Origin of the sequence: Bradyrhizobium sp. BRP56 (assembly GCF_020194035.1) — a bacterium.
Lineage (GTDB): Bacteria > Pseudomonadota > Alphaproteobacteria > Rhizobiales > Xanthobacteraceae > Bradyrhizobium > Bradyrhizobium australafricanum.
Genome location: NZ_JADYVV010000055.1, coordinates 1 through 56,284, shown reverse-complemented (window position 1 = coordinate 56,284; position 56,284 = coordinate 1). Strand labels below are relative to the sequence as shown.

Annotated in this window: 54 protein-coding genes and 1 pseudogene (1 of these 55 cut by a window edge); 24 read left to right on the top strand and 31 right to left on the bottom strand. The window is 65.1% G+C overall.

Annotated features, from left to right (window positions below):
* A protein-coding gene (locus tag I6F38_RS31235) for a transglycosylase SLT domain-containing protein (protein ID WP_225163113.1) crosses the window boundary here: on the top strand, positions 1-662 show its 3' portion. The gene continues 313 nt to the left of window position 1, outside the view; the window shows 662 of its 975 coding nt (coding positions 314-975); its start codon lies off the left edge, out of view; the stop codon is at positions 660-662.
* On the opposite strand, the gene I6F38_RS31230 is transcribed toward I6F38_RS31235, so the two are convergent.
* A complete protein-coding gene (locus I6F38_RS31230) occupies positions 629-961 on the bottom strand; it encodes a hypothetical protein (protein ID WP_225163112.1) in 333 nt (110 codons plus the stop codon). The two genes, I6F38_RS31235 and I6F38_RS31230, sit on opposite strands and share 34 nt — an antisense overlap.
* Between I6F38_RS31230 and I6F38_RS31225 the strand changes: the two genes are divergently transcribed.
* A complete protein-coding gene (locus I6F38_RS31225) occupies positions 926-1,426 on the top strand; it encodes a cyclic nucleotide-binding domain-containing protein (RefSeq protein ID WP_225163111.1) in 501 nt (166 codons plus the stop codon). The two genes, I6F38_RS31230 and I6F38_RS31225, sit on opposite strands and share 36 nt — an antisense overlap.
* Before the next feature lie 358 nt (positions 1,427-1,784).
* A complete protein-coding gene (locus I6F38_RS31220; protein WP_225163110.1) occupies positions 1,785-2,057 on the top strand; it encodes a hypothetical protein in 273 nt (90 codons plus the stop codon).
* A 111-nt stretch (positions 2,058-2,168) separates the two neighbouring features.
* Here the strand turns inward: I6F38_RS31220 and I6F38_RS31215 are convergent, their stop codons facing one another.
* The 10 genes from I6F38_RS31215 to I6F38_RS31170 form a co-directional block, all read right to left on the bottom strand.
* A complete protein-coding gene (locus I6F38_RS31215; protein WP_050382451.1) occupies positions 2,169-3,203 on the bottom strand; it encodes an ATP-grasp domain-containing protein in 1,035 nt (344 codons plus the stop codon).
* Positions 3,200-4,228: a putative zinc-binding metallopeptidase gene (locus tag I6F38_RS31210; protein ID WP_225163109.1), complete on the bottom strand. Its 1,029-nt coding sequence runs from the start codon at positions 4,226-4,228 to the stop codon at positions 3,200-3,202. The genes I6F38_RS31215 and I6F38_RS31210 overlap by 4 nt, the downstream gene beginning before the upstream one ends.
* Positions 4,229-4,419: 191 nt before the next feature.
* A complete protein-coding gene (locus I6F38_RS31205; RefSeq protein ID WP_225163108.1) occupies positions 4,420-4,797 on the bottom strand; it encodes a hypothetical protein in 378 nt (125 codons plus the stop codon).
* A 195-nt stretch (positions 4,798-4,992) separates the two neighbouring features.
* Positions 4,993-6,276, bottom strand: coding sequence for a sigma-70 family RNA polymerase sigma factor (locus I6F38_RS31200; protein ID WP_225163107.1), 1,284 nt, complete (start codon positions 6,274-6,276; stop codon positions 4,993-4,995).
* An 89-nt stretch (positions 6,277-6,365) separates the two neighbouring features.
* Positions 6,366-6,761, bottom strand: coding sequence for a YciI family protein (locus I6F38_RS31195; RefSeq protein WP_076832680.1), 396 nt, complete (start codon positions 6,759-6,761; stop codon positions 6,366-6,368).
* Between the two features lie 279 nt (positions 6,762-7,040).
* Positions 7,041-7,736 (bottom strand): AprI/Inh family metalloprotease inhibitor, encoded by a 696-nt coding sequence (locus tag I6F38_RS31190; protein ID WP_225163106.1) that lies wholly within the window; start codon positions 7,734-7,736, stop codon positions 7,041-7,043.
* Positions 7,736-8,719 carry a 2-hydroxyacid dehydrogenase gene (locus I6F38_RS31185; RefSeq protein WP_225163105.1) on the bottom strand — a complete coding sequence of 328 codons (984 nt, stop codon included), beginning with the start codon at positions 8,717-8,719 and terminating at the stop codon, positions 7,736-7,738. The genes I6F38_RS31190 and I6F38_RS31185 overlap by 1 nt, the downstream gene beginning before the upstream one ends.
* Complete coding sequence (locus I6F38_RS31180) at positions 8,719-9,507, bottom strand: ABC transporter permease (RefSeq protein WP_225163104.1); 789 nt, start codon at positions 9,505-9,507, stop codon at positions 8,719-8,721. The genes I6F38_RS31185 and I6F38_RS31180 overlap by 1 nt, the downstream gene beginning before the upstream one ends.
* Positions 9,504-10,292 carry an ABC transporter ATP-binding protein gene (locus I6F38_RS31175; RefSeq protein ID WP_225163103.1) on the bottom strand — a complete coding sequence of 263 codons (789 nt, stop codon included), beginning with the start codon at positions 10,290-10,292 and terminating at the stop codon, positions 9,504-9,506. Before I6F38_RS31175 ends, I6F38_RS31180 begins: the two co-directional genes overlap by 4 nt.
* Before the next feature lie 31 nt (positions 10,293-10,323).
* Positions 10,324-11,367 (bottom strand): ABC transporter substrate-binding protein, encoded by a 1,044-nt coding sequence (locus I6F38_RS31170; protein WP_069280433.1) that lies wholly within the window; start codon positions 11,365-11,367, stop codon positions 10,324-10,326.
* 144 nt (positions 11,368-11,511) lie between these two features.
* On the opposite strand from I6F38_RS31170, the gene I6F38_RS31165 reads away from it, so the two are divergent.
* Both I6F38_RS31165 and I6F38_RS31160 read left to right on the top strand, forming a co-directional pair.
* Positions 11,512-12,318: a creatininase family protein gene (locus tag I6F38_RS31165; protein ID WP_225163102.1), complete on the top strand. Its 807-nt coding sequence runs from the start codon at positions 11,512-11,514 to the stop codon at positions 12,316-12,318.
* A gap of 144 nt (positions 12,319-12,462) precedes the next feature.
* Positions 12,463-12,731, top strand: a pseudogene (locus I6F38_RS31160) (hypothetical protein).
* Positions 12,732-12,847: 116 nt separating this feature from the next.
* Here I6F38_RS31160 and I6F38_RS31155 read toward each other — a convergent pair.
* Complete coding sequence (locus I6F38_RS31155; protein WP_057020119.1) at positions 12,848-13,117, bottom strand: metal-sensing transcriptional repressor; 270 nt, start codon at positions 13,115-13,117, stop codon at positions 12,848-12,850.
* A 928-nt stretch (positions 13,118-14,045) separates the two neighbouring features.
* On the opposite strand from I6F38_RS31155, the gene I6F38_RS31150 reads away from it, so the two are divergent.
* From I6F38_RS31150 to I6F38_RS31135, 4 genes are all read left to right on the top strand, one after another.
* Complete coding sequence (locus I6F38_RS31150; protein WP_225163101.1) at positions 14,046-15,689, top strand: NRAMP family divalent metal transporter; 1,644 nt, start codon at positions 14,046-14,048, stop codon at positions 15,687-15,689.
* Entirely contained in the window at positions 15,686-15,925 is a 240-nt protein-coding gene (locus tag I6F38_RS31145) for a hypothetical protein (protein WP_225163100.1), read from the top strand. The genes I6F38_RS31150 and I6F38_RS31145 overlap by 4 nt, the downstream gene beginning before the upstream one ends.
* Positions 15,926-16,235: 310 nt before the next feature.
* Positions 16,236-18,224, top strand: coding sequence for a carbohydrate porin (locus I6F38_RS31140; protein ID WP_225163099.1), 1,989 nt, complete (start codon positions 16,236-16,238; stop codon positions 18,222-18,224).
* Positions 18,225-18,420: 196 nt separating this feature from the next.
* Positions 18,421-19,893: an FAD-dependent monooxygenase gene (locus I6F38_RS31135; RefSeq protein WP_225163098.1), complete on the top strand. Its 1,473-nt coding sequence runs from the start codon at positions 18,421-18,423 to the stop codon at positions 19,891-19,893.
* 106 nt (positions 19,894-19,999) lie between these two features.
* On the opposite strand, the gene I6F38_RS31130 is transcribed toward I6F38_RS31135, so the two are convergent.
* The 3 genes from I6F38_RS31130 to I6F38_RS31120 form a co-directional block, all read right to left on the bottom strand.
* Positions 20,000-21,625, bottom strand: coding sequence for an FMN-binding glutamate synthase family protein (locus I6F38_RS31130; protein WP_225163097.1), 1,626 nt, complete (start codon positions 21,623-21,625; stop codon positions 20,000-20,002).
* A 596-nt stretch (positions 21,626-22,221) separates the two neighbouring features.
* Entirely contained in the window at positions 22,222-23,091 is an 870-nt protein-coding gene (locus tag I6F38_RS31125; protein ID WP_225163096.1) for a patatin-like phospholipase family protein, read from the bottom strand.
* 253 nt (positions 23,092-23,344) lie between these two features.
* Positions 23,345-24,118, bottom strand: coding sequence for a ferredoxin--NADP reductase (locus I6F38_RS31120; protein WP_076832718.1), 774 nt, complete (start codon positions 24,116-24,118; stop codon positions 23,345-23,347).
* Positions 24,119-24,414: 296 nt separating this feature from the next.
* Here I6F38_RS31120 and I6F38_RS31115 point away from each other — a divergent pair, with 296 nt between their 5' ends.
* Positions 24,415-25,350, top strand: a complete 936-nt coding sequence (locus I6F38_RS31115) for a RimK-like protein (RefSeq protein WP_225163095.1) — start codon at positions 24,415-24,417, stop codon at positions 25,348-25,350.
* 62 nt (positions 25,351-25,412) lie between these two features.
* On the opposite strand, the gene I6F38_RS31110 is transcribed toward I6F38_RS31115, so the two are convergent.
* Together I6F38_RS31110 and I6F38_RS31105 are read right to left on the bottom strand one after the other, a co-directional pair.
* Complete coding sequence (locus tag I6F38_RS31110) at positions 25,413-25,613, bottom strand: hypothetical protein (protein WP_076832724.1); 201 nt, start codon at positions 25,611-25,613, stop codon at positions 25,413-25,415.
* A gap of 20 nt (positions 25,614-25,633) precedes the next feature.
* Positions 25,634-25,990 carry a response regulator gene (locus I6F38_RS31105; RefSeq protein ID WP_076832727.1) on the bottom strand — a complete coding sequence of 119 codons (357 nt, stop codon included), beginning with the start codon at positions 25,988-25,990 and terminating at the stop codon, positions 25,634-25,636.
* A 215-nt stretch (positions 25,991-26,205) separates the two neighbouring features.
* Between I6F38_RS31105 and I6F38_RS31100 the strand changes: the two genes are divergently transcribed.
* Both I6F38_RS31100 and I6F38_RS31095 read left to right on the top strand, forming a co-directional pair.
* Complete coding sequence (locus I6F38_RS31100; protein ID WP_225163094.1) at positions 26,206-26,463, top strand: hypothetical protein; 258 nt, start codon at positions 26,206-26,208, stop codon at positions 26,461-26,463.
* 336 nt (positions 26,464-26,799) lie between these two features.
* Positions 26,800-27,027: a hypothetical protein gene (locus tag I6F38_RS31095; RefSeq protein WP_028337614.1), complete on the top strand. Its 228-nt coding sequence runs from the start codon at positions 26,800-26,802 to the stop codon at positions 27,025-27,027.
* Positions 27,028-27,084: 57 nt separating this feature from the next.
* Here I6F38_RS31095 and I6F38_RS31090 read toward each other — a convergent pair whose 3' ends face one another.
* Entirely contained in the window at positions 27,085-28,041 is a 957-nt protein-coding gene (locus tag I6F38_RS31090; RefSeq protein ID WP_225163093.1) for an amino acid ABC transporter substrate-binding protein, read from the bottom strand.
* Between the two features lie 12 nt (positions 28,042-28,053).
* Positions 28,054-29,343, bottom strand: coding sequence for a dicarboxylate/amino acid:cation symporter (locus I6F38_RS31085; protein ID WP_225163092.1), 1,290 nt, complete (start codon positions 29,341-29,343; stop codon positions 28,054-28,056).
* A 251-nt stretch (positions 29,344-29,594) separates the two neighbouring features.
* On the opposite strand from I6F38_RS31085, the gene I6F38_RS31080 reads away from it, so the two are divergent.
* The gene (locus I6F38_RS31080; protein ID WP_225163091.1) at positions 29,595-30,596 is read left to right on the top strand and encodes an NADP-dependent oxidoreductase; all 1,002 of its coding nucleotides are present in this window, start codon (positions 29,595-29,597) and stop codon (positions 30,594-30,596) included.
* A 219-nt stretch (positions 30,597-30,815) separates the two neighbouring features.
* Here I6F38_RS31080 and I6F38_RS31075 read toward each other — a convergent pair whose 3' ends face one another.
* Positions 30,816-33,983: a multidrug efflux RND transporter permease subunit gene (locus I6F38_RS31075; RefSeq protein WP_225163090.1), complete on the bottom strand. Its 3,168-nt coding sequence runs from the start codon at positions 33,981-33,983 to the stop codon at positions 30,816-30,818.
* 12 nt (positions 33,984-33,995) lie between these two features.
* Positions 33,996-35,153 (bottom strand): efflux RND transporter periplasmic adaptor subunit, encoded by a 1,158-nt coding sequence (locus tag I6F38_RS31070; RefSeq protein WP_225163089.1) that lies wholly within the window; start codon positions 35,151-35,153, stop codon positions 33,996-33,998.
* A 250-nt stretch (positions 35,154-35,403) separates the two neighbouring features.
* Between I6F38_RS31070 and I6F38_RS31065 the strand changes: the two genes are divergently transcribed.
* The 5 genes from I6F38_RS31065 (at position 35,404) to I6F38_RS31045 (ending at position 39,625) form a co-directional block, all read left to right on the top strand.
* Entirely contained in the window at positions 35,404-36,189 is a 786-nt protein-coding gene (locus I6F38_RS31065; RefSeq protein ID WP_225163088.1) for a cysteine rich repeat-containing protein, read from the top strand.
* A 39-nt stretch (positions 36,190-36,228) separates the two neighbouring features.
* Complete coding sequence (locus I6F38_RS31060; RefSeq protein WP_028336261.1) at positions 36,229-36,450, top strand: cysteine rich repeat-containing protein; 222 nt, start codon at positions 36,229-36,231, stop codon at positions 36,448-36,450.
* 109 nt (positions 36,451-36,559) lie between these two features.
* The gene (locus I6F38_RS31055) at positions 36,560-36,772 is read left to right on the top strand and encodes a hypothetical protein (protein ID WP_028341820.1); all 213 of its coding nucleotides are present in this window, start codon (positions 36,560-36,562) and stop codon (positions 36,770-36,772) included.
* A 115-nt stretch (positions 36,773-36,887) separates the two neighbouring features.
* Entirely contained in the window at positions 36,888-38,018 is a 1,131-nt protein-coding gene (locus tag I6F38_RS31050; protein ID WP_225163087.1) for an FAD-dependent monooxygenase, read from the top strand.
* A complete protein-coding gene (locus I6F38_RS31045) occupies positions 38,012-39,625 on the top strand; it encodes a benzoate-CoA ligase family protein (protein ID WP_225163116.1) in 1,614 nt (537 codons plus the stop codon). Before I6F38_RS31050 ends, I6F38_RS31045 begins: the two co-directional genes overlap by 7 nt.
* 896 nt (positions 39,626-40,521) lie before the next feature.
* On the opposite strand, the gene I6F38_RS31040 is transcribed toward I6F38_RS31045, so the two are convergent.
* The 3 genes from I6F38_RS31040 to maiA are packed head-to-tail and all read right to left on the bottom strand — an operon-like array spanning position 40,522 to position 42,840.
* Positions 40,522-41,706, bottom strand: coding sequence for a 3-hydroxybenzoate 6-monooxygenase (locus I6F38_RS31040; protein ID WP_225163086.1), 1,185 nt, complete (start codon positions 41,704-41,706; stop codon positions 40,522-40,524).
* A complete protein-coding gene (locus I6F38_RS31035) occupies positions 41,706-42,218 on the bottom strand; it encodes a MarR family transcriptional regulator (protein WP_092083193.1) in 513 nt (170 codons plus the stop codon). The genes I6F38_RS31040 and I6F38_RS31035 overlap by 1 nt, the downstream gene beginning before the upstream one ends.
* A complete protein-coding gene (gene maiA, locus I6F38_RS31030; protein WP_225163085.1) occupies positions 42,208-42,840 on the bottom strand; it encodes a maleylacetoacetate isomerase in 633 nt (210 codons plus the stop codon). The genes I6F38_RS31035 and maiA overlap by 11 nt, the downstream gene beginning before the upstream one ends.
* Positions 42,841-42,998: 158 nt before the next feature.
* On the opposite strand from maiA, the gene gtdA reads away from it, so the two are divergent.
* Positions 42,999-44,039, top strand: a complete 1,041-nt coding sequence (gene gtdA, locus I6F38_RS31025) for a gentisate 1,2-dioxygenase (RefSeq protein WP_225163084.1) — start codon at positions 42,999-43,001, stop codon at positions 44,037-44,039.
* Positions 44,040-44,225: 186 nt separating this feature from the next.
* Here gtdA and I6F38_RS31020 read toward each other — a convergent pair whose 3' ends face one another.
* The 4 genes from I6F38_RS31020 to I6F38_RS31005 form a co-directional block, all read right to left on the bottom strand.
* The gene (locus I6F38_RS31020; protein WP_225163083.1) at positions 44,226-45,053 is read right to left on the bottom strand and encodes an ABC transporter permease; all 828 of its coding nucleotides are present in this window, start codon (positions 45,051-45,053) and stop codon (positions 44,226-44,228) included.
* Entirely contained in the window at positions 45,046-45,819 is a 774-nt protein-coding gene (locus I6F38_RS31015) for an ABC transporter ATP-binding protein (protein ID WP_225163082.1), read from the bottom strand. Before I6F38_RS31015 ends, I6F38_RS31020 begins: the two co-directional genes overlap by 8 nt.
* A gap of 158 nt (positions 45,820-45,977) precedes the next feature.
* Positions 45,978-46,982 (bottom strand): ABC transporter substrate-binding protein, encoded by a 1,005-nt coding sequence (locus tag I6F38_RS31010; protein ID WP_225163081.1) that lies wholly within the window; start codon positions 46,980-46,982, stop codon positions 45,978-45,980.
* A 12-nt stretch (positions 46,983-46,994) separates the two neighbouring features.
* Entirely contained in the window at positions 46,995-48,356 is a 1,362-nt protein-coding gene (locus I6F38_RS31005) for an FAD-dependent oxidoreductase (protein ID WP_225163115.1), read from the bottom strand.
* Between the two features lie 114 nt (positions 48,357-48,470).
* Here I6F38_RS31005 and I6F38_RS31000 point away from each other — a divergent pair, with 114 nt between their 5' ends.
* Complete coding sequence (locus tag I6F38_RS31000) at positions 48,471-49,355, top strand: LysR family transcriptional regulator (protein WP_225163080.1); 885 nt, start codon at positions 48,471-48,473, stop codon at positions 49,353-49,355.
* Positions 49,356-49,417: 62 nt separating this feature from the next.
* A complete protein-coding gene (locus I6F38_RS30995; protein WP_225163079.1) occupies positions 49,418-49,681 on the top strand; it encodes a type VI secretion protein in 264 nt (87 codons plus the stop codon).
* A 2-nt stretch (positions 49,682-49,683) separates the two neighbouring features.
* Here the strand turns inward: I6F38_RS30995 and I6F38_RS30990 are convergent, their stop codons facing one another.
* Positions 49,684-50,481 carry an enoyl-CoA hydratase-related protein gene (locus I6F38_RS30990; RefSeq protein ID WP_225163078.1) on the bottom strand — a complete coding sequence of 266 codons (798 nt, stop codon included), beginning with the start codon at positions 50,479-50,481 and terminating at the stop codon, positions 49,684-49,686.
* Between the two features lie 178 nt (positions 50,482-50,659).
* Here I6F38_RS30990 and I6F38_RS30985 point away from each other — a divergent pair, with 178 nt between their 5' ends.
* Together I6F38_RS30985 and I6F38_RS30980 are read left to right on the top strand one after the other, a co-directional pair.
* On the top strand, positions 50,660-51,634 hold the full coding sequence (locus tag I6F38_RS30985) for a 2-dehydropantoate 2-reductase (protein WP_225163077.1): 975 nt from the start codon (positions 50,660-50,662) through the stop codon (positions 51,632-51,634).
* A 40-nt stretch (positions 51,635-51,674) separates the two neighbouring features.
* Positions 51,675-52,454, top strand: coding sequence for an SDR family oxidoreductase (locus tag I6F38_RS30980; protein WP_225163076.1), 780 nt, complete (start codon positions 51,675-51,677; stop codon positions 52,452-52,454).
* Positions 52,455-52,553: 99 nt separating this feature from the next.
* Here the strand turns inward: I6F38_RS30980 and I6F38_RS30975 are convergent, their stop codons facing one another.
* Both I6F38_RS30975 and I6F38_RS30970 read right to left on the bottom strand, forming a co-directional pair.
* Positions 52,554-53,288 (bottom strand): aspartate/glutamate racemase family protein, encoded by a 735-nt coding sequence (locus tag I6F38_RS30975; RefSeq protein WP_225163075.1) that lies wholly within the window; start codon positions 53,286-53,288, stop codon positions 52,554-52,556.
* A gap of 105 nt (positions 53,289-53,393) precedes the next feature.
* On the bottom strand, positions 53,394-54,074 hold the full coding sequence (locus tag I6F38_RS30970) for an alpha/beta family hydrolase (RefSeq protein ID WP_225163074.1): 681 nt from the start codon (positions 54,072-54,074) through the stop codon (positions 53,394-53,396).
* 263 nt (positions 54,075-54,337) lie between these two features.
* Between I6F38_RS30970 and I6F38_RS30965 the strand changes: the two genes are divergently transcribed.
* On the top strand, positions 54,338-56,173 hold the full coding sequence (locus I6F38_RS30965) for a cytochrome c (RefSeq protein WP_225163073.1): 1,836 nt from the start codon (positions 54,338-54,340) through the stop codon (positions 56,171-56,173).
* Positions 56,174-56,284 lie beyond the last annotated feature (111 nt).

Genomic DNA, 56,284 nt, shown 5'->3' with positions numbered 1-56,284 from the left:
CGTTCTTTGCGCGGCTGATCTGGCAGGAGAGCCGCTTTCGGTCGAACGAGATCAGCCATGCCGGTGCGCAGGGCGTTGCGCAGTTCATGCCGGAGACGGCGGCCGAAGTCGGGCTCGACGATCCCTTCGATCCGCTGCAGGCGTTGCCGGCATCCGCAAGACTGCTGCGCAAGCTGCGCGACGATTTCGGCAATCTCGGCCTGGCGGCGGCCGCCTACAATGCCGGCAGCGGCCGCATCCAGAAATGGCTCGCCCGGCAGAGCGAGCTGCCGCGCGAGACTCGCGACTATGTCCGGATCATCACCGGCACCAAGGCGGAGGACTGGGTCGAGCATGCCGAGACGCTCGCGATCCGCATCGACTTGCCGGGCGAAGCGCCGTGCGAAGGCATAGGCGGCCTCTCGAAGGCGAAGGATGTCGCCTTCGTCGCGGCGTCGCCGGCGTCCGCGGTGACGACGATCATCCGCAAGGCCGAGGCCGCGCGAGAGGCGGCAAGGTCGGTCGCCGGCCGCGTGCGCAAGCGGCTCGCGCTCGTGCTCAGAAAGAGCTCGCCGGGCGCGGCCCGGCTCGGCAAGGCGCGCCCGACCATCGTCGCCGCCAGGGCAAAGCCGGCGAAGGGCCGGGCCGTTCACGTCGCCTCGCGCGCGCGTTCGTCGAGCTGAGGCCGCGTCACGACGCGTGCACCGCCGCAAGCTGGGCCGGCGATATTTCCGCTCAGGAAACTGAGCGCACTGGTGTATGTTGCCGGTCGTTTTGAGATCGGTTTGCTTGCAATTTTCATTTCCCAGTGGGCGTTGTCATGACGTTGATCGATGGTTTGGGTTATCTGGCGTCGGCGCTTGTGTTGCTGACGTTCTGCATGAGTACGATGTTGAGCCTGCGCGCTGTCGCGATATTCAGCAATTTGGCATTCATCAGCTATGGATTGGGCGACCGGATCTACCCGGTGCTCATCCTGCATATCATTCTGCTGCCGCTGAACGTGGTGTTGCTGTTCCAGATGGTTCGGCTGCTTCGGAAAGCGAAGCGTGCTGCAGCGACGGACCTTTCTCCGAACTGGCTGCAGCCGTTCATGCAGCCGAAGCATCTCAAGGCGGGAGAAACGATCTTCAGGAAGGGCGACGACGCCGACCTGCTGTACATGGTCGTGTCCGGCGAGGTCAGGTTTCCCGAGATCGATCGCGGGGTCTCGGCGGGCGAACTGTTCGGCGAGATCGGGCTGTTTTCGCTCGAGCGCCGCCGCACGCAAACGGCTCAAGCCGCGACCGATGTGGAGCTGCTCTGGATCAGCGACGGCGCGCTGAGGAAGCTGTGCGAGCGCAACCCGGGACTGTCGCTGTATTTCCTGCGTTTGACGGCAACGAGGATGACGGAAAACGCGGCCCGCGCGATCGGGGTCGGCGCGGCGGCGCCCAATCCGGCGTAGTGCGCGCCGTCTCGCTTGCCGGCGCTACGGCGCGGACGACGCCGCAAGGCTCGGCAGCGGTGCAAACTGCATCTCTGCAACGGCCGAGCCGGCGTATGCACTGGCGATCAGAATCATGACTCGAATGGCGACGAACATGGTGCCTCCTCAGTCTTGTTGTTGGTCTTTCAATGCCAGAGACTCCTTTCCCGCCGGTGAGGAAAGCTGGTTGCCGCAACCTTGAAGGCATTGGTAAGCGAGCCGTTTACGCAAGCCCATTCATGAGTTGGGAACCGTATCGGTCGATCGGCCGCAGCGCTAAACGCGCGGTTCACCGTCGCCGGGCATTGTTCGCCTCAATCAAGAAGGCGCAAGCACAATGCCGATTTTCAGGACGATCCTTGTTGTCGTATCGATTTTTCTTGCCGGTCTGTACGTCTACGACAGCTGCCGCAGTGATGGGCTCTCGATGCCGGTTTCGGTAAACGAAATCCTTGCACGGCGCTGGCCGGAACCTGACGCATTTCATCCGACGGCGGCCCCAGTGTCCGCGGCTGCCGGCACCGTGACGCCGGCCGCGCGCGTTAGGGAAACGTTTGCGATGTTCATTCCCAAGGATGCGCGACGCCATCCGATGCAGCGCAGCCTTTAGAGCATGATCCGGAAAAGTGGAAACCGGTTTTCCGAAAAGATCATGCTCAAACAAGGAGATGAGATCATGATGCGATTCCGTGGAAACGCATCATGATCTAGCGGCCTCGAGTCAGCCCAGCGATGCGCCGGCCTTGGCGCGGCTTATTCCGAGCGTCACGATGCGCTGCAGGAGATCCGGATAGTCCAGCCCGTCATGCCCGGCGGCCGTCGCGAACTCCTGGCTCTTGGCGATTTCGGGATTGGGATTGGCCTCGATGAAATACGGAACGCCATTGGTGGACAGGCGGAAGTCGATGCGCGCATAGCCATCGAGCCCCAGCGTCCGGTAGATGCGCTTCGCCAGCCGTTGAATATGGGCGGATAGTTCCGGCGTGAGGTCCTCGGCCGGGCCGTCGACAATCCCGACCCGCTCCTGATAGCTGGTATCGTGCTTGACCTTTTCGGTGGCGATCTGGCGCGCGGCAGGGCCGCCCATGCTGCCGAATTTCAATTCCCACACCGGCAGCACCCGCAGCCGGTTGTTGCCGAGCACGCCGACATAGAGCTCGCGTCCCTCGATGAACTGCTCGGCGATCGCGGCCGTTCCGATCCGCTCATGGATGAAGGCGACGCGCTCCGCGAGCTTCTCGTCGGTATCGACGATCGACGCCTGCGAGATACCCAGCGATCCATCACTGCTCAGGCTCTTGACGATCAGCGGCAGCTCGAGACGCGGCGGCCGCTTGACCTTGCGGCGCATCGGAAACACCGCGAAGGCCGGCACCGGGATCCGGCGATGGTGCACCAGCGTCTTGGATAGATCCTTGCCGCGCGCCAGGATCAGGCCGCGCGGATTGCACCCGGTATAGGCGATCTTCATCAGCTCGAGATAGCTCGCGATGTGCTGGTCGTACACGACGTCGTAGTGAAACTCCTCCAGCAACGTGAATACGACGTGCGGCTTGAAGCCCTCGATCTCGTCGCGCACCGGCTTGATTTCCTCCTGCACGCCGAGCGGACGAACCTCATGGCCGGCCGCGCGCAGGGTGCTGACGACGTCGTATTCCGTCTTCCACTCGTTGATCTCCCGCGCGCTGTATCCATCGCTGGAGTCGGGCGGCACACAGTCCGGGTGCATCAGCACCAGAATGCGAAGCTGTTTCATAGCGCGATCCATTTCCGGCGCGACGGGCCGAACAGCGCGTGCATGGTCTTGGCGGTCAGCAGAATGGTGAAGTTTGTCACGAGCTTCTGCTCGGGGCCGACGGCACGCAGATTGAGCTCGCGGCAGCGCGAGATCATATCATCGAGCACGGCATCGAGCGTCAACTGGTTCTCGCCGGTCCACCGCGCCACCAGCTGCCTGATCTGGGCGCGGTGCCGCCTGATGAAGGCAGCGGCCGGCGGACGCCGGTAATGCCGCGGATCGGCGGAGAACAGCTTGGAGAGATCGCGGTCGTAGGTCTTCGGCGGCGTGAAGGCGTAGAATGCCTGCTTCTTCCTGTAGTGCTCGGCGAGCGTTTGCTTGAGCGTATGCAGCGGATCGACCCGCTCGCGCGTCGCGAGCTGCGGCCGCTTGCCGGCGATCTCGCCCATCAGCTCCTCGACATATTCGAGCTTCTTCAGCGCGGGCCAGCCGGCATAGCGCGTCCGCCAGTTCGAGCGCGGCCGCAGCCACACCGCGAAGGTCTCGGCGAAGTCCTCGTCCGGATGGCTCTGCGCGTACCAGAGCCGAAGGTGCTGGACATAATTGCGGCTGGCCGGATTGGGCCGGTAGTAGCGCGGGTAGTGCTGCGACGACGGACCGAACAGCTGCTGCCAGCGCCGGCGGCGCTGCAGCTGGTAGCCGTGCTGTACGGCATGCCCCGCCTCGTGGCGGAGAATGGCCATGCACTCGGACCACGAGGCGCCCTCGACGTCGAGCATCATCTTCTTCTCGAGCTTCATCAGGCGGGGATGGGCGAGGTAGAACGGGATCGCGATGCCGGGCACATCTGCCGGGCTGAACCATTCGCTCGAGATCCATGTGTGCGGCCGCAACCGGATGCCGCGCTCCTCGAGCTCCTCATAGAGCGTATTCACACAATCGGCGAGCCAGGTGCCCTCGACGGCGACCCTCAGGCGGTTGAGCGGTTGCGCGAGCAACTGCTCGTCCGTCAGCTTTTCCCAGGCAAATTTGCGGCGCGGCATAGGCTTCCAAAGTCTAAAACAAATCGGACTCTGGATGGTGTCATAGGTTGCCGCCGGCAACAACCGCCGGGCCTTCGCGGCGTGCCTCCAGCCAATGCCGGCATCGGGCCGGCCCGAGTGTCCGCCTTGGGCGGCGGCGGGCAGCGCGCCGCGCCCGATTCGCCGGCTCAAGGCGACGCTCATCTGGCGTCCTAAGGCTTGACCCAGCGTTGCACGGCCGCCGCGGTATCGGCCGGCCTGGTGTTGAAGCAGATGGCGGCATCGGGGGCGAGCCGGTGCACCAGATTGAGGATCGTCTCGAACAGCAACAGCCGCTCCGGCGGCTCGCGCAGCCCGGCACCGATCACGACGCAGTCGTAGCGGCGCGCGTTGAGGGCCGCCGCCGTCACGGCCTCCGCCGTATCGCCGAGGTCGATCAGGCAGCTCTCGACGTCGTAGCCGAGCGTCCGCAGGCCCTCGATCTGCGCGTCGAGATAGCTGCGCACCAGTTCGGGCGTGAACTGCGGCATGACGGACAGATCGACGAAGGTCGGGTCGAGGCCGATCGCCGGCACGGATGGCTTCGTCATGGTGGCAGTTCCCGGTCCAAAAGAATGTCGTCCGAGCATGCCGCAGGTTTGAGTCGAAATCGCGGACACGACGATCCGAGCAACCTTGTAGCCCTGGTGAGCGAAGCGACACCCGGGGTCGCTCGTGGCAAAGACCCGCATGTCGCTTCGCTCATGCGGGCTAAGTGGTTTCGTTCCGTCGAAATCGCGGAGCCGTCAGCGGCAGCCATGATCCTGCGCGGCACGCGCGGCGATCGCGGCGCGGCGTTTGAGGAACTCACGCTCGCGCGAATTGCCGGCCAGGGCGGCGGCGGCCTCGAACGCGGCATGCGCCTCCGCGAAACGGCTCAGCTTATGCAGCAGATCGCCGCGCACGCTCGGCAGCAGATGATAGGATTGCAGCGCCGGCTCATCCGCGAGGCCGTCGACGATCGCGAGCGCGGCAAGCGGCCCCTCGGCCATGCCGATCGCAACCGCGCGGTTGAGCTCGATCACGGGGGAATCCAAGAGCGCGGCGAGATCGCCGTACAGCGCGGCGATGCGGCGCCAGTCGGTCGCGTCAGGCGTGCCGGCCTCGGCGTGGCAGGCGGCGATCGCGGCCTGCAGCGCATAGAAGCCGCCGGCGCCGCCGAGCTCGCGGGCGCGCGCCAGCGCGAGCTGCCCGCGGCGGATCTGCAGGCGATCCCACCGCGCGCGGTTCTGGTCCATCAGCAGGATCGGCTCGCCGGACGCATCGGTGCGCGCCGCCATCCGCGAAGCGTTGAACTCCATCAGCGCCAGCAGGCCGTGCGCCTCCGGCTCCGATGGTGCGATCGAGGTCAGCACGCGGCCCATGCGCAGCGCCTCGTTGCAGAGCTGCGGCCGCAGCCATTCGTCGCCGCTTGCCGCGGTATAGCCCTCGTTGAAGATGAGGTAGACGACCTCGAGCACGGAGGCGAGCCGCTCGGACAGCTCCTCGCCGCGCGGCGTCTCGTAGGCAAGGCCTGACTCCGACAACGTGCGCTTGGCGCGCACGATGCGCTGGGCGGTGGTCGCCTCCGCCTGCAGGAAGGCGCGCGCGATCTCCTCGGTGGTGAGGCCGCAGATCATCCTGAGCGCCAGTGCGGCGCGCGCCTCCCGCGACAGGCGCGGATGGCAAGCGGTGAAGATCAGCCGCAGCAATTCGTCACCGATATCGTCGTCGAGCGCGGCATCGAAGTCGGGCATGGTCTCCTGCTCCCGCGCCAGGTCGTGCGCGATCACGCCGTGCTTCTCGGCCAGCATGCGATTGCGGCGCAGATGGTCGAGCGCGCGGCGCTTGGCCGTCGCCATCAGCCAGGCACCGGGCTTTTCCGGCACGCCATCCGCCGGCCAATGCTCGAGCGCGGCGACCAGTGCTTCCTGGGTCAGGTCCTCGGCGAGCGGCACGTCGCGCAGCATCCGCGACAGGCTGGTGATCAGCCGCGGCTGCTCGATGCGCCACACCGCAAGGATCGTGGCCTGGATGTCGGCGGCCGTCATCGCCGCCGACCTGGATTCTCGGCTTGACGCGTTTTCTTCACGCGAACCGGCGTCCACTTCGCTTGCGAACGCCCTGTTCCCGCGGCGCATCAGGCGCAGGCGGACACATCGACCTGACAGCCGCCGTCGGCGCCCGGGGTGGCGAACGGGCGAACCTCACAGGTTCCCTCCCAACCCGGCATATGCTCCTTGTGCAGCTGCATGAACTCCACGGCAGCGGCGACCGCCTCTTCCTTGTTGCGGAGCTCGAAGATCGCGTAGCCGCCGATCATCTCCTTGGTCTCGACGAAGGGCCCGTCGACGACGTTGAGCTTGCCGTCGGTGATGCGGACCTGGGCGCCCATCGCGACCGGCAACAGCCCGCCGGTGTCGATCATACGGCCCGCCTTGATTTCCCGCTCGGCAAGCCTGCCCATCGCCTCCATCAGAGCCGGCGTCGGCGGGCCCGGGGGCTGGGGCGAGGTGACGATATACATGAAGCGCATCGGAAAACTCCTGTTGGGCGAGACGCGGCGATGATCGCCGCAAGACCGGCTCGCTATGGGGAACGACGATCCGGGAGGGGGTGAATCGACAGGGGGCGGGAATTATTTTTTCGGGCAAAAGCAGATCATACCAGCCTCATCGCCGCCCCTGCCAAAGCACGGACGACACGGAGCTTGTGGCAGTCCCGTAGCCCGGGTGAGCGAAGCGATACCCGGGAGCTGCTCGAGACACCCCGCATATCGCTTGCGCTCATGCGGGCTACGAAGCCAGCACCGGATCTACTGCTCCCGCAGCATGATCAGCGGATCGGCGCTGTCGGGGACGCGGCGCCACTGGGCGTTGTCGTCGGCCTCGAACTGCCAGGTCTGCCCCTTGGCCGACATCAGGATCATCTGGCCGTGATCGAGCCGCCACATGGTCGGGTTGAAGGCCGCAACCGCGGGATCGCATTTGCCTTTCAGGAACACCTGGAAATTGTCGTTGCCGGCGTCGGTGTTGGTCAGCACCAGCGTGCAGATCGCCTGGCCGTTGCCGCGCACCATCGACCAGTCGCCGATCATCTGGTCCATCGATTTGGCGAGCGAGCGCGCCGCGGCAAGGTTTTGCAGGATGTAGACGCCCTCGTTGGTGCGCATCCCTTCGAAGATGCCGGTCTCGACCTCGGTGAAATCGATCACGGTCTCGCCGGCGGCATTGTGCAGCCGCACGATGTCGCCGAGGCCCTTGATGCTCCAGCCGGTGATGTCCTTGGTGAAGGGCAGCGCGGCGGCGCAGGCGGGCTCGAGCTCGAGCTTGAAGCCTTGCGGCGCCGTATCGCCCTTCAGCGTCACGACGCAGGTCTTGCTGCGCTCGGTGGTGGCGAGCTCCCACTGCCCGATCATGTCCTTCTTCAACGTCGTGACGTCCTGCGCCGCCGCCGGACCGCACGCGGCCAGCAGCAGACACAGCACGGCGTTGAAGCGGGACAACGACATCAGCGATCCTTGACGGGCGTTTCCGCAACCGGCGTCAGCGGCGGCTTGCCGGCGAACCAGTTCTTGATGTTGTCGACCACGAGCTGGTCCATCGCGTTGCGCGTCACCACCGAGGCCGAACCGATATGCGGCAGCAGCACGACGTTCTGCATCGCCTTCAGTTCGTCCGGCACGTTCGGCTCGGCCGCGAACACATCGAGACCGGCGGCCAGGATGGTGCCGGACTTCAGCGCCGCGACCAGCGCCGGCTCGTCGACCACCGAGCCGCGGGCGACATTGATCAGCACGCCGCGGGGACCGAGCGCCTTCAAGACGTCGGCATTGATCATCTTCGCCGTCGAGGCGCCGCCCGGCACGATGACGATCAAGGTGTCGACCGCCTTCGCCATCTCGATCAGGTCGGGATAGTGCTTGTAGGAGACGTCCTTGGACGGATTGCGCGAGTGATAGGACACCGGCACCCGCGAGGCTTCAAGACGGCGCCCGATCGCCTGGCCGATCCGGCCCATGCCGACGATGCCGATCTTGCGGTCGCGCAGCGAGCCGACGCTGAGCGGATAATTCTGGGTCTGCCACAGCCCGGAGCGCACATAGCGGTCGGCCTTGACGAATTCGCGCAACGTCGCGATCAACAGGCCCATCGCGACATCGGCGACCTCCTCGGTCAGCACGTCGGGCGTATTGGTGACCACGATATTGTGATCGCGCGCATAGGCGGAATCGACGTGGTCGTAGCCGACGCCGAAGCTGCCGACGATCTCGAGCTTCGGAAACATCGCCAGCGCGGTCTTGTCGGTCGCCATCGTGTGATAGGTGACGGCGATGCCGCGGATCTTCGCCAGCGTATCGGGCGTCAGCCGCTCGAGGTCGCCGCGGCTCTCGGCACGGTGCAGCACGTATTGATCGGGAAAGCCGTTTTCGAGGATTGGCCGGATCGGTCCATAGATCAACAGATCGATCTTTTCGGAAGAAATCGGGGCCATCAACTGTCCTTTCCTAACGCGCTTTCATGCCAACGCCGCAACAACAAATGCGAAACTAGCGCCAGCAACCCATAAATGACAATCCCGGCCAGCGATAGCAGCAGAAGTGCTGCGAACATGCGGGGAATATTCAGCCGGTAGCCTGATTCAGCGATCCGGAAGGCGAGGCCCGAGCCGGCGCCGGCGCTGCCCGCCGCGATCTCCGCGACCACGGCGCCGATCAGCGACAGCCCGCCGGCGATGCGCAGACCGCCGAGGATATAGGGCAGCGCCGCGGGCAGCTTCAGGAACAGCAGCGTCTGCAGCTGTGAGGCGCCATAAAGTTGAAACAATCCGGCGAGGTTGCGATCCACCGAATTGAGGCCGAGCGTCGTGTTCGACAGCACCGGAAAGAACGCCACGATCCAGGCGCAGACGATCACCGCGGTCTGCTGCTGCAGATAGATCAGGAGCAGCGGCGCGATCGCGATAACGGGCGTAACCTGCAGCACCACGGCATAGGGAAACAGCGAATACTCCAGCCATTTCGACTGGTTGAACAATAGCGCCAGCACGATGCCGCCGATTGCCGCGGCAACGAAGCCTTCGAGCGTGGTCAGGAGCGTGACGCCGAGCGATTGCGACAGGATAGGCCAGTCCGCAGCCAGCGTCTTCAGCACCAATAGCGGGCTCGGCAGCACGTAAGGTTGGATGCCATAGCCGCGGACGATGGCTTCCCAGAGCAGGAGGCCAGCGGCGAACACCGCAAGCGGCAGCAGAAAACGGACGAGGTCCTGCGGAGATTTCATGCGCCCGCCTGCCCTGCATACGATGGCGCCAGCGCGCTGGAGACCTCGCGGCAGAACGCGGCGTATTCGGCCGAGGTGCGGAACTCCTCGCCGCGCGGTTCCGGCGAGGTGATGCGAAACTCGGCGCCGATCCGGCCCGGGCGCGCGGTCATCACGATCACGCGCTCGGAAAGATAGACCGACTCGAACACGGAGTGCGTCACGAAGATGACGGTCTTGTGCAGGGTGCGCCACAGCGACAGCAGGTCGTTGTTGAGGCGAAACCGCGTGATCTCGTCGAGCGCCGCGAACGGCTCGTCCATCAAGAGGACATCCGGATCGGTGACCAGCGCGCGCGCCAGCGACACCCGCATCTTCATGCCGCCGGACAGTTCGCGCGGATAGGCGTCGGCGAACTCCACAAGCCCGACCTGATCCAGCGCCGCATCGATGCGCGCGTCGGCGGCGGTCGCAGGCAGCCGGGCAAGCTTCAGCGGCAGGCGGACATTGTCGCGCACCGTGGCCCACGGCATCAGGGTCGGCTCCTGAAACACGAAGCCGATGCGGTGGCTGCCGCGCTGCTCCGCGCCATGATGCGAGACCTCGACCGTGCCGGCGCTTGGCGTGGCGAGACCTGCAATCAGCCGCAGCGCGGTGGATTTGCCGCAACCGGAGGGCCCGAGCAGCGAGACGAACTCGCCGCGCCTCACGTCGAGGTCGAGCGGCCCGAGTGCCCTCACGCCGCTGTCATAGGTCTTGCTGACGCCGCGCAGGCGCACAGCCGACGCTGCATCAGATCCAGACAACGCAGGCTCCGCCATCGCCCGTCCGCACCCGTCAGTTCTTCGGCCGGAGCTCGGCGCCGACCGCCTTGTTGACGAAGCGCAGCGTGTAGCCCTGGCGATAGTCGATGGCGCTCTTGACCACGCCGGCCCGCACCATCTTGTCGAAGAAGCTCGCCATCCGCTCGTCGGTCATGGCGCCGATGCCGTTCTTGATGGAATCGCCGGAATCGACGATGCCGTGCTCGCGCATCTTGGCGACGCAATAGGCGAGCAGCTCGTCGTTCATGTCGGGATTGAGCTTCTTGATCATCGCATTGCCGGCCGAGTTGTCGCCGTAGACGTAGTGATACCAGCCGACGATCGAGGCATCGACGAAGCGCTGCACGAGGTCAGGCTTCTTGTCGACCAGGTCGCGGCGGGTCTCGATCAGCGTCGAGTAGGAGTTGAAGCCGTAATCGGCGAGCAGCAGCACGTTCGGCTTGAAGCCGGCGGCTTTCTCGACCGCGAAAGGCTCCGAGGTGACGTAGCCCTGCATCGCGGTCTGCTTGTTCACGATGAAAGGCTGCGGGTTGAAGGTGTAGGGCTTCACCTTGTTCTCGTCGAAGCCATATTCGGACTTCAGCCACTGGAAGTAGCTGGTGATGCCCTCCTTCGAAATCAAAAGCGTGAGCGGCTTCAGATCCTCGATCTTCGTGGCCTTGACCTCGGGATGGGTCAGGAAGACCTGGGGGTCCTTCTGGAACATGGCGGCGACGGCGACCAGCGGCACGTTGTTGGTGACGGCGTCGAAGGTCTGCAGCGAGTTCGCGCTCATGAAGAAGTCGAGCTTGCCCGCGATCAGCAGCATGCGGTTGTTCTCGTTGGGACCGCCGGGCACGATGGTGACGTCGAGGCCGTATTTCTTGTAGGTGCCGTCGGCGAGCGCCTGGAAGAAGCCGCCATGCTCGCCCTCGGCGACCCAATTGGTGCCGAACGAGACCTTGTCCAAGGTCTTGTCTGAGGTCTGCGCCCGCGCCGGGGCAAGCGCCGCAGCGACGCAAAGCGCGGCGGTCAGAAGGCTTGTGGTTAACGCTCGCAGCAAAAAGGCCGGGATCATGGTTGGACTCCGTCGATCATTATGGCCCATGATGGAAGGCGGGAAGACGTGGACCGCGCCCGGAGACGCGAACCCGTTATGATGTTAAACAAACTAGCCTGCAAATCCATCCCGTGAAACGCTTGTATTGAAACGACCGGCTTGATGACTTCTCAGCTTCCGCCCCGCGACTGGACCGCCATCCACTGGCCCGATATCGCCAAGGATACGGCCGCGCGCTGGATTGCGGTGCTGCCGCTGGCCGCGACCGAGCAGCACGGGCCGCATCTGCCGCTCGGAACCGACGTCATGATCGGCGAGGCCTATCTTTCGCGGGTGCGAGAGTTGCTGCCGGCGACCACTCCCGCCACGTTCCTGCCGTTGCAGCCGGTCGGCATCTCAACCGAGCACATCGATTTTCCGGGTACCTTGACCTTGCCGACCAACGTGGCGCTGAGGAGCTGGATGGCGCTCGGCGAGAGCGTGGCGCGCGCAGGCGTCAGGAAGCTCGTGATCGTGACCAGCCATGGCGGCAATTCCGCCGCGATGCAGCTGGTGGCGCAGGATCTGCGCGCGCACCATCAGATGCTGGTGGTGACCACGAGCTGGTCGCGCTTCGGCGCGCCCGACGGGCTGTTCGACGCCGGCGAATTGCGCCACGGCATCCATGGCGGAGCAGTCGAGACCTCGATCATGCTGGCGAAATATCCGCACGCCGTGCGCAAGGAGGCGGTCGCGGACTTCAAGCCGGCCAGCGTGCGGATCGAGAAGGATCATCGCTTTCTGTCGACGCAGCGGCCGGCGCCGTTCGCCTGGCAGGCGCAGGACCTCAATCCGAGCGGCGCGATCGGCGATGCGACCAAGGCCTCGGCCGAGAAGGGCGAGAAGCTGATCGAGCACGGCGCGCGCGCGTTCTGCAAGCTGCTCGCCGATGTCGACAGGTTCGATCCCGGCGTATTTCGCGGCAAATGACCGCGATGGCTTCGTCCTGACAAGCGCGACGAAACAATTCGCGAAACCATATTTCCGCCCCGATCTTCGAACCGGAACCGGACAGCCTCCGTCCAACGGGCATGCGGACCACACCGGCGCCGCCCACACAGGATGGAGTATTCCATGTCGATCAAGACCAAGTTCGCCGCCCTCGCCCTCACCGCGCTCGCCGTGACCGGCACCATCGCGTCCACGACGTCGCAGGCTGAAGCGAAGCCGTATGGCTGGGGCTGGGGCGTTGGCGCAGGTCTCGTCGGCGCCGCCGTTGTCGGCAGCGCGATCGCGGCCAGCGACGCTATTACTACGGCGGCGGCTATCGGCGCTGCGGCTGGGTGCGCCAGTTCGACGCCTACGGCAATTACATCGGCCGCGTGCGCAGCTGCTCCTACTGATCGACGCAATTCCTAGGGTTGCGGATCCTGTGTTCGGCACGGGTCCTCATCCACCCCGTGTCGCAACCGACCCGTCCGGTGATCCCCCCGGGCGGGTCAATTCTTGAACGCGGCAATCACAGATACTTCGCGACCAGTCTGAAATCGCGCAGCACGGCTCGCCCTTTCGGCCCCGACGCCTTCAGCGTGTCCTCGAGGCTGTGCCCGATGTGATCGTGGATCAGCGCCTTCTTGGCGCTCTCGATCGCGCTCTCCACCGCCTGCAATTGCTGGGCGATCTGCGCACAGGGCCGGCCCTGCTCGATCATCTCGACGATGGTGTCGAGATGGCCGTTGGCGCGCTTCAGGCGCCTGGCGATCGCAGCGTGCGGATGGTCGTCGGACATCTGGCTCTCCTATCCCCCGGGGAGGATAGCTGTGATCCTCCCCGGAGGATAGCCGAATCGACTTGACAGGCCATTGTCGCGGGCGTAGTGCCGCGATGGCGGGAACGTTCGTTCCGCCCCGGGGTTCTGGCCCCGGAGACAAGTCGATCCACGAGCCAGCACAGAAGGCACATGGGCAGTAGCAACTCAGGCGACAGTAGTCCGGCGATGCCGGGACTGGTGACGCCGCAACACAGCAAGACTGATCGCGCAGATCTCGCCTGCGTGGACGGGTGGTCGCGCCCAAGCTGACCACTGCTCCTCACCGGCCTGCCGCGACCAGCGGAAGTGGAGGTGAGCGATGTTCGAAAAGCTCGCAAAATTCCGGCAAGCAAGCCCGCGGCGCGTTGTCAAGCCGCGGCGCATGCCGCCGCCGGCCGCCATTCATTGCAATGACAACCTGCCGGGCTTTCGCCGCCTGGCGGGCCGCCGCCGGCGTCCAACCCCGGCCTGTCATTGGGTCCTGATCGACGGCCGGCTGGAATGCCGTTGGATCGTCGACGACAGCGGCGGTGATCTCGATCAGCAGCGACGTAGCGCCCCCTCTCCCCGTTCTTATGGGGTGAGGGGCTGCCTCCATGCATACGGCAATAGACGCGCTCGCGGAGAGTCCCCCTCACCCGGAACGCATCTGACGATGCGTTCCGACCTCTCCCCGCACGCGGGCGAGGTGACAAGCTCGTCGCTCGAGTCGAAGCAAAATACATGCATAGGAGGCCGGCATGGACGAAGGACCTAGTCGTCCCGTTGCGCGCCATCGCGGCGCGGCAGCGGGATCATTGAGCTGCATCAGATCTGGAAATGCCGCTGCTCACGGCAGCGGAGACGTGCGCGCCTGACGACGCCTGCGTCCCTCCCGCCGTGCCGAAAGGCGGCGAGGAGACGCGAAATGACCGAAAGCAAGACCACACAAACCGCCATTCTCGACAGCGCGCATGCCGGCGACATCCACGGCGCGCTCGGCAGCATCGCGCGCGACGACACCGCGCCGCGCGCGACCTTGCTGGCCCGGCTGAAGACGCTGCTGGCGATCGTCGGCCCCGGCCTGATCGTGATGGTGGGCGACAACGACGCCGGCGCGTTCGGCACCTACACCCAGGCCGGACAGAATTACGGCACCACGCTGCTGTGGACGCTTCTGCTGCTGATCCCGGTGCTCTACGTCAACCAGGAGATGGTGGTGCGGCTCGGCGCCGTCACCGGGGTCGGCCATGCGCGGCTGATTTTCGAGCGCTTCGGCAGGTTCTGGGGTGCCTTCAGCGTCATCGACCTCCTGGTATTGAACGCGCTGACCATTGTCACCGAGTTCATCGGCATCACGTTTGCACTTCACTTTCTCGGCGTCTCGCAGTTCTGGGGCGTGTTGGCCTCGGCTGTTATCGTGATGCTGGCGGTCTCGACCGGCGACTTCCGCCGCTTCGAACGCTTCGGAATCGTGCTGGTCGCCGGCAGCCTGCTGCTGGTACCCGTGATCCTGATGGTGCATCCGCCGGTCGGGCAGATCGCGGCGGACTTCTTCGTGCCGAAGATGCCGCAGGACGCCAAGCTCAGCGAGGTGATGCTGCTGATCGTTGCCATCGTCGGCACCACGGTGGCGCCGTGGCAATTGTTCTTCCAGCAGAGCTACATCGTCGACAAGCGGATCACGCCGCGTTTCATCCGCTATGAGCGGATGGATCTATGCATCGGCATCGTGCTGGTCGTGGTCGGCGCGGTGGCGATGATCTCGTTCTGCGCGGCAGTGTTCGCAGGAAAGCCCGAATTCGGCAATTACACCGACGCGCTGGGGACCGCGGTCGGCCTCGAGACATATGCCGGCCGGCTGCCGGCGGTGCTGTTCGCCCTTGCGCTGCTCGATGCCTGCATCATCGGTGCTGCGGCAGTCTCCCTCGCGACCGCTTATGCGATCGGCGACGTGTTCGCGGTCAAGCACTCGCTGCACCGCAAGCCGTGGGACGCGAAGGGCTTCTACAGCGTCTATTGCGGCCTGATCGTGCTCGCGGCGGTGCTGGTGCTGACGCCGGGCACGCCGCTCGGACTATTGACCAACGCGGTGCAGACGCTGGCCGGCGTGCTGCTGCCGAGCGCGACCGTGTTCCTGCTGCTGCTGTGCAATGACCGCCACATCCTCGGACCCTGGGTCAATTCGACCAAACTCAACCTGTTCACCGGCGCGGTGGTCGCGGGGCTGGTGATGCTGTCGGTGATCCTGACCGCGGCGGTGCTGTTCCCCGATCTCGGCGAGGCCTGGATTATCGGCATCCTCGTCGGCGGCAGCGTGCTTGCGCTCGCGATCACGGCAGCCGTCAAGTTCTACGGGACGTCGTCGCGCCGCAACGCGTCCTTCCGCTTCAAGCGCAAGCCCTCGCTGGTCGACCGCGACAGCTGGCGGATGCCGCCGCTCGACCGGCTGCCGCCGGCGCGACTCAGCCCGCTGAGCCGGATCTGGATGATCGTGCTGCGCGGCTATCTCGTCGTCGCCGCCGGCCTCGTGCTGCTGCGGATCGTCCAGCTCGCCACGGTGGGAGCGTGACCGCGCTCAGTCGCGGCCGGCGATGGGGCGCGATCGTGCTGCTCAGGCTGGCGAGCGCCATCCTGCGCGGCGCGGCCGCGCTCCACCGGAAACGCACAATGTCAAACGCCGGGCTGCGGACGGCGCTGTCGATGGCGCGATGTGTCGAACGGGCCGGCGCGCGGGTCGTGATCGGCAGGGCATCGCAGCCGGCATTCATCAACACAAAGGACGAGGACAATGGTGGCATCGATTGAACGGTCGGGTCGCGACCGGTTTGCCACGGACACGCGGCTGATCGCCGCCGATGTGGCCTGCCGCCTCGCGCTGTTACGTGACTGTCACGGTGGCGTGCAAATCGGAACGGTAATGGGCGCACCTCAGTTGCTATTGCGAATTATTTGCAATAAGCAACCGGGGATGCTAGGTGCTGATCTGGCTTTGGATGGGACGACACAGATCGGACCGGGGACGGCGGGCGATGATTTCAAATCTCGGGTGGCAAGCGGCCACCAAATCTGCAGTGATGCCGGGCGAAACCGCCACTTGTTCGCGGAAAGCCGCGTCATGACCTGCGTCCGCCTCTTCCGGGTCCAGATCGCCGCCGGCGCAGCGCTCGGTGCGGCAACCTTCGGCGCGCCGGCGACCGCGGCCGATCTGGCGCTCAAATCCCCCGCCGCCAGGGCGGTCTACAGCTGGACCGGATTCTATGTCGGCGCCCATGTCGGTTATGGCGACGGCACGCTGGGTCCCGGCACCAACCCGATCCTGGAACAGGGCGTGTTTTTCCCGCCCACCATTACCGGCGGGATCGGCGGCTTCCAGGTCGGATACAACAAGGAATTCGCCAACCGCTTCGTGCTCGGCGTCGAGGCGGATGCAACCTTCACAGGCCCGACCGACCTGCCGCGGCGGGTGCTCGGCCCCTTCAATTCGTCGATCGACTATGTCGGCACGCTGCGCGGCCGCGCCGGCTACTCTTTCGGCACCTGGATGCCTTACGTGACCGGCGGCTTCGCCTGGGGCCACAGCCAGGTGCGGGTCAACGACGCCGCGGGCGAGGTGATCTCGGAGCCCGGCCAGTACCAGACCGGCTGGACCGTCGGCGCCGGCGCCGAATTCGCGGTGAGCGGCAATTGGACCGCCAAGGTCGAATACGACTACGTCGACCTGTCGCGCCGCACGCTCGGCCTCAATGATTTCGGCCTGCCCGGCGTCAGCATCGACCCGCGCATCCATTTGCTGAAATTCGGCCTCAACTATCAGCTTGGCGACTCGCCATGGTCGGCGACGCCGACGCGCGCCGCGCTGCCCGGATCGAGCGACTGGAGCGTGCACGGCCAGACGACGCTGCTGCCGCAGACCTATCCGTCCTTCCGCTCGCCCTATGCCGGCACCAACAGCCTTCCCGGCGCGGGACAGTTGCAGCAGACCTGGACCACGACGGCGTTTCTCGGCGTGCGGCTCTGGGAGGGCGGCGAGTTCTACTTCAACCCGGAAACCGCGCAGGGCTTTGGCCTCAACGGCACGCTCGGCCTTGCCGGCTTCTCGAACGGCGAAGCCCAGAAGGCCGGCGCGCCGTTCCCGAAAATCCGGCCGCAGCGCTACTACTTCAAGCAGACCTTCGGCTTCGGCGGTGAGCAGGAAGACGTCGCCGACGGCCCCAACCAGATCGCCGGCAAGCGCGATATCGACCGCCTCACGCTCGTGGTCGGGCGCTTTGCGGTCGGCGATTTCTTCGACGGCAATTCCTACGCCAAGGACCCGCGCGCCGATTTCATGAACTGGGCGATGTGGGCGTCCGCGGCCTACGACTTCCCGGCCGACCTGCCCGGTTACACCCGCGGCGCCGTGGTCGAGCTCAACCGCAAGGATTGGGCGGTGCGCGCCGGCGTGTTCCAGGTGCCGAACGCACCGAACAGCGACGTTCTGGTGTTCAACACCGGCGGCGCGGTGGTCGAGTTCGAGGGCCGCTATTCGATCTTCGATCAGCCCGGCAAGCTGCGCGTCGGCGTGTTCGGCAACCGCGGCAACACCGGCAACTACGCCCAGGCGCTCGCGATCGAGGACGCCAATCCGGGGCTCGACATCAACGACGTGATGGCCGGCATCCGCAAGGACAATCTGAAATACGGCTTCTATCTGAACGGCGAGCAGCAGATCGCAAAGGATGTCGGCCTGTTCGGCCGCCTCAGCTGGAACGACGGCCGGACCGAGATCCTGTCGTTCACCGATGTCGATCGCAGCGTCTCGGGCGGCGTGTCGATCAAGGGCAGCAGGTGGGGACGGGCGAACGACACGATCGGCATCGGCGGCGCGATCAACGGGCTATCATCAGCGCATCGCGACTACCTTGCCGCCGGCGGCCTCGGCCTGCTGATCGGCGACGGTGCGCTGAACTACAGCCCGGAGCGGATCTTCGAGACCTATTACGCCTATCAGGTGAACAAGAACCTGACGCTGACCGCGGACTATCAGTTCATCACCAACCCCGCCTACAACGCCGACCGCGGCCCGGTGCACATCTTCTCCGGCCGCATCCACGGCGAGTTCTGAACGCGCCATCTCTGGGTCCCGGCCTGCGCCGGGACGACAGCAAATTTGCCGCGCCGTTCTTGTCAATGATGTCTCGGAATTGGTTCGATAGAGCAAACGCCCTCTCCCCACTCAGATATATGTAGACCCCCCGGGCTTGCCGCAAGCCCGGGGTCATCTCGTAGAACGCGCGCCCAATCGAACGGAGGAGTGCGGGATGCGGGAACATGCTGTCGTGATTGCCGGCGGAGGTCCGACCGGGTTGATGCTGGCGGGCGAGTTGGCGCTGGCGGGAATAGATGTTGCGATTGTCGAGCGGCGCGCGAGGGAGGACCTGATCGGCGCGCGGGCCGGCGGCCTGCACGCGCGCACCATCGAGGTGCTCGATCAGCGCGGCATCGGCGACCGCTTCGTCGCGCTGGGAACGCGCCATCCGGCGGTGCTGTTCCACTCGCATCTGGTTCCGCTTGAGATCACCGACTTTCCGACCCGGCGCAATTTCACGCTGGGGCTGTTCCAGACCCATATCGAGCGCATTCTCGGCGAATGGGTCGAAGAACTCGCTGTGCCGATCCATCGCGGGCGCGAGGTGACCGGTTTCACGCAGGACGCCGGCGACGTCGACGTCGAGCTGTCGGATGGCCAATTGCTCCGGGCACAATATCTCGTCGGCTGCGATGGCGGTCGGAGCGTCGTCCGCAAAGCGGCCGGCATCGAATTCGCTGGATGCGATCCGACCATGAGCTGGCTGATCGCCGAGGCCGAGATGTCGGGCGAGCCGGAATGGGGCTTTCGCCAGCACGACACCGGCACCTCGGCGATCGGCAAGGCGGAAGATGGCGGGCAGGTGCGGCTGGTGCTGACCGAACGGCAACTCGGCACCGACCGGGAGCCGACCTTGCGCGACGTCAGCGAGGCACTGGTCGCCGCGTACGGCACCGATTTCGGCATCCACAGTCCGGTCTGGATCTCGCGCTTCACCGACATGACCCGGCAGGCCCTGACCTACCGCAAACAGCGCGTGCTGCTGGCCGGCGACGCCGCCCATGTGCATCCGCCGATGGGCGGCCAGGGCCTCAATATCGGCGTGCAGGACGCGGTGAACCTGGGCTGGAAGCTCGCCCAGGTGGTCAAGCAGATCGCGCCGGCCAGCCTGCTCGACACCTACGAAGCCGAACGGCATCCGGTGGCGGCCCGCGTGCTGCGCAACACCATGGCGCATGTCGCGCTCAACCGCACCGATCCGCGCACCCGGGCGTTGAACGAGATCGTCTCCGACCTGCTGCGCATGGACGAGCCGCGCAGATGCTTTGCCGCGATGATGTCCGGCCTCGATCTTCACTACGATCTTGGCGACGGCCATCCGCTGCTCGGACGCCGCATGCCCGATCTCGATCTGGTCACGGCCGACGGCCCGATGCAGGTCTTCGCGCTGCTGCACCGGGCGCGGCCGGTGCTGCTGAATTTCGGCGAGCCCGACGGCATCGCCATCGCGGGATGGACCGACCGGGTTCAGCTGGTCGATGCCGCGAATCGCGGCGCATGGGAGCTTCCCGCGCAGGGCACGGTTTCGGCCCCGACCGCGGTGCTGGTTCGGCCCGATGGCTATGTGGCGTGGGTCGGAGAGGGAACGCGCGCGGGGCTAACCGAGGCGCTGACCAAATGGTTCGGCGCGTCCGCTGCTACGTAATGAGCGTAGCCCGGATGGAGCGAAGCGTAATCCGGGATCGGTCGATCCGCACAGAGAGTGGTCCCGGATTACGCTGCGCTTCATCCGGGCTACAGATTTGCCGCCCTTATCCTGCCGGCTGGAACGAATCCGCGCGCGCCATCGCCCAGGCGTCGCGGAAGCGGCGGTCCTGGGTGCCTTCGAGCAGTTCGCCGGGGCGCAGCGTCGGATAGAGCTCGGCAAAGGAAGAGACCTCGGTGGTCGAAGACCGCTGCGAGAAGTGGATCGGGCGCAGCTCCTTGGTGTGCTCGAGGCCGGCGGCGGCGAGCAGCTCGGTCAGCGCGTGCAGGGTCGAGTGGTGGTAGTTGTACACGCGGTCAATCTTGTCGGGCACATAGAGCGCGCGGTTGCGGATCGGGTCCTGCGAGGTGACGCCGGTCGGACAGCGATCGGTGTGGCAGCTCAGGGACTGGATGCAGCCGAGCGCGAACATGAAGCCGCGCGCCGAATTGCACCAGTCGGCCCCGATCGCCATCGCGCGCGCCATGTCGAACGCGGTCGCGATCTTGCCGGAGGCACCGATCTTGATGCGATCGCGCGCGCCGATGCCGATCAGCGCGTTGTGGACGAAATTGACGCCCTCGCGCATCGGCATGCCGAGATGGTCCATGAACTCGAGCGGCGCGGCGCCGGTGCCGCCCTCATTGCCGTCGACCACGATGAAGTCGGGATAGAGCCCGCTCTCGTGCATCGCCTTGCAGATCGCCAGGAACTCCCAGGGATGGCCGATGCACATCTTGAAGCCGGCCGGCTTGCCGCCGGACAGCTGGCGCATCCGGGCGACGAATTCCATCATCTGCAGCGGCGTCGAGAACGCCTTGTGATAGGCCGGCGAGATGCAGTCCTCGCCCATCGGCACGCCCCGGATCTTGGAAATCTCCTCGGAAACCTTCGCCGCCGGCAGCACGCCGCCATGGCCGGGCTTGGCACCCTGGCTGATCTTGAGCTCGACCATCTTGATCTGGTCGTCACCCGCGACGCGTGCGAACTCGTCGGGATTGAAGGTGCCGTCACGGTTGCGGCAGCCGAAATAGCCGGAGCCGATCTCCCAGATGATGTCGCCGCCCATCTCGCGATGATAGGGGCTGACGCCGCCCTCGCCGGTGTCGTGGGCGAAGCCGCCTTTCTTGGCGCCGGCATTGAGCGCCCGCACCGCGTTCGGGCTGAGCGCGCCAAAGCTCATCGCCGAGATATTGAAGACCGAGGCCGAATACGGCTTGGTGCAGTCGGGGCCGCCGATGGTGATGCGGAATTTCTGGTCGGCCCTCGGCTTCGGCGCCACCGAGTGGTGCATCCACTCATAGCCCTCGCGATAGACGTCCTCCTGGGTGCCGAACGGCCGCTTGTCGAGCACCATCTTGGCACGCTGGTAAACCACCGCGCGGGTGTCGCGGGAGAACGGCATGCCGTCCTTCTCGCTCTCGAAGAAATATTGCCGCATCTCCGGGCGGATTTCCTCGAGCAGGAAGCGGACATGCGCCGAGATCGGGTAGTTGCGCAGCACCGCGTGGTTCTTCTGGGTGAGATCGCGGATGCCGAGCAATGTCAGCGCGCCGAAGATGACCAGCGGGATCAGGACGATCTTGAAGACCTTGTGATCGAAAATTCCAACCAGCAGCAGGAGCGCGGTGACGACGGCGCAGATCGTCAGCACGATGAAGCGTGGCGAGAACGGAAGCAGCACTGTATCCATGAAATTCCTCCGGTCTGCCCAAATGACCTGTCGGCCGCGAGCCTAATCCAACTCGCGGAACAAGTGCACTACGGTTATACGGCCGAGCAGTCACAGATGTGACAACCGCCCGAATGGGCGGGTGCGGATACCGGTCAAATTGAAACGGTATCGCCTTTTGCACTGCAACGGAGCGCAGCGGATCGGATGCGATAACCTGCCGTCGCGGGCGCACTACCAAAATATCGAAAACAACCCCATGCAAAGGAGCCGGCTGCCGCCGGCGCTCGACACAGCGACTTGACACGTCGGGCAACTCACCGGCGCAATTCCACTATTCCGAAATCGTGATGTGAGTCTGCGGCTCCTCCAACCCGTCGTCCCTGCCTAGTGCGCACTTGCGCACGGGAGCAGGGACCCATAACCACAAATGCCAATTGTTGGGCCACGCTGGAACGACGAGTCCCTTCAACAAGGTCCGCCGCGGCGTATGGGTCGCTGCTTTCGCAGGGACGACGATGGGGATGGTTCTCGATTCGAGGCGTCGCACCACGCGGTGTCATCACCCGCGCATGTGAGTGCGCTTGCAGAGGAGATGAGGAGAGAGCACCGTTCGCCTAGTGCTCGTGCGGCTGCAATTCGTGCGGGATGTGCCCCGGCTTCAGGCCGTCGCCGTCGAGCCAGGCGTTGGTGGTGTCGAGTGCCCGGGTAATGTGATCGGCAGTCCGCGAGAAATCGTAGGGCGAGCCGACCAGCGGGCAGAGCGGCGGCACCACGAAGTACTCGACATCGGGCCCGATGTTCTCGAGCTCGTTGACGAGCTGCCGCGCGATCAGGAGCGTCAGCGCGTGCAGGGCATTGGCGAGCGCGCCGACCGGCGGCGCCTGGTTGGCGCAGGCATGCCCGGTCGGCAGCACGATCAGGCGTTTGGCACCGTGCCGGACCGCGACGCGAACCGGCGTGTTGCTGGAGATCGCGCCATCGGCCAGGAAACGATCGCGGTAATGCACCGGCGTGAACGCGCCGGGGATCGCGGTCGATGCGACGATCGCCTCGGCGGTCGAACCTTCCGACAGCACCACGCTGTCGCCGCTGATGATGTCTGTGGTGACGATGTGGATCGGGATCCGCGCGTCCTCGAGATTGCGGAACGGGATGTAGTCGTCGATCAGCTTGCGGACGCCGTCATGCGGGATCAGGAAGTCGCGCCGCCACAAGAAGCTCACCAGCGTCCGCCAGGTCACCGGAAACACGTCCTGCCGGTTGAGGCCGCGCCAGATCTCGGCCAGCCGCGCGACGCCCGAGACCGTCGGGTCGCCGGCGTAGAACGCGCCGTTCAGTGCGCCGACGCTGGAGCCGACCACCATGTCGGCGACCACGCCATGCGCGGCCAGCGCCTGCAGCATGCCGACCTGGATCGCGCCAAAGCTGCCGCCGCCGGCAAACACAAAGGCGGTCTTCGGTGCATCCGGATCGGTGATGGACAAGGTGCTGCTCCCAGATCGCCGCGTTCGGGAAATGGCCGCGCGGCGTTGGGGGCGTTATAGCAGCGGGGGAATGGGAGACGCCACATACTCACGGGTCGTCCTGGCCTAGTGCGCAATTGCGCACGGGAGCCAGGACCCATTACCACAAATGCAAAAGGCTGGAGCCCGATGGGGCCCCAGCCTTCGACAAACAAAGAGCGGTGGTTATGGGTCCTGGCTTTCGCCAGGACGACAATCTTAAAAGCTCACGGCCTTAGCGCTCGACGAACGCCTTCTCGATCACGAAGTGACCGGGAGTGTTGCCGCTGCCTTCCTTGAAGCCGCGCGTCTCGAACAGCTGCTTCAGCTCTTCCAGCATCGCCGGGCTGCCGCACATCATGATGCGATCGGTCTCGATGTCGAGCGGGCCCTGATGCAGGTCGCTGAACAGCTGGTTGGAGGTGATCAGATCGGTGATGCGGCCGCGGTTGCGGAACGGCTCGCGCGTCACGGTCGGGTAGTACGAGAGCTTCTCGGACAGCAGCGGCCCGAACAGCTCGTCGTCGCGCAGCTTGGCGACCAGCTCCTCGCCATAGGCGAGCTCGGAGACCTGGCGGCAGCCATGCACCAGCAGGATCTGATCGTAGCGATCATAGACCTCGGGGTCCTTGATCAGGCTGGCGAACGGCGCGAGGCCGGTGCCGGTCGACAGCAGCATCAGCCGCTTGCCGGGAATCAGGTTGTCGGTGATCAGCGTGCCGGTCGCCTTGCGGCCGACCAGGATGGTGTCGCCCTCGCGGATCTTCTGCAGCTTGGAAGTGAGCGGGCCGTCCTGCACCTTGATCGAGAAGAACTCGAGCTCTTCCTCGTGATTGGCGCTCGCCATCGAATAGGCGCGCAGCAGCGGCCTGCCGTCGACCTCGAGGCCGATCATGGCAAACTGCCCGTTCTGGAAGCGGAAACCGGAATCGCGGGTCGCCCGGAAGCTGAAAAGCGTATCGGTCCAGTGCTGAACGGAAAGAACTTTCTCTCGATAGAACGCGCTCATGGGTTTTCGTTTTCTCGACTGACCAGAATTAGAATAGTTTGATTTCTAGACGGCTCGCGACGGCGCGGAAGTGGCCGAAATCACTGAAGATCTCGGGTGTCCATTGCGCCAATGTAGGAGATAGTCAAGATCAACTGGCGTGCAATTGCGATCTCAGAATGGCAGTCGTTCGATTTCGCGCAGAGGTTCAACGACGTCATCGTTAACACGTGGGACTGCACGTAATTTACTTGCTGAGATCGGCGTCGATCTGGCAATTAATTGCTACGAAACCGCGGTGAAGGGAAAATGATCTCGTGGTCCTGATCAGCCAGCGAATCTTCCTGGAAACCATCAAAAAATATTGTTTGGCGCACGCGATTGCCGTCGAGGTGCGGTCCGGCGGCTGGCTGGTCACCATGACCAAGGACAACGCGCGGCGGCTCGCGATCGGCTACGACGTCGGGCTGAACAGCGCGGTCGCACATCAGGTCGCCAACGACAAATCGGCCTGCGCGGACGTGCTGGCATTGGCCGGCGTCCCCGTCATTCCGCATACGCTGTTTTTGGGCGCGAAGCTCAGCAAGCACATCCCGGGATCGGACTCGCTGGACGCGATGCAACGCCTGCTCGAGCAGCATCCGCAGGGGCTCGTCATCAAACCCAATGAGGGGACCTCCGGCGAGCTCGTGTTCCGCGTGACGACGCGGGCGCAGTTGGAGACCGCGGTCGCGCGCGTCCTTGCCGCGCATCCAAGTCTCGCCATCTCGCCCTATGTCGAGATCGCGGACGAGGTGCGCGTCGTGCTGCTCGATGCGCGCGCGCTGATCGTCTACGGCAAGACGCGCCCGTCGGTGGTTGGCGACGGCATCCGGTCGCTGCGCGCGCTGGCGCAGGCGAGCGCGACGGCCGAGCAACTCAAGACCATCACCGAGGATTTCGATGCCGCCGCGCTCGACGCCGTTCCGCCCGCCGGCGAACGGCTCCTGCTCAACTGGCGGCACAACCTCGATGCCGGCGCGGAGCCCGTGCTGCTCGCCGATGACGCAATGCGCGAGGCCTGCGTCGCGCTCGCGATCAAGGCCGCGCAAGCCGTCGGCATCCGCTTCGCCTCGATCGACGTCGTGCGCACGGATGGCGCGTGGAAAATCCTCGAGGTGAACTCCGGGGTAAAGATGGAAGCGCTGGGGCGCCGGCATCCGGCGCTGGTCGGGGCGGCGTATTCGGCCGCGCTGGACGAAGCGTTCGCGTAGGCAGCGTTTCCCCGCCCGACGACGCGGGCTCGCCGGCGCGATCCTGCACTGTGAGCGCCCGATCAGTCTTGCGGGTGCTCCTTTTCATAGGCGGCGACGATCAATTCCGATTGCTCGATCTGTGCCGTGAGACGGTCGATCTCGGCTTGCGTCTCGGGAAACACGTCAGCCCCCGCCGTATTTCCGGATTGCAATTCCGCGATCAGCTCCCGGTTCTTCGCAATCTGCTCCCGGTGCCAATCGATTTCGGGATCGTCTTGCATGGGCCACCCATCGGCGGGAATTACGACGCCAGCTCTCGCAGCAGCATGGGTGGATAAACCGGCTTCTCGAAAAACTTGACGCCCTCAGGCAGCGCGCTGTCCGGGGGCCGGCCCGAGATGACCATAACGCGCACACCCGGGTCGCAATCGACGGCCAAACGTGCAAGCTCGACGCCATCCATTTTGCCCATGAGCTTGATGTCCGTGACCACCAGCGACGGATGACGCATCTTGATGGCCAGCGCTGCCGTCTCGGCGTCTTCGCACTGGATGACGTCGAAATGACCTTCTTCCAACAACAGCGCAATCATGTCGCGCTGGATCGTGTCGTCTTCGACCACAATTGCTATTTGACGAATTGGTCTCGCGTAAGCCATGGCGACCTCCGAACGATCAACCAGAGTTAACGAACGAGGATGTTTATGGTTCTGGTTCCCGCTTCATGAGGGACTGCTCCGGCAGACCTTTGCAGGTTCCGTGCGGAACAACTTTGCAGGTTTCAGCGTCATTGATGGGCGACGAGCCGGACGAGCCGAATGGTTCGGGCCTGAGCAAGTGAATTCTTGCGAGATAGTGCCAGGAGGCAGAGCTCATGAAGAACGTTGTGCAGTCGGATCAGGATTCTTGCGAGCCCTACGGCGCTGACGTGACGGCCGGCCCGACAGGCTATGCGTCCTCTCGACGATTGACCGAGGATCAGGCCCTTGAACGACCCGCGCTCGTCAAGCCGCCCGGGATGCGGCACGAGACGACCGATCCGCTTCGCGCTCGCCTGCCGCACGACGTCATTTCCGAAATGGAAGCAGAGCTGAAGCAACAGGTCGATCGACTTGTCGCCGAACGACACTAGCTGGTGAAGCGACGACCTCGCCGACTTCAACAGCCGAATCTTGCCTGCCGATGATGCTCCAGAGATCGCGGCGCGTGGACACTCGAAGGAAGATCCCGCCGGATCGACGGAGCTATGACGGGAGCGATTCTTGGGCGCGCGGTTTTCCAGGTCATGGTTGTTTTGGCGGCGGTCGGCATCGTTGCCCTCGCATGCATGGCGGTTCGCAGCGGCTGACGCGGAGGCGGCGGTGCAGCCGGCACCGACGTTCCGGCCGTCATTTTGATCGATTCAGCGCCTTGCTCATCCTGCGCAAGGGAGTACGCTTCCGTGCATTGATTGATCCGGAAACAGATTATGCGCAAACTTCTTTTGAGCTTCGTCGCACTTGCGGCGTTCGCCGCCGCCTTCAATCCTCCGGCCGCCAACGCGGTGTTTTGGCGCGGCGTCACGGCCCCGACGAATATCGACATCCACGGCTACCCAATCATCAAGGAGCCGCCTCCGAGCACGTGCCAGTTGATCCACGTGAACGGATACTGGGTCCGGCAGTGCCTGGATTTGTCGCGCCGCTATTGGCGGTGAGCGAAGTCGCGCTGGAATTCAGACCTCTCCCGCGAGGGGAGAGGCCGAAATTCGCGGCTAGTTCGACCCGCCCGGCGAATCGTCGAGCGCCTTGAAGGCCTCTTCGAGCTGCGGTGACAGCGCGACGTTCAGCTTCTCGCCGGTCGGCAGCCGGGCGACGAACCATTTGTTGTAGAGCGGGACGATGTCGCGGTTCGAGGCCAGCCTGCGGAACGCACGCTCGACCACGTCCTTCATCTGCGGCTCGCCCTTGCGGTACATGATGCCGTAGGGATCGTAGGACAGGTAGTCACCGGTGACGCGGAATTTGTCCTGCGACTTGTGCCGCGCGATCAGGCCGTAGAGCAGGATGTCGTCGGTCGCGAACGCATCCGCCTTGCCGTCCACCAGCATCTGGTAGGACTGCTCGTGGTCGGGTGCGGTGACGATGTTGAGGCCGAGCTTTTGCTTGGCGTCGACATTGTGCATCGCCTGCTCGTTGGTGGTGCCCTTGGTCACCACCACCGTCTTGCCCTTGAGGTCGGCGACCTGGGTGACGCCGGAGGCCTTCGGCACCATCAGCTTGGTGCCGGCCACGAACATCAGCGGCGAGAACGCGACCAGCTTGCCGCGCTCGGCATTCGCCGTGGTCGATCCGCATTCGAGGTCGATCTTCTTGTCGACGACCGCCGGAATGCGGTCGTCGGAGGTGACCTTGACGTAGTCGACCTTGAGATTGGCGTCGTCGACCTCGGTCCCGATCTCCTCGACGATCGCATCGCACAGCTCGAGACTGTAGCCGATCGGCCGGTTGGAGTGATCGAGGAACGAGAACGGCAGCGAGCTTTCGCGGTAGCCGATCCGCACCGTGTGCGTGGCCTTGATGTTGGCGAGCGTGGGGCTGAGCCCCTCGCCCGCCGGCTGTGCGTCGGCCGGTCCGGCGAGCAGGCTTGCCGCCAGCAGACACGCTGACAGCAGGCATGTCGACCGTAGCGGCGCCTCAGCCCGTATCGGCCTCCAGCGGGCGCGATGCATGCATGCCTCCCGTCAATGGCCGGCCATCACGGCGCCGGGCACCGCATCCTGCGGCACCGCGTCGTCGGGCCCGAGCTCGTGCTCGGCCTTCAGCTCGCCCTCCCACTTCGCGACCACGGCGGTCGCCAGCGAGTTGCCGATCACGTTGGTGGCGCTGCGGCCCATGTCGAGGAAGGTGTCGATGCCCATGATCATCAGCAGGCCCGCCTCGGGGATGTTGAACTGCGCCAGCGTCGAGGCGATCACCACCAGCGACGCGCGCGGCACGCCGGCGACGCCCTTCGAGGTGATCATCAGCGTCGCCAGCATCGCGAGCTGCGTGCCGACCGACATCTCGATGTGGTAGGTCTGCGCGATGAAGATGCTCGCGAAGGTGCAGTACATCATCGTGCCGTCGAGGTTGAAGGAATAGCCGAGCGGCAGCACGAAGGCCGAGATGCGCGAGGAGGCGCCGAACCTGTTCAGCCCCTCCAGCGTCTTCGGATAGGCCGCCTCCGACGAGGCGGTCGAGAACGCGATCATCAGCGGCTCGCGGATTAGCCGCAAGAGATGGCTGTAGCGTGGCCCGATCACGATGAACCCGACGACGACCAGGATGCCCCACAGGATCAGGAGCGAGAGATAGAAGCCGCCCATGAAGACGATGAGCTTCCAGAGCACGCCGAGGCCGTTCTTCGAGACGGTCGCCATGATCGCGGCCCACACCGCGAGCGGCGCGAACAGCATCACATAGCCGGTGACCTTGAGCATGATGTGCGCGAGGTCGTCGATCAGGTTCATGATCGGCTTGGCCCGTTCAGGCATCGCACCGAGCGCAACCGCGAAGAACACCGCGAACACAACGATCTGCAGAATCTCGTTCTGCGCCATTGCGTCCGCGATCGAGGTCGGGATCAGATGGGTGAGGAATTTTTCGATCGAGAACGCCGACACCGGCAGTCCGGTCGACTGCGCCTTGTCGGGCAGCGTGCCGGGGAAGTTGGCGCCGGGCTGCAGCAGGTTCACCATCACGAGGCCGAGCAGCAGCGAGACGAAGGAGGCGGAGACGAACCAGCCCATGGTCTTGGCGAAGATGCGGCCGAGCTTGGCGCCGCTTCCCATATGGGCGATGCCGCCGACGAGGGTCGCGAAAACCAGCGGCGCGATGATCATCTTGATCAGACGCAGGAACAGCATCGCGATCAGGTTGACGTCTGCTGCGATCTCGGCACGGCTGTCAGGAAAGTAGTTGAAGACAATCGTCCCCATCGCGATGCCAAGGACCATCGCAATCAGGATATACTGCGTAAACCTGCTGGACATTCTCTTACCCCCGTAAGTTCCCGGCGGAGGGCAAGTGTGGCAGATTTACGCAGCTACGCAACACGCTTCGCGTCCAGCGCGACTTTGCCGAAACGTTCCCGTTGTGGAATGCCAGCGCGCGGACTAGCGTTCATGCAGCGCACAATCTGTGCAAGGCGCTGCGCGCGTCGCAGTCAATTGCATGCGAAACGACCAACGCCAAGGGAAGGCAAAGCGAAGGCAAAGCGAAGGCAAAGGGGGAGACACCGCCAATGAACGACACCGTCAATCGCCAGATCTTGCTTGTTGAAAAGCCGACCGGCAAGCTTGGCCCCGAGCATTTTCGTCTGACCACGGGGACGATCCCCACGCCGAAGGACGGCGAGGCGCTGGTGCGGACACGCTACATCTCGCTCGATGCCGCCAACCGCGCCTGGATGCACGGCGCCACTTACCGCGCTGCGGTGGAAGCCAACACCGTGATGGCCGGCGGCAGCATCGCCGAGGTGATCTCGTCGAAGGATTGTAGCCTGAAGCCCGGCGACATCGTGTTCGGCGACACCGGCTGGCAGGATTATGCCGCCGTGCCCGCCAAGCATCTGGCGAAGATGCCGAAGCTCGAGCCGATGACGCATCTGCTCAGCGTCTACGGCGTTGCCGGCCTGACCGCCTATTTCGGCCTGCTCCATGTCGGCAAGCCCAGGGAAGGCGAGACCGTGGTGGTGTCGGCGGCCGCGGGCTCGGTCGGCTCGATCGTCGGCCAGATCGCTGGGATCAAGGGCTGCCGCGTCGTCGGCATCGCCGGCGGCAAGGACAAGTGCCATTGGCTGACCAGCGAGCTCGGCTTCGACGCCGCGGTCGACTACAAGGACGGCGCCACCTACAAGGCGCTGCGCGCGGCGGCGCCCAAGGGCATCGACGTCTATTTCGACAATGTCGGCGGCGACATTCTGGAAGCCTGCCTGGCGCAGATGAACAATCGCGGCCGCATCGCCTGCTGCGGCGCGATCTCGCAATATGACGGCGTCCCCTCCGCGCACGGCCCGCGCGGCGTGCCCGGCCTGATCGTGGTGAAGCGGCTGATCATGCAGGGCTTCATCGTGATGGATTACATGGATCAGCGCGATGCCGCGCTCGCCGACCTGCAGTCCTGGGTCGCCTCGGGCAAACTCAAGGTGCAGGAGGACGTGATCGACGGCATCGAGAACACGCCGCAGGCACTGATCGGCCTGCTCGCCGGCGAAAACCGCGGCAAGCGCATGGTGAAGGTGTAGGCGGGAACGTTTCTCTCTCCCCTCGTCGTCCCGGCGAAAGCCGGGACCCATAACCACAGGGTTGAGTCGTTAGAAAGCTGTGGCCCCAGCGTCGTGCAACAATAACCTTCGGTGGTTATGGGTCCCGGCTTTCGCCGGGACGACATCGAGTATGTTGCGTCATCGAGACATACATTCACGGCCTCTCAGGGGCACACGGACAGGTTTGAATGCGCAGACCTAATGCACCGTGCCCGACGCCTGCGGTGCGGCTTGCGGAGCCGTCTTGCCCTTCTTCGCCTTGCGCCAGTTCTCGAAACTCTGCACCACGACGAAGAACGCCGGCACGAACAGTACGGCGAGGCAGGTCGAGGCGATCATGCCGGAGAACACGGTGATGCCGATCGACTTGCGGGCGTTTGCGCCGGCGCCGGTCGCGATCACCAGCGGCAGCACGCCGAGGATGAAGGCGAACGACGTCATCAGGATCGGCCGGAATCTCGCGCGCGCCGCGTCGATCGCCGCATCCAGCACCGACCGTCCGTCGCGCAGATGACGTTCCAGCGCGACCTCGACGATCAGGATCGCGTTCTTGGCCGACAGCGCGATCAACAGGATGGTGCCAATCTGGGTGTAGAGGTTGTTCTCGATATTCAGGCTCAGCAGCACCAGCGTCGGGCCGAGCAGCGACAGCGGTACGGCGAGGATCACCGAGATCGGCGCGTACCAGCTCTCATATTGCCCGGCGAGCACCAGATAGACCAGGAGCAGCGCCAGCGCGAACACATAGTAGATCTGGCTGCCGACCTCCTTCTCCTGGTACGACATCGCCGTCCACTCGAAGCCCGAGCCGGGCGGCAGCGTCTTTGTCGCTATCTCCTCCATCAACGCCATCGACTGGCCGGACGAGTAACCCTGCGCCGGCAGCCCGATGATGGAGGCGGACGGATAGAGGTTGTAGAGGCTGATCAGCGACGGTCCGATCGAGGGCGTGATCTTGGCGACCGTGCCAAGCGGGATCATGTCGCCGTTGCTGTTGCGCACCATCATGTTCTCGATGTCGCGCAGGCTCAGGCGGTACTGTGCCTCGGCCTGGGTATAGACCTGGAAGGTGCGGCCGAACTTGGTGAACTGGTTGACGTAGCTGGCACCGAGATAGGTCGACAGCGCCGCGAAGATCTGGTCGGGGGTGACGTGCAGGGTCTGCGTCTTGATGCGATCGACGTCGACGTCGAACTGCGGCACCATCGAGCGGAACGACGACTGGACCCGCTGCAGCGCGCTCTGGGTCTGCGCATTGGCCACGATCGCGCCGGTGACCGCCTGCAGCTTGCCGTAGTCGGCATTGCCGTCGCGCAGCTCGACCTGCATGGCAAAGCCGGCGGCGTTGCCGATGCCCTGGATCGGCGGCGGCGGGATCACCAGGATGCGCGCCTCCGGGATCACCGCGAGCTTGTCGTTGAGCCCGTAGACCAGCGAACGCAGATCCTCGCCCGGCCCGCGCGCGCTCCAGTCCTTCAGGATCAGGTAGGCGACGCCGGCATTGGCGAGGCTCGAGGAGTTGTCCAGCGCGGAGATGCCGGCGATGCTGACCACCTGGTCGACGCCGGGGGTCTTGCCGGCGATCCTGGTGACCTCGTCGAGCACGTGCTGGGTGCGGTCGAGGGCCGCGCCGTCGGGCAATTGCACCGCGGCGAGCAGATAGCCCTGGTCCTCGATCGGAATGAATCCGGTCGGCACCCGCGACAGGCCGTAGCCGGCAAGCCCGATGATGACAAGCGCAACGGCGACCGAAGTCTTGGCATGCCCGGCGATGCCGCTGACCAGCCGTGTGTAACCGCGCTCGAGCCGGTCATAGACCGCGTTGAAGCCGCGATAGAAGAAATTGCGCTGCTCGGGCGGCGCGGGAGGACGCAGCCATAGCGCGCACTGTGTCGGCTTCAGCGTCGCGGCGTTGACGGCGCTGAGCAGCGCGGTGGCGGCGATCACCAGCGCGAATTGCGCGTACATCCGCCCGGTCAGCCCGGGCAGGAACGCCGCCGGCAGGAACACCGAGATCAAGACCAGCGTGATGCCGACGATCGGCGCGAACAACTCGTCCATCGCCTTGATCGCGGCGTCGTGGCCCGACATGCCGCGCTCGATATTGTGCGCCGCGCCCTCGACCACGACGATGGCGTCGTCGACCACGATGCCGATCGCCAGCACGATCGCAAACAGCGTTGACAGATTGATGGTGAAGCCGAGCGCGGCCATGGCCGCGAACGCGCCGATGATCGTGACCGGCACGGTGGTCGCCGGCACCAGCATCGCCCGCCAGTCCTGCAGGAAGACCAGGATCACGACCAGCACCAGCAGGCCGGCCTCGAACAGGGTCTTGTAGACCTCCTCGATCGAGGCGTTGACGAATTTGGTGGTGTCGAACGGCGTGTCGTATTTGATGTCTTGCGGGAACTGCCTGGCGAGCTCCGCCATTTTCTTCTCGACGGCCTTCTCGACCTGCAAGGCATTGGCGCCCGGCGACTGGAACACGCCGATGCCGGTCGCGGGCTTCTGGTTCAGCGAGAAGATCTGGCTGTAGGTCTGCGCGCCGAGCTCGACCCAGCCGACGTCGCGGACCCGGGTGACGTCGCCGACATTGCCTGTCTTGACGATGATGTCCTCGAACTGGCTCTTGTCGTCGAGCCGGCCGTTGACGTTCAGCGTGTACTGGAACGCCTGGCCCGCCGGCGTCGGCGGCGCGCCGACCTGGCCGGCGGTGACCTGCTGGCTCTGCTGCTGGATCGCCTGGATGACGTCCTGCGGCACCAGCCCGCGCACCTGCAGCTTGCTCGGGTCGAGCCAGACCCGCATCGAATATTGCCCGGCGCCGAACACCGTGACGTTGCCGACACCCGGAAGGCGCGACAGCTCGTCCCGGATGTTGATGGTGGCGTAGTTCGACAGGAACAGGCTGTCATAGGTCTTGTTCGGCGAGGTCAGCGTCACGAACAGCAGGATCGAGGTCGACCGCTTCTGGACCGTGACGCCCTGGTTCTGCACCGAGGTCGGCAGCTGTGACAGCGCGCTGGAGACACGGTTCTGCACCAGCACCTGCGCGAAATTGAGATCGGTGCCGATCTTGAAGGTCACCGTCAGCGTATAGGTGCCGTCGGCGCCGCTGTAGGACTGCATGTACAGCATGTCCTCGACGCCGTTGACCTGCTGCTCGATCGGCAGCGCCACGGTGTCGACCACCGTCTTGGCCGAGGCGCCGGGATAGCGCGTCGTCACCTGCACCGTCGGCGGCACCACGTCGGGATATTGCGCGACCGCGAGATTGTACAGCGCCACGCCGCCGATCAGGATCATCAGGATCGCGATGACGTTGGAAAGGACCGGGCGCTCGATGAAGAATTTCGAGATCATGGCGCGTGCGTCCTATTTGGCGGCTGTCGGCGCCGCGTCGGCCTTCTGCACCTGCGGATCGACCTTCTGCCCGGGGATCGCGCGCAGCAATCCGGCGGTCACGATGCGGTCATCCGGCTTCAGGCCACTCTCGATGACGCGCAGCCCCTCATCGAGCGGGCCGGTCGTCACCTTGCGCTGCTCGACCACGTTCTCGGCATTGACGACCAGCACGTAGCGGCCGGCCTGGTCGCTACCGATCGCGACGTCGGGCACCAGCAGCGCCTTGTCTTGCTTTTCGAAAGGCACGCGAACGCGGACATAGAAGCCGGGCAGCAAGGTCCGGTCCGGATTTGCGAACACGCCGCGGACCGCGAGCGTGCCGGTCGACTGGTTGAGGGTCGGCGAGATGTAATCAAGCTTGCCCTTGTGCGGATAGCCGGTCTCGGTCTGCAGGCCGACCTCGACCGGCAACTGCCTGAGCTCGTTGACCGACAGACCACGACGGCGCGCTTCATCCCGCACCCGCTGCACGTCCTGTTCGTTGACGTTGAAATTCACATAGATCGGATCGAGCTGCACGATGGTGGCAAGCTGGGTCGGCGACGCCGCGCCGACCAGCTCGCCGACCGAGACCAGGTGATTGCTGACGATGCCGTCGAACGGCGCGGCCACGTTGGTGTAGCCGTAGTTGACCGCCGCGATCCTGGTGTTGACCTGGGCCTGCTGCAGGCTGGCCTGGGCGTTGTCCCGGGTGGAGGTCGAGGTATCAAGCGTCGCCTGCGAGACCGCCTGCCGCTGCACCAGATCGGTCTGCCGCTTGAAGTCGAGTTCGGCCTGCTTCAGCGTCGCCTGCGCGCCGACCTCTGCGGCCTGCGCCTGTTCCAGCTTCAGCTTGTAGGTCTCCGGCTCGATCGTGAACAGCGTGGTCCCCGCCTTCACGAAGGAGCCGTCCTGATAGTTGATCGCCTGCAGGAAGCCCTGCACGCGCGCGACCAGATCGACGGTCTGGATCGGCGCGGTGTTTCCGGTGGCGTCCAGATAACGTGTGATGGCGCGCTGCACCGGCGGCGCAACCTCGACCTTGGGCGGCGGCGGCGCAACAAAACTGTTTTGCTCGCAGGCACTTAAACTGACGAAGGCGGATACGACGAACGCGATGCGCGCAAGCGGTACATTTCGCAGCCGCACAAAACTGCTCCGACCGAAATGTGCCGACGCGAGCGCATGCCTCATGTCCGAGCCTCGATTCAAATGACTAAATTTAAAGATCTCGTGACGGGCAAAAAAATCCGCCTGTTTCATCCATAGCAACAATCCGCTTGCAGCGGAACTCGAAAGCGAAAATGATGCCGCTCGCCGAGGTTGCTACAACAAGACTTTTTCAGAACTCAGTTCAGTTGAGCCGGAGGCATCCGGCGCGACCAGAGGATTTATTCAGATGATCAATGCGTTGACACGAGCAACGAAGCTGTCCGCATGGCTTGCGCTTGCAGCATTCAAGAGCACCGCACCGGCCTTGTCGCAGGCGCCGACCCAAGCGCAGCGCGACGCCATCAAGTCGCAATGCCGCAACGACTACATCGCCCATTGCTCAAGCGTACCGCCGGGCGGCGAAGCCTCACTGCAATGCCTGCAGAAGAACATGGCAAGCCTCGGCGCGGGCTGCGCCAGCGCGGTGAAGGCCGTCGAAGCTCCGGCTGCCGCACCGAAGGGAGACTCCGCGCCCGCGGCGGCCAAGACCGAAGCTACTCCCGCGGCGACGGCCAAGCCCGCCACCGAAGCCGCCGCGCCAAAGGCGGCCGGGACGCCGTCCAACACGCAGATCTCCGCGATCCGCAGCGCATGCCGTTCCGATTATCCCAAGGTTTGCGCGGGCGTGCCGACCGGCGGCGCGGCGGCGCTGCAGTGCCTCGAAAAGAACAAGGGCAAGCTTTCGCCGGCCTGCGAGAAGGCCGTCGCCGCCGCTGGTGGCGGTGCCGCCGCGCCGGCCGCGGGCGCTGCAGCCACGGCGGCCCCGGCGGCTGCCCCAGCCGTGATCGCGTTGCGGCCGCTGCGGCCGCGCGAAGAGCTGTTCGTGCTGCGCTCGGCCTGCGGCGCCGATGTCCGCTCGATCTGTGGCGGCGTCCAGCCGGGCGGCGGGCGGATCGTGCAGTGCCTCGCGACCAATGCCGGCTCGCTGTCGCCGGCGTGCCGCGACGTGCTGGCGCCGTTCACGGCGCGGTGATGCTGTTGTCACGCGACTGACCGGAAAAGGGAGCAAACAATGCTGCGTATCGTCCTGACCGCCGCGCTGCTTTGCGGCGCAACCGCCGTCTACGCCCAGGAGCTGACCACCGCACAACGCGACGCCTGCATGGGCGACTACGAGAAGTTCTGCAAGAGCGTGACGCCCGGCGGCGGCCGCATCATCGCCTGTCTCGCCAAGCAGAGCGACAAGCTGGCGCCCGCCTGCAAGAAGGTGCTGGCGGAAGCGGAAAAGAAATAGCCGCGCAGGCGGTGAGACGACAGGTGCCCGGCGATTTGCCGGGCACGGAACCGTAGCATCTTGTTGTCACCTACGGGCCAATCATGCCTCACCCGGGAGAGGGAATTTCATGCGTTCAATATTGCTGATCGCCGCAGCCCTGCTGTCCTTTGCCGCGACCATGACCTTTGAGTCCTCCGACGCCAACGCGGTCGTTTGCGCGCGCGGCGTCTATCGCGCCGGCTGCGCCGGTCCCAACGGCGCGGTCGTCGCCCGCAAACCCGTCGCCGCCGGCTGCCGCTGGGTGTGGGTCGGCGGGGTCAAGGTCCGCCGCTGCTATTGAAACTTTCAGCCCCACGCGGCTAGTCGCTGCGCGCATTTTCCCTCTGGCGTTCCCGCCGGAGGGCGATTAGTCTGGACCCAAATTGTAAGTACACTGTCAATCTGGGAGGCAGACGTTGCGGATCGCCGTGATCGGCGGAGGGCCCGGCGGGCTCTATTTCGCCTATCTCTGGAAGAAGCGTCATCCCGACGCCGAGATCGACCTGTTCGAGCAGAACGCGGCCGGCGCCACCTGGGGCTTCGGCGTGGTGTTCTCCGAACAGGCGCTGGACTTCCTGCGCGCCGACGACCCCGAGACGGTCGACGCCATCGCCCCGCGGATGGAGAGCTGGAAGAACATCACCCTCAATCTGCGCGGCGGGAGCGTCGAGATCGACGGCGTCGGGTTCTCCTCGATCGGCCGGCTGGCGCTGCTGACGGTCCTGCAGGAGCGCGTCCGCAGCACGGGTGTCACGCCGCGCTTCGACACCGTGGTGCAGTCGGTCGACCAGCTCAGGGATTACGACCTGATCGTCGCCGCCGACGGGCTGAACTCGATGGTCCGCCGCGGCTTCGAGGCCGCCTTCGGCGCCTCGGTCTCGCATTCCACCAACAAATTCGCCTGGTACGGCACCACCAAAACCTTCGCGACGCTGTCGCAGACTTTCGTGGCAACCGAGCGCGGCAGCTTCAACGCCCATCACTATCGCTATGCGAAGGACATGAGCACCTTCCTGGTCGAGTGCGATGCGGCGACCTGGGCGGCCTACGGCTTCGCCGACAAGAGCATCGAGCAGTCGCAGGCGATCTGCGAAGACGTATTCGCCGCGACGCTGGACGGCCACCGGCTGATCTCGAACAAGTCGGTGTGGCGCAATTTCCCGTGGATCTGGAACGAGCGCTGGTCGCACGGCAACATGGTGCTGATCGGCGACGCGCTGCATTCGGCGCATTTCTCGATCGGCTCCGGGACGCGGCTTGCGATCGAGGATGCGATTGCGCTGACCAAGGCGCTGGAGACCGAGAGCGACATTGGCGCCGCGCTTGCCCGCTACGAGAGCGAGCGCAAGCCGATCGTGAAGAAGCTCGTCACCGCGGCGCGGACCAGCGCCGACTGGTATGAGCATTTTCCCGCGCACATGACGCTCGACCTGATGGATTTCGCCTACAGCTACATCACCCGCTCCGGCCGGATCGACGACGCGCGACTGCGCGCGATGTCGCCCGTCTTCATGGCCCGCTACGCAGCCGCAAAGGGACAATCATGACCGGGATCGCCGACCACGTTCCGCTGGACAATCCCGGTGCGCGCGAGATCGGCTTTACGATCCCCGAGCGCTACAATGCGAGCCGCATCCTGTTCGACAATCTCGGTAACGGGAATGCCGAGCGCCTGGCGCTGACCGGCCCGGCCGGCACGCGGACCTATCGCGAGCTCTGCACTGAGGCCGCACGCTGGGGCCACGCCTTCCGGTCGCTCGGGCTGCAGCGCGGCGACCGCGTCCTGCTGTTCCTCGACGACACCCCGGCCTATCCGGCGGCATTCTTCGGCGCGGTGCGCGCCGGCTTCGTGCCGCTCTTGATCAACACGCTGACCACGCCCGAGCTGCTGCAATTCTACCTGTCCGACGCCGGCGCGCAGGTCGCGGTCACCGATGCGGAATTCTGTGCGCGCTTCAACGTGGAAGCCTGCAAGGACACGCCGCTGCGTACGCTGGTGGTGGTCAACGGCGCCGCCGGTGATCATGCGGCTGCCGAAACGCGCGAGGCCAGCGACTGGCTGCAAGGATTTCCGATCGAGCTCGACGCGGCCGACACCCACCGCAACGAGATGGCGTTCTGGATGTATTCGTCGGGGTCGACCGGCCGTCCCAAGGGCATCGTGCATCTGCAGCACGACATGGCCTATAGCGAGCGCGCCTTTGCCCGCAACGTGCTGAAACTCGAGCCCGGCGACATCTGCTTCTCGGTGCCCAAGATCTTCTTCGCCTATGGTTTCGGCAATTCGATCACGTTTCCATTTTCCGTCGGCGCCGCGACGCTGCTGCTGCCGGGCCAGCCGAAACCGGCCGCGATCTTCGCGGCGATCGGGCAATATCGCCCGACCGTGTTCTTCGGCTTGCCGACGCTCTACATCTCGCTGACCAAGGCCGAAGGCGCCGAGCAAACCGATTTCTCCTCGCTGCGGATGGCGGTCTCGGCCGCCGAAGTGCTGTCAGCCGACGTCTTCAACGGCTGGAAGCGGCTCACCGGGCTCGAGATCATCGAAGGCCTCGGCTCGACCGAAGTGCTGCACGTCTATCTCAGCAACCGCGCGGAGCAAAAGAAGCTCGGCGCCGCCGGCCTGCGCGTGCCCGGCTACGAGATCATGCTGCGCGACAGCGACGGCCGCGAGGTCGGCGACAATGAGGAAGGCATCCTGTGGGTGCGCGGCGATTCCGCGACCCCGCTGTACTGGAACCGGCCGGACAAGACCGCCGAGACCGTGCACGAGGACGGCTGGATCTACACCGGCGACCGCTTCATGCGCGACAGCGACGGCTTCCACTTCTTCCGCGGCCGCGCCGACGATCTGATCAAGATCTCCGGCCAGTGGGTCTATCCGCTGGAGGTCGAGCTCTGCCTCGCCGATCACCCCGACGTCCGCGAATGCGCCGTCTACGCCGCCGAATTGCCTGACCGGCGCATGACGCTGCGCGCCGTGGTGGTCATGAACAAGGCCGGCTTCGACACGGCCGAAGCGACGCGGCGGCTGCAGGACTACGTCAAGACAAAATTGTTGCCGTACAAATACCCGCGCGAGGTCAAATTCATCGACGAACTGCCGAAGACCGGCACCGGCAAGATCGACCGGCAGGCGGTGATGCGGATGTGAGAGCGCCAGACTGCGCAACACTGCCGCCAAACATTCGATGTCGTCCCGGCGAAGGCCCCATAACCACAAATATTTGCGGCGCGAAGGCTGGGGCCCCAGCCTGCCATCACAACAGCCTTCGGTGGTTATAGGTCCCGGATCGCGCTTCGCTTGTCCGGGACGACGAGCATTAGCTGCCCGCCATCCAGCCACACATTCAGTGTCGTCCCGGCGAAGGCCGGGACCCATAACCACAAATATTTGTGGCGCAAAGGCTGGGGCCCCAGCCTGCCATCACAACAGCCTTCGGTGGTTATAGGTCCCGGATCGCGCTTCGCTTGTCCGGGACGACGAGCATTAGCTGCCCGCCATCCAGCCACACATTCGATGTCGTCCCGGCGAAGGCCGGGACCCGTAACCACAAATGTGTGTGGCACGAAGGCTGGGGCTCCAGCCTGCCATAACAACAGCCTTCGGTGGTTATGGGTCCCGGATCGCGCTCGCTACGCTCGCTTGTCCGGGACGACGAGCATCAGCTGCCCCGCCATCCAGCCACACATTCAGTGTCGTCCCGGCGAAAGCCGGGACCCATAACCACAAATGCTTGTGGCGCGAGGGCTGGAGCCCCAGCCTGCCACAACAACAGCCATCGGTGGTTATGGGTCCCGGATCGCGCTCGCTACGCTCGCTTGTCCGGGACGACGAGCAATAGCTGCCCCGCCATACAGCCACACATTCAACGTCGTCCCGGCGAAGGCCGGGACCCATAACCACAAATATTTGCGGCGCAAAGGCTGGGGCCCCAGCCTGCCATCACAACAGCCTTCGGTGGTTATGGGTCCCGGATCGCGCTTCGCTTGTCCGGGACGACGACGGAGAATGCGGCGAGCACGCCGCGTGTATCGACTGCCGGGCAGTTACGCCTTCAGCCCCGTCCCGCCATACAGCCAGGCGATGTCATCGCACCACTGATCCTGCGACTTCGCGCTCATGATCGCGTTGCGGATGCGGGCGTGCTCGCCTGAGGGATGGTAGACGTGTTCGCCGATCGCGCGTGACATCAGCTGCACGCGCGCGGTGCGCGGGAAGCGTTGCGCGCTGTAGGCTTCGAGCGCCGCTGTCTGGTCATCGTGACTGGCCAGCATGTGCGACAGGCAGACCGCGTCCTCCATCGCCTGGCAGGCGCCCTGCGCGAAATATTGCAGCATCGGATGCGCGGCGTCGCCGAGCAGCACCACGCGGCCGTCGATCCACTGCGCGTTCGGATCGCGGTCGCACAACACCCAGAGCTTCCAGTTGGTGCCGTGGCGGATGATGTTCTGCGCCCGCTCATGGACGTGGGTAAAACCCTTCATCACCTCGGCTTCGGACACCGGCTTGCCGGCGACCGGCTCCGGCGCATTGTTGTGATAGGTGACGACGAGGTTGAACACCTTCCAGCCCGACAACGGGTAATGCACGATGTGGCATTTCGGGCCGGCCCACAGCGTCGCCGCGTTCCAGCGCAAATCCTCCGGCATCTGCTCGGTCGGGATCACCGAGCGATAGGTGGTGTGGCCGGAGACGCGCGGCGGGCCGTCCGACGTGACCTGCTTGCGGATGTTCGACCACAAGCCATCGGCGCCGATCAGGAGGCGGCCGGCAATCCGCTCGCCATCGGCGAGCTTCGCCGTCACGGACGAGCCGTCCTGCTCGTAGCCTGTCACCTCGCTGGACACGCGCAGTTCGATCAGCTCGTGATTCTGGCAGGCGCGCAGGAATACGCCGTGCAGATCGCCGCGATGCACCACGGCATAGGGATTTCCGAACCGCGCGCGAAAGGCATCGCCGAGATCGATATGGGTGATCTCGTCGGCGGTCAGCGCATCCATCAGCCGGAGCTGATCGATATAGACGGCCATGTTGCGCGCGGCCTCGCCGACGCCGAGATAGTCGAAGGCGTGGAACGCGTTCGGGCCGAGCTGGATGCCGGCGCCGATCTCGCCGAGCGCGGCGGCCTTCTCCAGCAGGATCGAGCGGATGCCTTTTTGCGCAAGGCCCAGCGCCACGGCGAGGCCGCCGATGCCGCCGCCCGCAATCAGGACAGGTCTCGTCTCCGCCATCAGCCCGACCTCCCGAGATGTTCGAGCGCGTCCTCGGCGCGCAGCGGCACCCGCGACGCCTCGTTGTTGAGGTCGACGAGCTGGGTCAACAACGCCAGCAACGTCTTGCGATCGGCCGGCTTCAGCGGCTGCAGCATCCGCGCCTGCGCCTTGTCGACCGAAGGCATGATATCGCTCAGCACCGCCGCGCCGGCCTTGGTAAGATAGAGCAGCTTGACCCGCTTGTCCTCGGGCGCCGGCTTGCGCACGATGAACTCCTTGGCCTGCAGCCGTTCGATCACATTGCCGAGCGTGGAACGGTCGAACGCGATCACCGCCGAGAGCCTCGTGGCGTCGATGCCGGGATGGGTCGAGATCGTGACCAGCGCGGCGTATTGCACCGGCGTCAGGTCGAACGCCTTGCACTCCTCGATGAACAGTGCGACCGCGATCTGCTGCATCCGCCGAAACAGGTAGCCGGGCGCGGTATAGACCGCGTCCATCGTGACGGGCGCTGGTTTGTTATTCGGCATCGGGTTGCTTGTCCGGGGCGGCGTCGGCGAACGCCTTGATTTGCTTTGCCGCGGCCTCGGCCTTGAGCAAGCGCGGATAGGCCGAGACGTCGACGCCGAAGCGCCGCGCATTGGCGAGCTGCGGCACCAGGCAGAGATCGGCCAGTGTCGGCGCATCGCCAAAGCAGAACGGGCCGGACTCCGCCGCGATCAGGGTCTCGCAGGCCGACAGTCCCTCGCGATTGGCCCAGGCCGCCCATTCCGTCACCTGCTCCTCGGGCAGGGCGAGCTGACGCAGCCGCGCCAGCACCTTCAAATTCTGCACCGGATGCGTGTCACAGGCGATCGCCTGCGCAAACGCCCGCACCTTTGCGCGCCGCAGCGGATCCTTCGGCAAGAGCGGCGGGTTGGGATTGGTCTCGTCGAGCCATTCGATGATCGCGAGCGACTGGGTGAGGATCGCGCCGGCGTCGCTCTCCAGGGTCGGTACCAGCCCCTGCGGATTGATCGCGAGATAGGCCGGCGCGCACTGCTCGCCCTTGCGCAGGTGATGCGGCAGATGCTCGGACGTGAGCCCCTTCAGGTTGAGGGCGATCCGGACCCGGTAGGACGCGCTGCTCCGGAAATAGCCATGCAGCTTCATCGGAACCTCCCTTGCATTGTTCTGGTTTGACGCGTTTTCTTTGCGCGAACCGGTAGCCACTTCGCTCGAAAACGCCATGGCTTACTTCATTGACGCTAGCCATATTGTCAGTATACTGTCAATTAAATTGCACCGACAAGAATGATGGGAGGCTTGCCATGGAAGCCGTGCAGAAGACCCCGGAGCGCGAGGCATTCTACAAGAAGATCGACGGCCAGAACCTCTCGGCGCTGTGGAACGTGATGAACGATCTGATCACGCCGGAGCCGAAAAGCGCCTGCCGTCCTCACTTGTGGAAGTTCGACCAGATCCGCGACTACATGAACGAGGCCGGCAAGCTGATCACGGCCAAGGAGGCCGAGCGCCGCGTGCTGGTGCTGGAAAATCCCGGCCTGCGCGGCCAGTCCAAGATCACGACCTCGCTGTTCGCCGGCGTGCAGATGGTGGTGCCGGGCGACATCGCCCCCGCCCATCGCCATGCCCAATCGGCGCTGCGCTTCGTGCTCGAGGGCAAGGGCGCCTTCACCGCCGTCGACGGCGAGCGCACCGCGATGTCGCCGGGCGACTTCGTCATCACGCCGTCGATGACCTGGCACGACCATTCCAACGAAACCAATGAGCCGATGTTCTGGCTCGACGGGCTCGACATCCCGATGGTGCAGTTCTTCGACTGCTCGTTTGCCGAAGGCGCCAAGGAGGACCAGCAGTCGATCTCCAAGCCGGCCGGCGCGAGCTTCGCGCGCTACGGCCACAATCTGCTGCCGATCGACCAGAAGCGAACCTCGAAGACCTCGCCGATCTTCAACTATCCCTATGAATACACCCGCGAGGCGCTCGAGAAGGCCAAGGTCAGCGACGAGTGGGACGCCTGCCACGGGCTGAAGCTGAAATTCTCCAACCCCGAGACCGGCGATTTCGCGATGCCGACCATCGGCACCTTCATCCAGCTGCTGCCGAAGGGTTTCAAGACCGCGCGCTATCGCGCAACCGATGCGACCGTGTTCGCCGCGATCGAGGGCAAGGGCCGCGCGCGGGTCGGCGACCAGACCTTCGAATGGGGACCGCGCGATTTGTTCGTGGTGCCGAGCTGGCACTGGGTCACCCACGAGGCCGATGCCGACTCCGTGCTGTTCTCGTTCTCCGACCGCCCGGTGCAGCAGAAGCTCGACCTGTTCCGCGAGGACAGGGGCAACGCGTAACGATCGTCTGCGCAAGGCACGCAGCGCCCACCTCACGTCGTCCCGGCGAAAGCCGGGACCCATTACCACCAATCTCGATTGGTTGAACGCGTTGGGGCCCCAGCCTTTTCTAACAACGGCATCCTGTGGTTATGGGTCCCGGCCTTCGCCGGGACGACGGCGGATGTTGCGGCAGCAGCGCGCCCCTTACCGCCAGTGCAGCAGGCGTGTCTCCAGCAAATTGATCAGCTTCCCCACCGCAAGCCCGAACAGCGACAGGATCACGACGCCGGCGAGCAGCTGATCGGTCTGCATCAGATTGCCGGCCTGCAGCACGAAGGCGCCGATGCCGTATTGCGCGCCGATCATCTCGGCGCTGACGACGAGCAGCAGCGCCACCGACGCGGTGATGCGGAAGCCGGCGAGGATGGAGGGCAGCGCGCCGGGCCAGATCACGCGGCGCACGATGGCGTGGAACGGCACGTTGAAGCTCTGCGCCATCCGGATCAGATTGCGCGGCACCGCATCGACGCCGCTATAGACCGAGATCGCGGTCGAGAAGAACACGCCAAGCGCAATGGTCGCGATCTTCGGCTCCTCGCCGATCCCGAGCCACAGAATGAGCAACGGCAGCAGCGCGATCTTCGGGATCGGAAACAGCGCCGAGATGAAGGTGATGCCGACGCCGCGCGCCATGGTCGACAGCCCGATCGCGAAGCCGACCACGACGCCGGCGGCCGTGCCGATGAGCCAGCCGGTGCCGATCCGCATAATGGACCACGACAAGTGCTGCCACAACGCGCCCGACATCGCGAGCCTATAGATCGCGACCGCGATCGCCGACGGCGCCGGCAGGAACAGCGGATTGACCAACCCCGCGCTGCCGGCGAGCTGCCAGAGCGCGATCACAAGCGCGAGCGCGATCCAGCCGGCATGGCGGCTGCCGCCAGGCGTGAAGCCGGCGCCGCGAAACGCGACTGGGCGCGTCGCCTCCGCCGACTGGTCTTTCGCTTGCTGCGGCGCGCGGTCAAGCATGCTGGACCTCGCGCTCGGCGTCGATCGCCTCGTTGCGGATCAGCGACCACAGCTCGCTTTGCAGCGCAGCCATCGGGCCGCGCGCATCCGTCGTGCCCCGCTCGGCGCGCGTCATCGGGATGGTCACGATTTCCCGGATCCGGCCAGGGCGGCGCGACAGCACCACGACGCGGTCGGCGAGCCGCACCGCTTCCTCGAGATTATGCGTGACATAGACCGCGCCCATCGCGCCGTCGGCGAGCAGACGCACGAAATCCTCCATCAGGAGCTCGCGGGTCTGCGAATCCAGCGCCGACAGCGGCTCGTCCATCAGCAGGATCGCGGGGCGAACCGCGAGCGCGCGCGCAATGCCGACGCGCTGGCGCATGCCGCCGGACAGTTGCTTCGGATAGGCCGCGCGAAAATCCGACAGCCCGGTGCGGCGCAGCGCATCGTCGATCACGGCGCGGCGCTCGCCGGCACTCAAGCCCGTATGCAGCAGCGGAAACGCGACATTCTCCTCGACCGTATTCCACGGCAGTAGCGCAAAATCCTGGAACACGAAGGTCAGCGGATTGAGGCTATCAGCCGGCGCCGCCCCGCGCAGCTCGGCCGCGCCTCCAGCCGGCCGCAGCAGGCCGCCAAGAATGGAAAGCAGCGTGCTCTTGCCGCAGCCGGACGGACCGACGATCGCGACAATCTCGCCGGCCCGGACCGTGAAGGAGACATCGTCGAGCACGTCGAGTGCGCCGAAGCGATGGCTGATATGGTCGGCGATCAGGTCCATCTACTGGCTCACTCCTTGATCCGTCATCCTGAGGAGCGCGCCCTTGCGCGCGTCGCGAAGGATGAACGGCCGGCCACTATCGGGGCCGTCGATCCTTCGAGACGCCGCTTCGCGGCTCCTCAGGATGACGGGGATAGAGTGGTGTCTGCGGTCTAACATCAATCCGCCTTCACATAATCCTTCGCGATGATCGCATTGGCGTCAAAGCCCTTGTCCACAAAGCCCTGCCCCTGCAGCCATTTGATCTGGTTGTCGAGATTCTTCACGTCGAGCTTGCCGTCGGGATCTATATAGGCGCAATTGCCGACCACCTGCGCGACCGGCAGGTTGGTGTATTTGGCGATGATCTCGAGCAGCGGCCTGGTCTTGTCGTTGATCGGCGCCACGCCGTCCTTGATCGCAGTCAGGATCACGTCGTGATATTCGTGGTCAGCACGGGTGAGTGCGGTGAGCAGCCTGGTCACCAGCGGTGCATTGGTCAGCGCCTTCGGCGACGCGAAGATGGCCCCCAGCTGCCACGGCGTCTCGTCGCCGACCCAGCCGAGCAATTTCGCGCCGTTGGAATCCATCAGCGTCCGCGCGGTCGAGACCGGCAGCAGCGCGGCGTCGACGGTTTCGCCCTTCAGCGCCGCGGCCGCGTTCGACAGCGACTGCAGCGGCACCACCTTCACCTCGGACAGCTTGAAGCCGTATTTGTCGGCGAGCAGGCCGAGCGAATAATGGAAGCTGGAGCCGACCTGGGTCACCGCGACGCGCTTGCCCGCCAGATCCTTCGGCGTCTTGAGGCCGGCGGCGTAGGCGTTGTTGCTGGCGAAATAGCCGATCAGGGGATAGCCGGCCTTCTCGCGGCTCATGCCGCCGATCACCTTCAGCGTGCCCTTGCCGGCGAGATTGTAGAGGCCGGCGGTGACGGCGGTGATGCCGAAATCGACATCGCCCGACGCGGTCGCGACCGCGATCGGCTGCGCCGCGTCGAAGAATTTGAGCTCGACGTCGAGACCGGCGTCGCGGAAATAGCCCTTGTCCTGCGCGATGAACACCGGCGCCGAGGACGACAGCCGCAGCACACCGATCTTCGCCTTCAGGAGATCGTCGGCCCGCGCGATGCCGCTCGCGGCCCACACCAGCATGCCCGCGACTGCGAGCCGCGCCCAACCCTTCATTCCGTCCTCCGCCTAGATTCCTTCGGGCACGGCCTGATCACGGCCGATGAACGCACCCTGTGTGCCGAGCTGTTGTTGCAACTTTTCGACGGAAATGTCGCGCGGAATCGTATTGCCCGACAGCGCGAGCGCGGCCGCGGTTCCCGCCGCCTCGCCCATCACAAAACAGGCACCGGAGACGCGCGCCGCCGATTGCCCCTCATGGGTCATCGAGGCGCAGCGGCCGGCGACCAGCAGATTGTCGACGCCCTCCGGTACCAGCATGCGGTACGGCAACTCGTTGTAGCCGCGGCTCTCCGGGATCGGCGGAAACTCGAAGATCACATCACCCGGCACATGGGATTCCTTCGGCCAACCATTGACGCCGATCGAATCCTCGAACGAGGCGCAGCCCAGCACGTCCTCGCCTGACAGCATGTATCCGCCGATCACGCGCCGCGTCTCGCGGATGCCGAGCTGCGGCGGCAGATCGACGATGTAGGAATTCTCGAAGCCGGGCACCGTGCGCAGGAACTTGAACGCTTCGACCGCCTGGCGGCGGCCCTCGATCTCGCCGCGCGTCATGTCATCAGGATCGATGCCGGAAATGGCGCCGCCATCACTTCGCGTCACCTGGGTGAAATTCACCCGCCATTCGATCTGCGATTTCTGCGGCCGCACGATCGCCGACTTGCGCGGGAACGTGTGGGTACCGGCGGCCTCGGCCTGCGCCATCAGCTCCGGGATGGTGCGCCACGCATCGCCGGCCTTCGCCGGATCGATGCCGTTGAGGCGGAACATCATCGAGGGATAGAGCATGCCGCCCTTGTTGTCGCCGACCTCATGCGGCGCGCCCGCCCACACCGCGAGATCGCCGTCGCCGGAGCAATCGATGAAGATGCTGGCGCGCACCGCCTGACGCCCGGCCTTGGTTTCGACCATCAGCGCACGGATGTGCGAGCCATCCATGACGACGCCGGCGCCGAGCGCGTGGAACAGAATGTCGACCTTGTGATGTGCGAGCAGATCGTCGGCTGCGATCTTGTAGGCCGCGGTGTCGTAGGCCTGCGCGAGGATCTTGCCGAGGATCAGATGCGGCGCGTTCAGCCCGCCGAGCCGGTCGATCCGCGTCAGCAGGTCGGAGGCGATGCCCTGCACCACGCGGTGCATCTCGCCGAAGACGTTGGCGTGCAGCCCGCAGAAATTGGTCACGCCGGCCGCGGTGCCCATGCCGCCGAGAAATCCGTAACGCTCGATCAGGAGCGTCCGCCGTCCGGCACGTGCGGCGCCGACCGCTGCCGCGATGCCGGCCGGTCCGCCGCCAAGCACCACCACGTCATATTCGCCATAGACCGGGACCTGCCGCGCAGGTTCTTCGATCGTGCTCGCTCGCATCATTTCCGCCCTGAACAAAGTTGATTGGGCCAACTATGAATTGATGCGGATTGCAGTACAATCCACCAAATTATGTAATCAGCTTTCGCGAATCGAGAAAGGCGAGCAAGGCAGATGGATACGCTGGTCAATCTCGAAGCCTTCCTCGCCACCGCCGATGCCGGCGGCTTTTCCGCCGCGGCGCGCAAGCTCAATATCGCGACATCCGTCGTCGCCAAGCGCGTGACCCAGCTCGAGGAGCGGATCGGCACCGCGCTGTTCCACCGCTCGACCCGCCAGTTGCGGCTGACCGAGGCCGGGCAGCAATATGTGCATCGCGCCCGCGGCGTGGTTGCCGATGTCGGCGATCTCCTGTCGCGGATGGGCGAGAAGCAGCGCGACCTCTCCGATCATCTGCGCGTCAAGGCGCCGACTTCGCTGACGGTGGCGCGGCTTGCCGATGCCTTCACGATCTTCCAGAAGCAGAACACAAGCGTGAAGCTCGAGATCGTGATGATCGATCGTCCGGTCGATCCGGTGACCGAAGGTTTTGATATCGCGATCGGCGCCTTCCCGCACTCCTTTGGCGGCGTGGTTGACGAGCCCTTGTGCCGGCTGCCGCGCCTTGTGTGCGCCTCACCGGCCTATCTGAAGAAGCACGGCATGCCGAAGCATCCGCGCGACCTGGTCGATCATCGCTGCCTCAGCTTCCTGCCGACCGGACCGGAATGGCCGTTCGAGGGACCGCGCGGCCGCATCAATATCCAGGTCCGCCCGATTCTCTCTTCGAACGAAGGCCGCGTGCTGACGCAAAGCGCGATCGCCGGCAACGGCATCGCGCTGCTCTCGCATTATCTGGTCGCGGACGCGCTGCGCGCCGGCGCGTTGCAACCGGTACTCACCGACTTTCCGATCCCCGAATTGTGGGTCAAGGCCGCCGTTCCCGAGCGCCGCATCGATGCCGCCGCGGTGCAGGCGCTGCTGAAGACATTGAAAAAAACGCTGTCGCAGCCGCTGTGATGCGACGCCGGCCTTGCCGGTCGCATGCCGAGCTGAGACAAGGACGCGAAAGGATCGCCCGCTTGAAACTCCTGATCTCAATGTCGTTTGGTCTCATCATCGTCGCTGGGCCCGCGGCGGCGATCGAGGCCTGCCGCTTCATTGAGGCGAGGGCGGAGCGCGAGGCCTGCTACCATCGGCAAGAGCAGGAACTTGCGGCGAAGCGCAAGCCCGAGCCGCCGGTGACGCGGTCGAGCGAATCGAAGACGTTCGATCAGCTGCAGCAGATGCGCCGCGACGACGAAGAGGTCTATCGCAGCATGCGCGGCATCTGCCGCGGCTGCTGAGCTTACGCGCGGCCGCCCCACCGGCCGGCGCGCTTCTCGGCGAAGGATGCAAGCCCCTCGGCTGCCTCGGCGGTCTGGCGCTTGGCCGAATGCAGATGAACGAGGCGCTTGTAGGCCTCGTCGTCCACCGCCATGCCGCCGAACGAGCTTTCCATCGCGAGCTTCTTGGTCTCGGCCATCGCATCCGGCGCGTTGCCGAGCAGCTGCTCGACGACCTTGGCGCCGGCGCTGTCGAGATCGGCCAGCGGCACCACCTCATGGACAAGGCCGATGCGGCGGGCATCCTCGGCGCCGAACCGTTCGCCGGTCAGCGCATAGCGGCGCACCTGGCGGACGCCGATCGCGTCACAGAGCTGCGGGATGATGATCGCCGCGGTCAGGCCCCAGCGCACCTCGGTGATCGAGAACAGCGCATTGTCGGCCGCGATCACGATGTCGCAGGCCGAGATCACGCCGGTGCCGCCGCCGAAGCAGCCGCCCTGCACCAGCGCGACGGTCGGGACCGGCAGCGTGTTGAGACGCTGCACCGCCTCGAAGGTGGCGCGCGACGCCGCCTCGTTCTCCTCGAACGATTTCGGCCGCACGCCGTTGATCCATTTCAAATCGGCGCCGGCCTGGAAATGCTTGCCGTTGCCGTTCAGCACGACGACGCGCACCGGCTTGGTCGAGAGATCGTCGATCGCGGCCAGCACGCCCGCAATCAGCGCGCCGTCATAGGCATTGTTGACCTCGGGACGATTCAGCGTGACGGTCGCGACACCCCGCGCATCGAGGCTCCACAGGACTGGGCTGGCCGACATGACGTTGCTCCCTCGTTCGGCATTGCTGTTATCTTGTACTGGCCTTGCACTATGGCGAGAGCGGATGCCTTGATCCATCACTTTCGAGCGCGCGCGACCGCGCCCCGCGCATGACGGGTTGCGCGATGCCCCGCGCTTGTGGAAACTGACGGGCACGTTACGGAGAATTGTTCCACTCATGCGTATCTGCATTTTCGGCGCGGGCGCCATAGGCAGCCACTTCGCGGTCCGGCTCGCGCGCGCCGGTCTCGATGTGGCGTGCGTGATGCGCGGGCCGCATCTCGACGCGGTCAGGACCAGCGGACTGACGCTGAAGGTCGGCGATAGCAGCCTCATCGCGAAGGTGAAGGCCTCAGCCGATCCTGCCGATCTGGGGCCGCAGGACATCGTCATCAGCACACTGAAGGCGACCGGCATCGGCGCGCTCGCAACCGGGCTCCCGCCGCTGCTTCAGCGCGACACATCAATCGTGTTCGCGCAGAACGGCATTCCCTGGTGGTACGATCTCGGCCTGCCGCCGCAGCATCCCGCGATCCCCGATCTCGGCTTCCTCGATCCCGGCGGGCATTTGCGCAGCGTCATCCCGAAGGAGCGGATCATCGGCGGCGTGATCTTCTCCTCCAACGAGGTGGTCGCGCCTGGCGTCGTCGCGAACCTGTCGCCGGACCGCAACCGCCTCCTGATCGGTGAATGCGACGACCGCCAGAGCGAGCGCATCGCCAGTCTGCGCGCGGCGCTCAACGACGCCGCGATCGAATCGCCTGAGGTCAAGCAGATCCGCGAGACGATCTGGTCGAAGCTGTTGACCAACATGTCGATGTCGGTGCTCTGCCTGTTGACCGGGCTGACCGCGCGTGGCGTCCGCGACGATCCTGACATGCAGGACGTGATCCCGCGCCTGCTCGACGAGGCCAATGCAGTGGCGACACACTATATTCCCGAGGTCAAGCGCGTCACCCGCTCAGGGCCGGCGCCGGACCACAAGCCGTCGATCCTGCAGGACTACGAACTCGGGCGCGCCATGGAGATCGATGTGCTGGTGCGCGCACCGGCGACATTTGCTCGCGCGGCCGCCATTTCGACCCCAATGCTCGACCTGATGGCCGCGCTCGCGATCCAGAAGGCGCGTGACAAGGGCCTGTATCAGGGCTGACAATCCGACCCACCACGATAACAAGCAGGGACATCGAACCATGCAAGTCAAGGACAAGGTCTGCGTCGTCACCGGCGGCGCGAGCGGGATCGGCGAGGCGGTGGCGCGGGCCTATGCGGACGCCGGTGCTCGCGGCGTCGTGGTCGCCGATCTCAAGACCTCGCGCGACAGGCTCGCCAGCGTCGCCGGCGATATCGACGGCCTCGCGGTCACCGCCGATGTCGGGCTCGAGGAGGACATCAAGGCGTTGATCGCCGCCGCCGAGGACAAATATGGCCCAGTCGACGTGTTCTTCTCCAATGCCGGGCTCTCGCGCAAGGGACAGGAGACCGCGTCCGATGCCGACTGGGATGTGAGCTGGCGCGTGCATGTCATGAGCCACGTGTTCGCGGCGCGCGCGCTGGTGCCCGGCATGCTCGCGCGCGGCTCCGGCTATCTCATCAACACCGCATCCGCCGCGGGGCTGTTGGCCTCGCTGAACTCGATGCCTTACGGCGTGACCAAGAATGCCGCGGTCGCGCTCGCCGAACATCTCGCCATCCAGTATGGCGATCGCGGCATCCGCGTCTCCGTGCTCTGTCCGCAGTCGGTGCAGACGGGCATGACGACGCCGGGCCCGAGTGCCGCGCGCGTCGACGGCGTGCTGCAGCCGGGCGAGGTCGCGCGGATGGTGATCGAGGCGATGGCGGAAGAACGTTTCCTGATTCTGTCGCATCCGCAGGTGCAGGAATACATGCAGCGCAAGGCCACCAATCGCGAGCGCTGGCTGTCCGGCATGCGCCGCCTGCGCGACCGGATCTATGGCGGGGTGGCGTCATAAAAACTTCATCCGTCATTGCGAGGAGCGATAGCGACGAAGCAATCCACGCTTCCGCAAGTTGAGAGATGGATTGCTTCGCTTCGCTCGCAATGACGGAGCTTACTCATTTGAAGCCGGTACGAATCCCTTGAGCATACCGTGGTACTTTTTCGCCGCGGGCGACGCATAAGCACCGCGACGCGACGTCGTGAGCTTGAGGCCGGCAAGCGCTTCCGCCTGCTTCACCGCAGCGGCCACGCCGTCGACCACGGGCACGCCGAATTTCACCGACAGCTCATGGGCAAGATCGGCCATGCCGGCGCAGCCGAGCACGATGGCGTCCGCGCCCTTGTCCAGCGCGCGGGCGATCTCGGCCTCCAGCTTGGCCTTGGCGCCCGAGCCCGGCTTCTCGAGATCGAGCACCGCGACATCGCACGCAGTAACCACCGCGCGGTCGGCAAAGCCGTAGCGGCGGACCAGTTCCTCCAGCGGGACGATCGAGCGCGGCAGCGTGGTGACGATGCCGATGCGCTTGGCGATCTGCCCGGCGGTGACCAACGCCGCCTCGCAGATGCCGACCACCGGATAGCGGGCCGCCGACCGCGCGGCATCGAGCCCGGTATCGTCGAAGCAGGCGATGATGCCGGCATCGGCATCGGGCGTCTTCAGCAGCGCCTCGATCAGCCCGGGAACGGCGAAGGCCTCGTCATAGAAGCCTTCGATCGAGGCCGGTCCCATCGCAGACGTGACGGCGACGATCTCGGTGCCCGGTGCGGCCACCGCCCGCGCGGCGGTCGTGATGGTCGCGGTCATCGACGCGGTGGTGTTGGGATTGACGATCAGGATCCTGGTCATGGGTGGAGATTAGTAGCCCGGATGGAGCGAAGCGCAATCCGGAACGGTGTCACAGGGCGGAAGGGCCTGTCCCGGATTTCGCTTCGCTGCATCCGGGCTACAAGACTACGAATGCTCCGCCACCCAGCCCGCGAAGGCATCGAGCACCTCGGCCATCACCTCGTGGTCGTCGCGGCCGGAGCGCTTGAGGACATGGAAGGAGTGGTCCGCCTCCTGCACCAGATGCAGCGTCGCGCGATGACCCAGCCCCTTCACCACGGGCTCGAGCAGATCGAGCTCGGCCAGCGCATCGCGCGTGCCCTGCAGGAACAGCATCGGGACCTTGACCTCGGCGAGATGCTTGGCCCGCTCGCTCGACGGCTTGCCGGCGGGATGCAGCGGAAAGCCGAGAAACACCAGCCCGCGCACGCCGGCGAGCGGCGCCTTGGCCTGTGCCTGCGAGGTCATGCGTCCGCCGAACGACTTGCCGCCGGCGAACAGCGGCAGTTCGCCGCAATGACGCGCGGCCTCCGCCACCGCGGCACGCACCGTTGCCTGCGCGACGGCGGGCGGATCGGGCCGCTTGCTGCCCTTGTCCATGTAGGGAAACTGATAGCGCAAGGTCGCGATGCCGCGCTCCGCCAGGCCCTCCGCAATCGCGGCCATCGAGGGATGCGTCATGCCGGCGCCGGCGCCATGGGCAAACACATAGGCGCTACGGGCCTGCGCCGGCCGCAGCAGCAGCGCGGACACCGCGCCGTCGTCCGAGACGTTGATCGAAAGCGGTTGTGCGGCTGACGCGTTCAAGATGACATCTCGAAGAATTGTTGCTCCGTTACTTCTAGTCGCAGGCCTCGATGCGCGCAAATGCCGCCACGGAGGGAACACTGCAAGTGAACTGGCTCACAGCCAGCCAACGTTTCCTTTGCAACATTTCCGTTGTTAGACCAAGCGCCGCCACTGTAGGATGGCGCACACAGCATCACACGCTTAACGCGAACTCGTTTTTCGGCGAATTTTAACATCTCATCCATATCACGCGCGGGTACCGCGAATTGGGGGAACGGGGCATGCCTCGCAAGACGATATTCGTCATCGGACTGTTGATTGTCGCCGGCGTGCTCTATTTCAAGGACGATATCGAGACGGTCGCGAGCGGCTTCCGCGTCAAGGTCGTCGACTACCAGCCGCCGGCAAAGACGGTGTGGCTGGATCAGAATGTCAGCGCGGAGCGGCTGCGCTGGTTCTATCACGCCGACCAGGGCACACGGACGTTCGGCATTCCCCATGAATGGTTCATGGCGCTGGAGCAGCCGACGGTCTGGCCGCTGTTCACCGCGGCGCCGCGACTCAGCGAGACCAATTATCTCGGCCGCTTCGGCTTTATTCCCGACACGGTGATTCCGGGCAAACCCGATGCGCTGCCGATCGGCTTTGCGCAGGGTGGCCCGATGGCCGATGCCAACGGCGCGCCGTGGCGCAACCCGCACAGCAAGGCCGACATGACCGGCGTCGGCCTGACCTGCGCCGCCTGCCACACCGGCAGCTTCAACTATCGCGGCACCGAGATCGTGATCGACGGCGGACCGGCCAACACCAATCTGTTCGAATTCCAGAAGAGCGTCGGCGTCTCGCTGCTGCTGACGCGGTTCTGGCCGGGGCGCTTCTCGCGTTTTGCCGACGAGATCCTCGGCAAGGATGCCAGCCTCGACGAGCGCATGGCGCTACGCGGCCAGCTCGACCTCGTGCTGAAGCAATACGCCAACATCAATTCGCTGGAGAACAAGGTCGCCGCCAACAGCGTCGAGGAAGGCTATGCGCGGCTCGACGCGCTGAACCGGATCGGCAACCAGGTGTTCTCGATCGACCTGAACAATCCGAACAACTATGCCTCGCATTCGGCGCCGGTGCATTTCCCGCGGATCTGGAACGCACCGTGGTTCAGCTGGGTGCAATATGACGGCTCGATTATGCAGCCGATGGTGCGCAACGCCGGCGAGGCGCTCGGCGTCAGCGCCGAGCTCAACCTGCTCGACGAGTCCAAGGGGCTTTACAGATCGAGCGCGCGGATCGACGTGCTGCACGAGATGGAGCGGATGATCGCCGGCGAGCCGCCCAGCGAGGACAAGGGTTTTGGCGGACTTGCTTCGCCGAAATGGCCGGAGAACATCCTGCCGCCAATCAACATGGACCTCGCAAAGAAGGGCGGCGAACTCTACAAGACGCATTGCCAGGGCTGTCACGGCCCGGCGATCGACAGCAAGGCGCTGCCCGCGAGCGAAGCCTTTGCGCTGTTCAAGGACAAGAAGCGCTGGACCAGGAACGAGGCCGGCCAGCCGCTGCTCGATGTCGAGATGATTCCGATCAGCCATATCGGCACCGACAGCGCGCAGGCCGAGGGCCTCGCGCACCGCACCGTCGAGACGCCGGCCAATCTGAACATCAAGGACGGCAGTTTCGGTCCTGCGCTCGGCGATCTCGTCGAGAAGACCGTCGACTATTGGTACGACCAGAACAAGACCCCGCCGGAAGATCGCAAGCGCATCAACGGCTACCGGCCGAACGAGATCCAGGCGCCGCTCGCCTACAAGGTTCGGCCGCTCAACGGCATCTGGGCGACCCCGCCCTATCTGCACAACGGCTCGGTCCCGACTATCTACGCACTGCTGTCGCCGGTGAAGGATCGTCCCGCAACCTTCTATCTCGGCAGCCGGGAGTATGATCCGAAGGATCTCGGCTATGCCTGGAAGGACAAGATCAAGAACGCCTTCATGCTCGACACCACCAAGCGCGGCAACGGCAATTCCGGCCACGAATTCTCCAACGAGAAGCGCACCGGCGTGATCGGGCCGGAGCTGAAGGAAGACGAACGCCGCGCCCTGATCGAGTTCATCAAGACGCTGTAGGTCCCGAGGGGACTGCGCCGCCTCTCCCGCTTGCGGGGGAGGCCGACGCGCGCTGCGCGCGCGGCGGGTGGGGGCTCTCTCCACGATGCGACTCGTGAGAGAGCCCCCACC

Excerpts from the sequence above, each read along its gene's own strand:
- I6F38_RS30980 (WP_225163076.1), top strand. The coding sequence starts at position 51,675 with ATGCAAGTCAAGGACAAGGTCTGCGTCGTCACCGGCGGCGCGAGCGGG.
- I6F38_RS31010 (WP_225163081.1), bottom strand. The coding sequence starts at position 46,982 with ATGAAGGGTTGGGCGCGGCTCGCAGTCGCGGGCATGCTGGTGTGGGCC.
- I6F38_RS31120 (WP_076832718.1), bottom strand. The coding sequence starts at position 24,118 with ATGAGCGCGTTCTATCGAGAGAAAGTTCTTTCCGTTCAGCACTGGACC.
- I6F38_RS31210 (WP_225163109.1), bottom strand. The coding sequence starts at position 4,228 with ATGCCGCGCCGCAAATTTGCCTGGGAAAAGCTGACGGACGAGCAGTTG.
- I6F38_RS31185 (WP_225163105.1), bottom strand. The coding sequence starts at position 8,719 with ATGGCCCCGATTTCTTCCGAAAAGATCGATCTGTTGATCTATGGACCG.
- I6F38_RS31015 (WP_225163082.1), bottom strand. The coding sequence starts at position 45,819 with ATGGACCTGATCGCCGACCATATCAGCCATCGCTTCGGCGCACTCGAC.
- I6F38_RS31040 (WP_225163086.1), bottom strand. The coding sequence starts at position 41,706 with ATGGCGGAGACGAGACCTGTCCTGATTGCGGGCGGCGGCATCGGCGGC.
- I6F38_RS31180 (WP_225163104.1), bottom strand. The coding sequence starts at position 9,507 with ATGAAATCTCCGCAGGACCTCGTCCGTTTTCTGCTGCCGCTTGCGGTG.
- I6F38_RS31085 (WP_225163092.1), bottom strand. The coding sequence starts at position 29,343 with ATGTCCAGCAGGTTTACGCAGTATATCCTGATTGCGATGGTCCTTGGC.
- I6F38_RS31170 (WP_069280433.1), bottom strand. The coding sequence starts at position 11,367 with ATGATCCCGGCCTTTTTGCTGCGAGCGTTAACCACAAGCCTTCTGACC.
- I6F38_RS31000 (WP_225163080.1), top strand. The coding sequence starts at position 48,471 with ATGGATACGCTGGTCAATCTCGAAGCCTTCCTCGCCACCGCCGATGCC.
- I6F38_RS31075 (WP_225163090.1), bottom strand. The coding sequence starts at position 33,983 with ATGATCTCGAAATTCTTCATCGAGCGCCCGGTCCTTTCCAACGTCATC.
- I6F38_RS31140 (WP_225163099.1), top strand. The coding sequence starts at position 16,236 with ATGACCTGCGTCCGCCTCTTCCGGGTCCAGATCGCCGCCGGCGCAGCG.
- I6F38_RS31230 (WP_225163112.1), bottom strand. The coding sequence starts at position 961 with ATGCAGGATGAGCACCGGGTAGATCCGGTCGCCCAATCCATAGCTGAT.
- I6F38_RS30985 (WP_225163077.1), top strand. The coding sequence starts at position 50,660 with ATGCGTATCTGCATTTTCGGCGCGGGCGCCATAGGCAGCCACTTCGCG.
- I6F38_RS31035 (WP_092083193.1), bottom strand. The coding sequence starts at position 42,218 with ATGCCGAATAACAAACCAGCGCCCGTCACGATGGACGCGGTCTATACC.
- I6F38_RS31105 (WP_076832727.1), bottom strand. The coding sequence starts at position 25,990 with ATGGCTTACGCGAGACCAATTCGTCAAATAGCAATTGTGGTCGAAGAC.
- I6F38_RS31215 (WP_050382451.1), bottom strand. The coding sequence starts at position 3,203 with ATGAAACAGCTTCGCATTCTGGTGCTGATGCACCCGGACTGTGTGCCG.
- maiA (WP_225163085.1), bottom strand. The coding sequence starts at position 42,840 with ATGAAGCTGCATGGCTATTTCCGGAGCAGCGCGTCCTACCGGGTCCGG.
- I6F38_RS31005 (WP_225163115.1), bottom strand. The coding sequence starts at position 48,356 with ATGCGAGCGAGCACGATCGAAGAACCTGCGCGGCAGGTCCCGGTCTAT.
- I6F38_RS30975 (WP_225163075.1), bottom strand. The coding sequence starts at position 53,288 with ATGACCAGGATCCTGATCGTCAATCCCAACACCACCGCGTCGATGACC.
- I6F38_RS31150 (WP_225163101.1), top strand. The coding sequence starts at position 14,046 with ATGACCGAAAGCAAGACCACACAAACCGCCATTCTCGACAGCGCGCAT.
- I6F38_RS31110 (WP_076832724.1), bottom strand. The coding sequence starts at position 25,613 with ATGCAAGACGATCCCGAAATCGATTGGCACCGGGAGCAGATTGCGAAG.
- gtdA (WP_225163084.1), top strand. The coding sequence starts at position 42,999 with ATGGAAGCCGTGCAGAAGACCCCGGAGCGCGAGGCATTCTACAAGAAG.
- I6F38_RS31100 (WP_225163094.1), top strand. The coding sequence starts at position 26,206 with ATGAAGAACGTTGTGCAGTCGGATCAGGATTCTTGCGAGCCCTACGGC.
- I6F38_RS31205 (WP_225163108.1), bottom strand. The coding sequence starts at position 4,797 with ATGACGAAGCCATCCGTGCCGGCGATCGGCCTCGACCCGACCTTCGTC.
- I6F38_RS31065 (WP_225163088.1), top strand. The coding sequence starts at position 35,404 with ATGATCAATGCGTTGACACGAGCAACGAAGCTGTCCGCATGGCTTGCG.
- I6F38_RS31220 (WP_225163110.1), top strand. The coding sequence starts at position 1,785 with ATGCCGATTTTCAGGACGATCCTTGTTGTCGTATCGATTTTTCTTGCC.
- I6F38_RS31165 (WP_225163102.1), top strand. The coding sequence starts at position 11,512 with ATGACTTCTCAGCTTCCGCCCCGCGACTGGACCGCCATCCACTGGCCC.
- I6F38_RS31090 (WP_225163093.1), bottom strand. The coding sequence starts at position 28,041 with ATGCATCGCGCCCGCTGGAGGCCGATACGGGCTGAGGCGCCGCTACGG.
- I6F38_RS31080 (WP_225163091.1), top strand. The coding sequence starts at position 29,595 with ATGAACGACACCGTCAATCGCCAGATCTTGCTTGTTGAAAAGCCGACC.
- I6F38_RS31130 (WP_225163097.1), bottom strand. The coding sequence starts at position 21,625 with ATGGATACAGTGCTGCTTCCGTTCTCGCCACGCTTCATCGTGCTGACG.
- I6F38_RS31095 (WP_028337614.1), top strand. The coding sequence starts at position 26,800 with ATGCGCAAACTTCTTTTGAGCTTCGTCGCACTTGCGGCGTTCGCCGCC.
- I6F38_RS30990 (WP_225163078.1), bottom strand. The coding sequence starts at position 50,481 with ATGTCGGCCAGCCCAGTCCTGTGGAGCCTCGATGCGCGGGGTGTCGCG.
- I6F38_RS30965 (WP_225163073.1), top strand. The coding sequence starts at position 54,338 with ATGCCTCGCAAGACGATATTCGTCATCGGACTGTTGATTGTCGCCGGC.
- I6F38_RS31190 (WP_225163106.1), bottom strand. The coding sequence starts at position 7,736 with ATGTCGTTGTCCCGCTTCAACGCCGTGCTGTGTCTGCTGCTGGCCGCG.
- I6F38_RS31135 (WP_225163098.1), top strand. The coding sequence starts at position 18,421 with ATGCGGGAACATGCTGTCGTGATTGCCGGCGGAGGTCCGACCGGGTTG.
- I6F38_RS31200 (WP_225163107.1), bottom strand. The coding sequence starts at position 6,276 with ATGACGGCCGCCGACATCCAGGCCACGATCCTTGCGGTGTGGCGCATC.
- I6F38_RS31055 (WP_028341820.1), top strand. The coding sequence starts at position 36,560 with ATGCGTTCAATATTGCTGATCGCCGCAGCCCTGCTGTCCTTTGCCGCG.
- I6F38_RS31060 (WP_028336261.1), top strand. The coding sequence starts at position 36,229 with ATGCTGCGTATCGTCCTGACCGCCGCGCTGCTTTGCGGCGCAACCGCC.
- I6F38_RS31020 (WP_225163083.1), bottom strand. The coding sequence starts at position 45,053 with ATGCTTGACCGCGCGCCGCAGCAAGCGAAAGACCAGTCGGCGGAGGCG.
- I6F38_RS31195 (WP_076832680.1), bottom strand. The coding sequence starts at position 6,761 with ATGCGCTTCATGTATATCGTCACCTCGCCCCAGCCCCCGGGCCCGCCG.
- I6F38_RS31155 (WP_057020119.1), bottom strand. The coding sequence starts at position 13,117 with ATGTCCGACGACCATCCGCACGCTGCGATCGCCAGGCGCCTGAAGCGC.